Here is a 55,562-nt window from a genome sequence, read left to right as displayed (position 1 = left end):
GCGTTGCAGCTGGCCGCCCAGCCCGAGGAGGAGCGGCAGGCGGGAAACGAGATCCTGCCGGGCGCCGAGCCGAGCCCGAAGCCCATCGTCGAGGCGGCGCAGAAGGTCCTGGAGCAGAGCCACGACCTGCGCGCGGCGGTGCTCTACGGCTACGGCGCGGTGCGGATCCACGGCCTGCCGGGGCTGGCCGAGGCGACGGCGTACATCCGCACCTGCCTGACCGAGTTCTGGGACACCTGCCATCCGCAGCTCGACGCCGACGACGACGACGATCCGACCGAACGCGTGAACGCGGTGCTGGGGCTGGCCGACCCGCAGACCGTGCTGAAGGCCGTGCGCAACGCGCCTCTGACGGAAAGCCGGTCCTTCGGGCGGATGTCGCTGCGCGACATCGCCATCGCCGAGGGCGAGGCCTCGCCGCCCGCGGACATGGAGAACGTGCCGACGGCGCAATCGGTCGGCGCGGCGTTCCAGGACACCGACCCCGAGACGCTGAAGGCGACGCGCGACGCGGCGAGACAGGCGCTGGAGGACGTGCTGGCGATCAACGCGGTGTTCGATGCGAAGACGCCGGGGCAGGGCCCCTCGCTCGACCCGCTGGTGACGCTCCTGAAGCGGGCGACGGCGCGGTTGACGGAGGAGGTCGGCGAGGAGGCGGCGCCCGCGGCGGAGGACGGGGCGGAAGCCGCGCCGGTCGCGGCCGGCCCTGCCGGGGCCGGAGCCGCCGCCGCGCGTCCGAGCGGCGCCATCGCCTCGCGCAAGGATGTCGAGCAGGCCATCGACAGGATCCTGAAGTATTACGAGGAGCAGGAACCCTCGAGCCCTCTGCCGCTGCTGCTGAAGCGCGCGCGGCGACTGGTGGGCGCAGATTTCATGACCATCGTCAACGACTTGGCCCCCCTCGGGGTGGAAAATGTCAATCTGATCGGAGGTATGGAAAACCCGGAGTGACTTCGGGTCAAGGCAAGAGCTACTGATTGCACAACGCGCTTCACTCACGAGACACCGACAGGGAGACAGCAATGTCCAGTTCGCAGAAATTCATCGCCCGTAACCGCGCGCCGAGGGTCCAGATCGAGTACGATGTGGAACTCTACGGGGCCGAGAAGAAGGTCCAGCTGCCGTTCGTCATGGGGGTCATGTCCGACCTCGCCGGCAAGTCCGAAGTCCCGCAGCCCGGCATCGCCGACCGCAAGTTCCTGGAGATCGACGTCGACAACTTCGACAGCCGCATGAAGGCGATGAAGCCGCGCGCCGCGTTCTCGGTTCCGAACGCGCTGACCGGCGAGGGCAACATGTCGGTCGACATCTCCTTCGAGAGCATGGACGACTTCTCGCCCGCCGCCGTGGCCCGCAAGGTCGAGCCGCTGAGGAAGCTGCTGGAGGCCCGCGAGGAGCTCAGCAACCTGATGAGCTACATGGACGGGAAGCCGGGCGCGGAAGAGCTGATCGCCTCGACCATGAACAACCCCGAACTGCTGAAATCCCTGGCCGCCTCTCCGGCGCCCAAGGACGAAGAATAAGAGACCGGGAGGAGGAAGAACATGGCTGAAGAAGCAACCCAGGCCGAAGCCCAAGGCGGCGCAACCGAAACCACCGAGGGCGACTTCGCCTCGCTGCTGCAGAAGGAATTCAAGCCGCGCTCGGACAATGCCAAGACGGCGGTCGAGAACGCGGTGAAGACGCTGGCCGCGCAGGCGCTGGAGCACACCTCGCTGATCTCCGACGACGTGCTGCACTCGATCAGCGCGATGATCGCCGAGATCGACAAGAAGCTGTCGGACCAGGTCAACCTGATCATCCACCACGAGGACTTCCAGCAGCTGGAATCGGCCTGGCGGGGGCTGCATCACCTGGTCAACAACACCGAGACCGACGAGCAGCTGAAGATCCGGGTGATGAACATCTCGAAGAAGGATCTCCACAAGACTCTGAAGAAGTTCAAGGGCGCCGCCTGGGATCAGTCGCCGATCTTCAAGAAGCTCTACGAAGAGGAATTCGGCCAGTTCGGCGGCGAGCCGTTCGGCTGTCTGGTGGGTGACTACCACTTCAACCACTCCGCCCCGGACGTCGAGCTTCTGGGCGAGATGGCGAAGGTGGCGGCGGCGGCCCACGCGCCCTTCATCACCGGCGCGGATCCGTCGCTGCTGAACTTCGAGAGCTGGCAGGAGCTGGCCAATCCGCGCGATCTGGCCAAGATCATGAGCACGCCGGAATATGCCGCCTGGAAGTCGCTGCGCGACAGCGAGGACAGCAAGTACATCGGCCTGGCCATGCCGCGCTTCCTGGGCCGCCAGCCCTATGGCGCAAAGCAGAACCCGGTCGAGGAGTTCGCCTTCGAGGAGGACACGACCGAGGGCGGCGGCGACAAGTTCGCTTGGGTCAACGCGGCCTACGGCATGGCGACCAACATCAACCGGTCGTTCAAGGAATACGGCTGGTGTTCGCGGATCCGCGGCGTTGAATCGGGCGGTACGGTGGCGAACCTGCCGACCCACACCTTCCCGACCGACGACGGCGGCGTGGACATGAAGTGCCCGACCGAGATCGGCATCTCGGACCGGCGCGAGGCGGAACTGGCGAAGCTGGGCTTCATGCCGCTGATACACCGCAAGAACACCGACATGGCGGCGTTCATCGGCGCCCAGTCGCTGCACAAGCCCGCCGAGTACGACGATCCGGATGCCACGGCCAACGCCAACCTCGCGGCGCGGCTGCCCTACCTGTTCTCGACCTGCCGCTTCGCCCACTACCTGAAGTGCATGGTCCGCGACAAGATCGGCTCGTTCAAGTCGCGCGCCGACATGGAGAAGTGGCTGAACAGCTGGATCCTGAACTACGTGGACGGCACGCCCGAAACCTCGTCCGAAGCGACGAAGGCGCGGCGTCCGCTCTCGGCGGCCGAGGTGGTCGTCGAGGAGGTCGAGGGCAACCCCGGCTATTACACCTCGAAATTTTTCCTCCGTCCGCACTACCAGCTCGAGGGGCTGTCGGTCTCTCTGCGCCTGGTCAGCAAGCTGCCGTCGGAAAAGTGAATTCGTCCCCGGGGCGGCGGGTGCCGCTCCGGGATCTTAACCCAGTCGGTCGCATCGGCCGCATTTCAAGGAAGGAGAGTTCGACATGGCTGTCGACATGTTTCTGAAGATCGAAGGCCCCGCCGTCGGTGGCGAGGCCCAGGACAAGGTTCACGGCGGCGAGCTGGATATCCTCGCCTGGTCCTGGGGCATGTCCAACAGCGGCACGACCCACATGGGCGGCGGCTCGGGCGCGGGCAAGGCCAATTTCCAGGACCTCAGCTGCACGACCTATTACGAGAAGTCGACCCACGAGCTGATGAAGTCTTGCACCAAGGGCACCCACCACGAGAAGATCACCCTGACCTGCCGCAAGGCCGGTGACACCCCGCTGGAATACATCACCTACACCCTCTCGGACTGCATCATCACCTCGGTCTCCACGGGCGGTTCGGGCGGCGAGGACCGGCTGACGGTCAACTTCTCGATCAACTTCGGCGCCTTCGACGTGCTCTACAAGGAGCAGGACAAGAAGGGCGCGGAGAAGGGCCAGGTCCAGTTCAAGTACGACATCGCCGGCGCCGAGGCGCTCTGATCGTCGCAAGGCTTCCGGCCGCCGGGCGAGGCCCCGGCGGCCGGGTTTCCCATTCCGAAGTCATTCCGATCCGAGGTATTCACCTTGAGCGCCGAGGCCAACGAACTCCTGAAGGCGGGCGACCTGTCTGGGGCCCTGAAGGCCCTCCAGGACCAGGTGCGCGCGAAACCGGCCGACGCCAGGCTGCGGGTCTTCCTGTTCCAGCTGCTCTGCGTCACGGGCGACTGGAAGCGGGCGATCACCCAGCTGAAGCTCTGTGCCGAGCTCGACGCCAAGGCGCTGCCGATGGCGCAGACCTACCGCGAGGCGATCATCTGCGAGGTCTTCCGCGAGAAGGTCTTCGCGGGCGAGAAGGAACCGCTGGTCTTCGGCGAACCCGCCGAGTGGGTGGCGCTGATGATCGAGGCGCTGAAGGCCTTCGCCGCGGGCGAGGGCGGACGTGCGGCCGATCTGCGGGCGCGTGCCTTCGACCTGGCCCCGGCGGCGGGGGGCGAGATCAACGGCAGCCGTTTCGACTGGATCGCCGACGCCGACATGCGGCTCGGGCCGCTGTTCGAGATCATCGTGAACGGCCGCTACTACTGGATGCCCTTCACCGCGATCGCGAAGCTGACCGTCGAGCCGCCCGAGGACCTGCGCGACTGCGTCTGGAGCGCGGCGCATCTGACCCTGCACAACGGCGGCGACACCGTGGCGCTGATCCCCACCCGCTATGCCGGGACGGCCGAGCGCGGCGATGACGCGCAGAAGCTGTCGCGGCGCACCGACTGGACGGACGCGGGCCACGACACCTTCACCGGGATCGGCCAGCGGCTGCTGGCGACGCCCGCAGGCGACACCGCTCTGATGGACCTGCGCAGCCTCGTCCTGGACGGTCAAGGTGGCTGACCGCACCATCACCGAGCGGCTGCAACCGTCGCTGCTGGACCGGCTGACGGACCACGAGCCCGACAAGGCGACGGAGAGCCGCGACCGCCGTGTGATCGACATCAATCGCCTGCGCGACATCGTGCGCCGCGACCTGTCCTGGCTTCTGAACGCCAACAACCTGGAGACCGAGCTGGATCCGGAGGCCTATCCGCACACCACCGAGTCGGTGCTGAACTACGGAGTGCGCGACGTCTCGGGGCTGCATTCGACCGAGGAGCGGGCGCACCTGATCCGCCGTTCGATGCAGCAGGCGATCCGCCGGTTCGAACCGCGGCTGAACGAGGGCACGCTCGACATCGTCCAGAGGAAGGACGCGGCGAAGAAGGTGGGAATCGTCAGCTTCGACATCGTCGCCGACATGTGGGCCGAGCCGATCCCGCTGGAGCTGTACCTGCGCAGCGAGATCGACGTGACCACGGGCGAGATCCAGCTGGAGGCGGAGGGCTGAGGCCATGGACACCCGTCTCCTGCGCCATTACGAATCCGAGCTGACCTTCCTGCGCGAGATGGGCGCGGAGTTCGCGGCGAGCTATCCGAAGGTGGCGGCGCGGCTCGGCATGGACGGGACCGAGGTGCTGGATCCCTACGTCGAGCGGCTGCTGGAGGGCACGGCCTTCCTGACCGCGCGGGTGCAGCTGGAACTCGAGCTCCAGTACCCGGCCTTCACCTCGCACCTGCTCGACATCGTCTACCCGCAGCTGATGGCGCCGACGCCCTCGATGATGGTGGCGCAGTTGCAGCCGGACCTCGCCAACGCCTCGCTGGCGGCGGGCGCCGTGCTGCCCCGGGGAACTGCCCTGCGCTCGGTGCCCGCGGAGGGGACGCAGACGGCCTGCATGTTCCGCACCGCCCACGAGATCACGCTCTGGCCGGTCGAGATCGTCGAGGCCGAGTACATCGACGGCCGGGGCGAACTGGTGGCGGCGGGCGTGACCTTCGATCACGAGGCGCGGGCGGCGATCCGGCTGCGCCTGCGCCGGCCCGGCGGCGCGCCGCTCGGAGAGCTGCCGATGGACCGGCTGAGCCTGTTCCTCGGCGGGCTCGGTCCCCTTGGCGGCAAGCTGCACGAGCTGTTCTGCGCCGATTGCGACGGGGTCGTGGCACGCTCGACCGACCGGCGGGCGGACTGGGCGGTGCCGCTCTCGGGCGGGGTGGTGCCGAAGGGATATGCGCGCGACGAGGCGCTGCTGCCGACGCCGCGCCGGGCGCTCGACGGCTACCGGCTGCTGCAGGAATACTTCGCGATGCCCGAGCGGTTCCACTTCGCCGACATCCTCGGGCTCGGCCGTGGCCTCGCCCGCTGCGAGAGCGACGAGATGGACCTTTACGTCCTGTTCAGGAACGGCAACCCGGCCGTGGCCAGCGGCGTGTCGCCCGAAGCGTTCCAGCTGAACTGCGTGCCCGCGATCAACCTCTTCGAGAAGCGCTGCGACCGGGTCAGGATCACCACCGCCGACGCCGAGCAGCATGTGATCGTCGACCGCACGGCGCCGCTGAACTTCGAGGTGTTCTCGATCCTCTCGGTCACCGGGATCGGCGCCGCGGGCGAGGAGGACGTGCCGTTCCGCGCCTTCTATTCCGCCGACGCCTTCACGGCCGCCTCGGGCGGGGGCAGCGCCTTCTATGCCCAGTCGCGCAAGATGCGCCAGCGGACCGAGCGCGAGCGGCTGAAGGCGACGCGCACCAACTACCTTGGCTCGGAGATGTACCTGTCGCTCGTCGACATGAAGAACGCGCCTTACCCGCCGGGGCTGGTGCAGCTCGACGTGCGGGCGATGGTGACGAACCGCGACCTGCCGATGCTGCTGCCGACCGGCGGCTCGGACGTCTTCCACCTGCCCGACGGCGGGCCGGTGAAGGCGATCCGCACGCCCGTTCCGCCGACCCGGCCGCGCCCGACCATGGCGCAGGGCGAAACGGCGTGGAAGCTCATCAGCCACCTGTCGCTGAACTACCTCTCGATCGCCGACACCGAGGGCGGCACCGGGGCCGAGGCCCTGCGCGAGCTGATCGGGCTTTACGCGCCCACCGGGGACCGGGCCGTGGCGAAGCTCCTGGAGGGGATCGTGAAGGTCGAAAGCCGGCCGATCGTGCGCCGCATCAGCGACGGTGCGCTGTCGACGGCGGTGCGCGGGCTCCAGATCGTGCTGACCTGCGACGAGGACCAGTTCGAGGGCAGCTCGGCCTATCTCCTGGCCTCGGTGCTGGAGCGGTTCTTCACCAATTACGTCTCGATCAATTCATTCACCGAAACCGTACTGAAATCCCAACAACGCGGAGACGTCGCACGATGGCGGCCGGACCAGGGCCTGGGTCGCATCCTCTGAGCCATCTCGAAGGCCTCAGCCGGGACCCCGGGCGATACCACATCTTCCTCGCTCTGCGCATCCTCGAGGCGCAACATTCCGACGCGCCGCGCCTCGGCGAGTCGCGGCGCCCGCGCGAGGACCGGGTGCGGCTGGGGCAGGAGGCGACGATGGCCTTCGCGCCGACGACGGTGCACCGCTACCGCGGCGCGACGGACGGGCGGCCCGCGACGCTGACCAACCTGTTCTTCGGCTTGTTCGGGCCCCACGGTCCGCTGCCCGCGCACCTGACGGAATACGCGCGGGACCGGCAGCGCAACCACCGCGACCCGACCTTCATCGCCTTCGCCGACATGCTGACGCACCGGCTGCTGAGCCTGCTCTACCGCGCCTGGACCACCGGCCAGCCCGCGCCGGGGCTGGACCGGGGTCCGAACGACACGATGGAGCGCAAGGTCGCCGCGCTCGCGGGGGTCGCGGGGCGGAACATGCGCGACCGGGACGCGGCGCCCGATGTGGCGCGGCGGCACTTCGCGGGGCACCTCGCGCGGCGCGCGAAGAACGCGGCGGGCCTCGGCGCGATGGTCTCGGCCTTCTTCCGGGTGCCGGTGACGATCGAGCAGTTCATCGGCTCCTGGCTGGAGCTCGAACCCGACGACCGCTGGCGGCTCGGCGCGCGGGCGGGGCTGGGGCAGGCGACCAGCATCGGCGACAGGGTCTGGTCGCGCTCGTCCAAGTTCCGCATCCGCATCGGGCCGATGGGGATGGAGGAATACACGGGCCTCCTGCCCGGCGGCGCGGCGCTGCCGCGGCTCCGGGCGCTGGTGCGCTCCTATGTCGGCGACGCGCTCGACTGGGACGTGAACCTGGTGCTCCGGGAGGAGGAGGTTCCGGCGGCGCGGCTCGGGGCGGATACGCGGCTGGGGCAGACCAGCTGGATCGGAACGCGCGGCGGCGGGGATGCGGGCGATCTGTATCTCTCGCCCGCCGCGGCGATGGACATGGCGCGCGGGACGGTTCCGCAAGACGCCGGCAGGGGAGTGATGAGATGACGGAAATCAGCCGGGTTGCCCTTTTCGGCAAGCTCAACAAGGTCGGATACCAGGCCATCGAGGGGGCCACCGTGTTCTGCAAGATGCGGGGCAACCCCTACGTCGAGATCGTGCACTGGCTGGCGCAGATCCTGCAGGGCCAGGACAACGACATCCTGAAGATCATGAAGCACTACGACCTCGACCCCTCGCGCGTGGCCGCCGACATGCAGAAGGCGCTGGATGCGCTGCCGCGGGGCGCGACCTCGATTTCCGACCTGTCGGCGCACCTGATGGACGCGATGGAGCGGGCGTGGGTCTATGGCTCGCTTCTGTACTCGTCGAACCAGGTCAGGACGGGGCACCTGCTGCTGGGGATGCTGAAGACGCCGGGCCTGCGCGGTGGCCTGCTGAACATCTCGGGCGAGTTCGGGAAGGTGAAGGCCGACGACCTGGCGGAGAATTTCCACCACATTACAGACGGTTCGCCCGAGGACCGGTTGAGCCCGCAGGACGGCTCCTCCACCGGCGGCGGGGTCGAGCCGGGCGAGGCGTCGGGGGCGCGGTCGCCGGCGCAGATGGGCAAGGAAGAGGCGCTGAAGCAGTTCTGCACCGACCTGACCCAGCAGGCGCGGGATGGCAAGATCGACCCGATCATGGGACGGGACGAGGAGATCCGGCAGATCGTCGACGTGCTGATGCGGCGGCGGCAGAACAACCCGATCCTGACCGGCGAGGCGGGCGTCGGCAAGACGGCGGTGGTCGAGGGCTTCGCGCTTCGGATCGCGCGGGGCGACGTGCCGCCCGCGCTTCAGGGCGCGCGGCTGCTGGTGCTGGACGTGGGGCTCCTGCAGGCGGGCGCGTCGATGAAGGGCGAGTTCGAGAACCGCCTGCGCTCGGTCATCGACGAGGTTCAGGCCAGCACGACGCCCATCGTGATGTTCATCGACGAGACGCACACGCTGGTCGGCGCCGGGGGTGCGGCGGGCACGGGGGATGCGGCGAACCTGCTGAAGCCCGCGCTGGCGCGCGGCACGCTTCGCACCATCGGCGCGACGACCTTCGCCGAGTACAAGAAGTACATCGAGAAGGACCCGGCGCTGACCCGCCGCTTCCAGGTGATCCAGGTGGACGAGCCGTCGACCGACAAGGCGATCCTGATGATGCGCGGCATCGCGTCGATGCTGGAGAAGCACCACAAGGTGCAGATCCTCGACGAGGGGATCGAGGCGGCGGTGACGCTCTCGGCCCGCTACATCCCCGCGCGGCAGTTGCCGGACAAGTCGGTGTCGGTGCGCGACACCGCCTCGGCCCGGGTGGCGGTGTCGCAGTACGCGACGCCCGCCGAGGTGGACGATGCGCGGAAGCGGATCGACGCGCTGAACACCGAGCTCGAGATCATCGGGCGGGACGAGACCGCCGGCTACGACGCCGCGGACCGCAAGATGGTGATCGAGGAGATGAAGGCCAGCGAACAGGCGCGGCTGGACGAGCTGACGGGGCGGTGGGAGGCCGAGAAGGCCATCGTGGAGAAGATCCTCGACCTGCGCGCCAAGCTGCGCGAGGGCGGCGCTTCGACCGAAACGGCGAGCGACGCGGCGAGCCCGCTGTCCGGTGAAGAGCGGGCGAAGATGCTGGACGAGCTGAAGGCGAAGAATGCCGAGCTGACCGCGTTGCAGGGAGAAAGCCCGCTGATCCTGCCCATCGTCGATGCGCAGGCGGTGGCGAGCGTCATCGGCGACTGGACGGGCATTCCCGTGGGCCGGATGGTCCGCGACGAGATCGAGACGGTGCTGAACCTTGAATCCCACCTTGCCAAGCGGGTGATCGGCCAGGACCACGCGATGAAGATGATAGCCAAGCGCATCCAGACCAGCCGCGCCGGGCTCGACAACCCGAACAAGCCGATCGGGGTGTTCATGCTGGCGGGGACCAGCGGCGTCGGCAAGACCGAGACGGCGCTCGCGCTGGCCGAGGTGCTGTACGGCGGCGAACAGAACGTCATCACGATCAACATGTCCGAGTACCAGGAGGCGCACACCGTGTCGTCGCTGAAGGGCGCGCCTCCGGGCTACGTCGGCTACGGCGAGGGTGGCGTGCTGACCGAGGCGGTGCGGCGCAAGCCCTATTCGGTGGTCCTGCTCGACGAGGTCGAGAAGGCGCACCCCGACGTGCACGAGATCTTCTTCCAGGTCTTCGACAAGGGCGTGATGGAGGACGGCGAGGGGCGGGTGATCGACTTCAAGAACACCCTGATCCTGCTGACCAGCAACGCCGGGTCGGAGCTGATCATGGACATGTGCTCGGACCCCGAGCTTCTGCCCGACCCCGAGGGGCTGGCCAAGGCGCTGCGGGATCCCTTGCTGAAGATCTTCCCGCCCGCCCTGCTGGGCCGGCTGGTGACGATCCCCTACTACCCGCTCAGCCCCGACATGATCGGGCAGATCACGCGGCTGCAGCTTGACCGGATCAAGAAGCGGGTGATGCAGGCGCACAAGGTGCCGTTCAGCTATACCGACGGCGTCGTGGACGAGATCGTGAGCCGCTGCCAGGAGCTGGAGAGCGGCGGACGGATGATCGACGCCATCGTGACCAACACCATGCTGCCCGACATCTCGGCCGAGTTCCTCACCCGGATGATGGAGGGCCGGGCGGTCGAGAAGGTCGAGATCGTTGTCGAGGATCACGCCTTCGCCTATCGTTTCGAATAGATCCCGCGGCGCCCTGGGCCCCGTCGGCATCGACGCCGGGGCCCGGGGCGCACCGCGCAACCAAGGTCAGGACATATCATGCCCGCATTGCCGAACATTCTGGAAAAGCGCGTTCTCCGCATGGAAGGCGATTTCTCCAAGCCGCTCGTCCTGACCGGGGCGCGGGTGGAGGAGGGCATCAATTTCCTGACCGAGACGACGCTGGAATTCGTCAGCACCGACCGCGAGGTGGATCTGAAGGCGCTTCTCGGATCCCAGATCAAGGTGATCGAGGGCAATGCGATCCTGTCGCGCATCTATCCCGGCTTCTGCGTCTCGGCGGAATTCCTGGGCGCGCCCACGGGCGTCGCCCATTACCGCGCCGAGCTGCGGCCTTGGCTCTGGTTCCTGAGCCGCAGGCGCGAGAACCGCATCTTCCAGGAAAAAACCACCATAGAAATCGTCCAGAGCGTGCTGTCGGACTACGGGTTCTGGGGCAACGTGGACAACCGCATCTCCGCCACTCTTCCGGCGCGCGACTACGCGGTGCAGTACCGCGAGACCGATCTGGCCTTCATCATGCGGCTTCTGGAAGAGGAGGGCGTCTATTTCTTCTTCGAGATGAAGGACGGCGTGCAGAAGATGGTGCTGGCCGACGACCCCGGAGCGCATGCCGCGATGCCGCTTATCGATCCCGTCGTGTTCCGCGCGCTCGATCAGTCGGGCCACCGGGCCGGGGCGCACGTGTTCTCGTGGAGCGCGGGGCTGGTCAGCACGACGGGGAAGGTGACGCTCTGGGACTTCGACTTCGAGAAGCCGACGGCGGACGTGAGCGGCGCAAGTGCGATCCCCCTCGGGGACCAGCCGGCCGAGGATCTTGAGGCCTACGGCTATCCCGGCCATTTTCGCGATACCTCCGCCGGCGATGTCCGCGCGCGGGTCCGGATGGAGGCCGAGGCCGTGCGCCACCACGTCGCCCACGGCGCCGCCAACATCCGCTACATGGCGGTCGGCGGCACCTTCGACCTGGCCGACCACAGCCGCGAGACCGAGAACAGCGCCTGGATGATGACGCGGGCCACCCACCTGATGCGCCTGACCGACGCCGACAACCCGCCGAAGGGGGCGGACACGCTGCTCGACGAGGGGCTGAGCGCGGAGCTGTCGGGCGACGATCCCTACCGCGTCCTGTTCGACGTGATCCCGAAGGACCTCCAATACCGCGCGCCGCTGGTCACGCCATGGCCCGAGATCGCGGGCGTGCAGACGGCGATCGTCGTCGGTCCCTCGGGCGAGGAGATCCACACCGACAAGTACGGCCGCGTCAAGGTCCAGTTCCACTGGGACCGGCAGGGCAAGAAGGACGACAAGTCGTCGTGCTTCGTACGGGTGATGACGCCCTGGAGCGGCAAGAACTGGGGGATGATCCACATTCCCCGGATCGGCCAGGAGGTCGTCGTCCAGTTCGAGGAAGGCAACCCCGACCGCCCGCTGGTGATCGGCATGCTCTACAACGCCGACACCATGCCGCCCTACGCCCTGGACGCCAACAAGACCCAGAGCGGGATCAAGACCAACTCCTCGAAGGGCGGTGGCGGCTTCAACGAGCTGATGTTCGAGGACAAGAAGGGCTCGGAGCTGGTCCGCTTCCAGGCGCAGTGCAACTATCGCCAGATCGTCAAGAACAACGCCGAGATCACGGTGGGGCTGGAGACGAAGAAGGACGGCGACATGTCGCTGACCGTCCACAACCACCTGACCGAGGAGCTGAAGGAGGGCGACCACAAGTTCACGGTCACCAAGGGCAAGCAGGACATCGCGATCAAGCAGGACCGCACGAAGACGGTCGAGGGCAATGTCACGAACACGATCACCGGCAACCTGACGGAAGAGGTGAAGCAGGGCGACGTGAAATACACCATCAACATGGGGAACGAGAACCACCAGGTGAAGATGGGCAATGTCGACTACAAGATCGACATGGGCAACGTCACCACCAAGCTGGGCCTCGGGAACTACTCCCTGAAGTGCGACCTCGGCAAGATCACCATGGAGGCGATGCAATCGATCGAACTGAAGGTCGGCGGCAGCTCGATCAAGATCGACCAGATGGGCGTGACCATCAAGGGGGCGATGATGGCCAAGATGGAAGGCGGGATGCAGGCCGAGGTCAAGGGCGGACTGACCGCGAAGCTCGACGGCGGCCTGATGACCGAGGTGAAGGGCGGTCTCATGACCAAGACCGAGGGCGGCGCCATGCTGATGCTGAAGGGCGGCATCACGATGATCAACTAGGAGCGCGCTATGGACGAACGTTTCCAGGATCTGCGGAAGATCCCGAAGGAACCGGCCCGGCGGCTGATGGCGCTGGCCAACCTGAAGTTCGAGACCGAGCTGGAGAGCCCCGCCGCCGCGTCCGTAAGCGAGGTGCTGGAGGAGCTGGACGGCAAGGAGGCCTATGGCGACATGCTGCGGCTTCTGGCGGTGTCGCTGCCGGTGCGCGAGGCGATCTGGTGGGGCTGCCTTGCTGGCGGCGACCTGGCGGCCCGGCGCGGCGTGGCGATGCCGCCCCCGCTCGCCGCGGCGCGGGCCTGGGTGTTCAAGCCGACGCCCGAGAACCGCGAGAAGGCCCGTGCCACGCTGGAGCTGGCCGAGAGCGACGACGACACGACCCTCTGCGCCAACGCGGTGGCGATGTGCGACGGCAAGCTGGGCGCAGGCGGCGAGATGGCGAAATACGATGCCCCCGTCGGCGGCGCCGCGATGGCGGTGCTGGCGGTCAACGCCATGTCGCTCGGCACCGCCGAGCCCGAGAACATGGTCGCGCACCTGAACCGGCTGATCGACCGTGCGCTCGATATCGCGCGGGGCGGCAACGGCCAGTTCGGCACGACCGATGCGGCTGACGGTGCGCGGCCCGGCGCGGGCGACGGGCCGCAGGGGGAGGCGCGGCCATGAAACCCTGTTCGCGCATGGGCGACATGCATGTCTGCCCGATGGTCACGCCCGCGCTGCCGCCGATCCCTCATGTCGGCGGACCCATCGTGCTGGGGCTGCCCACGGTGCTGGTCGGATGCATGCCCGTCGCGCGTGTCACCAGCATGTGCGTCTGCGTCGGGCCGCCCGATGTGGTGGCGCTGGGCTCGTTCACGGTTCTGGCGGGGGGGCTGCCCGTGGCGCGGATGGGTGATATGACGGCCCATGGCGGGGTCATCGTGGTGGGTCTGCCGACGGTCCTTGTGGGCGGATAGAAGTCATGGGTGTGACGCTGCATTTCCAGTCGACCGGAACGGTGCCCGGGCAGGGGGCGCCGGTCCGCATGACCGGACCTTCGCTGACCATCGGGAGGGGGGCGGAGAACGACCTGTGCCTGCCCGATCCGGGAAAGACGATCTCGAAGGTTCACTGCGCGATCGAGGACCGGGGCGGCGACATCCTGATCGTCGACCACTCGACGAACGGCACCTTCCTGAACTATGGCAAGTTCCCCATAGGCCCGGTGCCCGCGCCGCTGAACGACGGCGACATCCTGACGCTCGGCCCCTACGAGCTTCTGGTCGAGATCGTGCGCTCGGGCCGCGCGCCCGCCGCCGACCCGCTGACCGCCGCGCATATCCCGCCTGCCGAGGATGGCCCGGAAAGCGGCAACGACCTCGGCGAGGAGCTGGGGCGGGTGGAGGACCGCGATTTCCTAGACGACCTGCTGGGGGACGCGCCGCTTCGTGGCCACTCGGGCATCCAGCGTCCCGAGCTGGGCGAGGACGGGCTGCTGGCCCCGCTCGGCGAGGACGAGGACGACCTGATGTCGCCGCGCCGCGATGCGGGGCCGAGGGGGGCGAGCGTCGAGGACCACGCGCCTTCCGTCCACGACAGCTTCGCCGCCTCCGACGTCTCGCCGGGCGGCGGGGCGGTGATCCCCGACGACTGGGACGATCTCCTGGCCCCGACCGGCGGCGCGGACGAGGGGAGCGACGACAATCCCTTGGGCGGCGGCGCCCCGGCCTTCATCCCCGAGGATGCGCCCCTGGACGACGCGCCCGACGCGCCGCCCCCGGTGCCCGGCCCGGAAGAGTCCGAGCAGACGCTGCCCCCCGCCGCGCGCCAGCCCGCTTCGCCGCCTCCGCCCCCCCCGGCGCCGGCCGCCGAGAGCCCGGCGCCCCCCTCCGCGCCGGCTTCACCGGCCGACACCGCGGCGGCGCGCGCCTTCCTGGAGGCCGCGGGGGCCGAGGATCTGGCGATACCGGACGCGGACCTGCCCGCCACCATGGCGCGGCTTGGCGGCGTGTTCCGCACGATGGTCACCGGCCTGCGCGAGATCCTGATGACGCGGGCCAGCATCAAGTCCGAGTTCCGCATCCAGCAGACCATGATCCGCTCGGGCGGGAACAATCCCCTGAAGTTCTCGATCAGCCCCGAGATGGCGGTCGAGGCGATGGTCAAGCCCACGTCCAAGGGGTACCTTGAATCCGGGGAGGCGGCGCGCGAGGCGCTGGACGACATCAAGGCCCACGAGGTGGCCATGATGAGCGCCATGGACGCGGCGCTGAAGGGGGTTCTGAAACAGCTGTCGCCCGAGGTGCTGGAGGGCCAGATCGCCGGCGGCGGGGGGCTGTCGAGCCTCCTGAAAGGGAAGAAGGCAAGATATTGGGAAGTCTACGAAACGATGTACGCGCGGATCTCGGACCAGGCCGAGAACGATTTCCACGAGCTGTTCAGCCGCGAGTTCGCCAGGGCCTACCAGGCGCAGATGGAGCGCCTGAAGTGAGCGCGCGGGGGGCCTGCTGATGTCCTGGGACAGCAAGGTTCTGTGGAGCGAGGGCCTGTTCCTCCAGCCCCACCACTTCCAGCAGGCCGATCGGCACACCGAGGCTCTGGTGGGCGGACTGGCGCGGCGCATCTCTCCCTATGCCTGGGGGATCAGCGAGATCGAGATCGACCGCGAGGTGCTGAAGGTCGGGCAGTTCGCGATCAAGTCCTGCTCGGGGCTGACGCAGGACGGCACGGTGTTCCGGGTGCCCGAGGCCGAGGATCATCCGCCCGCGCTGGACGTGCCCGAGGGGATCAAAGACTGCGTGGTGTACCTGTCGGTGCCGCAGCGCCGGCAGGGCGCGCCCGAGGTCGACATGTCGGGCTCCGAGCTCTCGGCGGCGCGCCTCAGGCCCGCCGAGATCGAGGTGACGGACAGCACCATGCGCGGCGGCAAGGCGGCGCTGCTGGGGGTCGGCAAGCTGCGCCTCCAGTTCGCGCTGGAGGTCGACGACATGGCCGACCGGCTGGTCATCCCGATCGCGCGGATCATCGAGGTCCGGGCGGACCAGGAGGTGGTGCTGGACGACAGCTTCATGCCCTCCTGCCTCGACATCCGCGCGGCGCGGCCGCTCTCGGGCTTCGTGTCCGAACTGGAGGGGCTGCTCGCGCACCGGATGACCGCGCTTTCGGGGCGGCTCTCGGCGGGGGCGGGGGCGCGGGGGGCGGCGGAGATCCAGGATTTCCTGCTCCTCATCTCGATCAACCGGGCGCTGCCGGTGCTGCGCCATTACGCCCAGTGCGAGAACATCCACCCGATCCAGCTGTTCCGCGACTGCGTGGCGCTGGCGGGGGAGCTGTCGACGTTCCTCACCCCCGAGAAGCGGCCGACGGTCTATCCGGCCTACCAGCACCACGACCTGGTCAAGACTTTCGTCCCCGTGATCCGCGACCTGCGCCGTTACCTCTCTTCGGTGCTGGAGCGGAACGCGGTGCCGATCGCCATCGAGCCGCGGAAATACGGCATCTCGGTGGGCGTGATCGCCGACCGCAAGCTGATCGGCACGGCCGAGTTCGTGCTGGCGGTCTCGGCCGACATCCCGGCGGACAAGCTGGCGCGCCATTTCGGCGATCAGGCCAAGATCGGGCCGGTGGAGGAGATCCGCCAGCTGGTCAACTCGGCCCTGCCCGGGATCGGGTTGCAGGCGCTGCCGGTGGCGCCGCGGCAGATCCCGTTCCACGCCGGAGTGGTCTATTTCCGGCTGGATCCCGCCAGCAAGTACTGGGGCAAGATGACGACCTCGGGCGGGATCGCGGTGCACGTGTCGGGGGATTACCCCGGGTTGAAGATGGAGCTCTGGGCGATCCGCCAGGGCTGATGCGACGAGAAGGTGAGCGGGGCTGATGGCCGACGAAGATCCCTTTGCCGAACCGGAGGACGGCGACCGCACGGTGATCCGGCCCAATCCGGGTGGCCGGCGCGGGGTGGCGACGCCGCTTCCCGGTGCCGTCGGCGCGCCGCAGGCGCCCGCAGCCGCTGCGCTGGCGTCCGGTCCCGCGGTGGCCCCTGCCGCGGCGGCGCCGCACCTCGGGGATGCCGTGACGGGGGCGATGACGGGCGCGATGACGGGGCTGAACCCGCTGAACGCCGCGGCCTCGACGCTGTTCTCCCTGGTCTCGCGGATCAGGAACCGCGCCCAGCATCCCGACCCCGACGCCCTGCGCCGCTCGGTCGTGGCCGAGGTGCGCGCCTTCGAGTCCCGCGCCATCGCCGCGCAGGTCGATCCGCGCACGGTGAAGGTCGCGCGCTATGCCATCTGCGCGACGCTCGACGACGTGGTGCTGAACACCCCCTGGGGCGGGCAGAGCATCTGGGCGCAGCAGTCCATGGTCGGCACCTTCCACCGCGAGACGGTGGGCGGCGACCGCTTCTTCGACCTGCTGCACCGGCTGGAGCAGGACCCGGCGACGAACCTCCTGCTGCTGGAGTTCCTCTATGTCTGCCTGTCCCTCGGCTTCGAGGGGCGGCTTCGGGTCGAGCAGGGCGGCGCGGACCGGCACATGCAGATCCGCGCCGGCCTGGCGCGGATCATCCGCAACCAGCGGGGCGAGGTCGAGCATGACCTGTCGCCGCACTGGAAGGGGGTCGAGAAGCCGCACAAGCCGCTCTCGGCCTGGAAGCCGGTCTGGATCGCGGTGGCGGTGACGGCGCTGCTGCTCTCGGGCGGCTACATCGGCCTCAGCCAGGCGCTGTCGCGGGACAGCGAGCGGGTGCTGGGCGAGATGGCCGCGATCGACCGCGGCGGTGTCGCGACGCTGGAGCGGCTGTCGCTGCCGGTGCCCCAGCCGGTCGACGACGAGGAAGAGCTGAAGCGCGTTTCGGGCTTCCTGACGCAGGAGATCAAGGACGGCCTCGTGTCGGTGTTCCAGGACGCCAACACGATCACCGTGCGGATGAAGGGCGCTGGCATGTTCCCCTCGGCCTCGGACCAGGTGAAGGACGAGTTCGGCGTCCCGCTCGGCCGTGTCGCGGATGCGCTGAACGACACCACCGGCCCTGTCATCATCGCGGGCCATTCCGACAACGTGCCCCTGCGCTCCTCCCGCTTCGCCAACAACATGGCGCTGTCGCTGGCGCGGGCGGAGTCGGTGAAGAAGATGATCGAGGACAAGGTGAAGGACCCCTCGCGGCTGAAGGCCGAAGGGCGCAGCGACCGCGAGCCGATCGCCGACAACAAGACGAAGGAGGGCCGCGCGCTGAACCGGCGGATCGAGTTCATCCTGGTCAAGACCGGCGTCACGCAGGGCGCCGAGGTGGTGCAGCAATGAGGAAGATCCTGCGCGCGCTGTTCTCGGGGGTCGGGCTGACGATCATCGTCTCGCTGATCCTGTCGCTGTGCCTGTGGTTCTTCGGCGGCTTCCTCGGCTTCGGCGAGGCGCGGCCCTTCGACACGCTGGTCGGCAAGGTGGTGGGCGTCGGCGTGATCTGGATCGTCGCGCTGATCGTGATCCTGGTCCTCCTGCTGCGCCGCCAGAAGAAGGACAGGGAGCTGGCCGAAGACATCGTCGCCAGCGTCGAGCCGCTGTCGGCCGACGACGGTGGCGAGGTGGTGACGGCGGAGCTTGGCGAGATGCGCGAGAAGCTGCGCGCGGCGATGCTGAAGCTGCGGAAGTCGAAGCTGGGGCGGCGGCATCTCTACGAACTGCCCTGGTACATCATCATCGGCCCGCCCGGCGCGGGCAAGACGACGGCCCTCGTCAACTCCGGCCTCCAGTTCCCGCTGGCCGACGAGATGGGCAAGGCGGCCATCGGCGGCGTCGGCGGCACCCGCAACTGCGACTGGTGGTTCACCGACGGCGCGGTGCTGGTGGACACGGCAGGCCGCTATACCACGCAGGAAAGCGACGCGGTGGCGGACAATGCCGCCTGGCTCGGCTTCCTCGGGATCCTGAAGAAGCACCGGAAGCGCCAGCCGATCAACGGCGCCATCGTCGCGATTTCGCTCTCGGACCTGTCGATGCAGGACGAGACGGCGCAGAAGGCCCATGCCTCGGCCATCCGGCGCCGCCTGCACGAGCTGCGGGAAAGACTGGGCGTGCGCTTCCCGGTCTACGTGCTGTTCACCAAGGCCGACCTGCTGGCGGGCTTCTCCGAGTTCTTCGACAACCTCGGCAAGGAGGATCGCGGCCAGGTCTGGGGCTTCACCCTGCCGCTGCTGCCCCTGCGCGGCGAGGCCTCGCCCTTGGCGCAGTTCGATCAGGAATACGGCGCGCTGGTCGACCGGCTGAACATGCAGTCGGTCGAGCGGATGCAGGCCGAGACCGATCCGCAGCGCCGCTCGCTCATCGCGGGCTTTCCGGGGCAGGTGGCCTCGGTCCGCTCGGTCGCGCGGGAGTTCCTGGGCGAGCTGTTCCAGGACAACCGGTACGAGCACCGCCACGTGCTCCGCGGGGTCTATTTCACCTCCGGCACGCAGGAAGGGACGCCGATCGACCGGCTGATGATGGGCATGGCGCGCACCTTCGGCATCGGGCGGCAGGCCATCGGCAGCGGGCAGGGGGCCGGGCGGTCGTACTTCCTGACGCGGCTGTTCAACGGGGTGATCTTCCGCGAAAGCGGGCTGGTCTCGGCGGACGACAAGGTGGAACGCCGCTATCGCATCACCAAGTGGGGGGCGCTGGCGGCGACGGTGCTGATCGCGGTGGCCACCGGCGCGCTCTGGACCCGCAGCTATCTCGGGAACGAGGCGCTTGCGGCGGACGTCAGCCAGAAGGTCGCCGAGTACCGCGCGCTGGCCGAGCAGATCCCGGGCAGCCCGATCAAGGACACCGACCTGCCGCTGATCGTGCCCGCGCTGAACATCCTGCGCGAGTTACCGGATCAGGCGGATCCCGGCGCGGGCACGACGCTGGGCTGGGGCCTCTACACCGGCGACGTGCTGGGGAACGAGGCGGTGCTTTCGTACCGCGCCGCGCTGAACCAGATGCTGCTGCCGCGCCTGATGCTGCGTCTGGAAGAGCAGATGCAGGCCAACATCAACAACCCCGATCTGCTCTACGAGGCGCTGAAGATCTACCTGATGCTCGGGCTCGTCGGGCCGATGAACGCGGACATCGTCAAGGAATGGGCCGCCCTCGATTGGGAGCTTTCGTTCCCGGGGCCGGGGCGCGATGCGCTGAGGGCGGATCTTGCCGCGCACCTCGACGCGCTGCTGAGCCAGCCGATGGACAGGATCGAGACCAACGGCGACCTGGTCGAGCAGGTGCGCGACATCCTGACCCGCATGCCGCAGGCGCAGCGGGTCTACAACGGGATCATCAACTCGCCCGAGGCGACGGCTCTGCCGCAGTTCCGCCTGACCGACATCGGCGGGCCGACCCTGAGCCGCGCCATGGTGCGCTCGTCCGGCAAGGATCTGAGCGAGGGGATCGAGGGGATCTTCACCTACGACGGCTTCAACCAGGTGTTCCTCGACAAGGCGCTGGGCGTCGCCGCGCAGATCGCGCGGGAAAGCTTCGTGCTGGGGCCGAAGGGGCAGATCGAGAACAACGAGGCGGCGCTGCTGGCCCTCAGCCGCGACGTGCTCGACCTTTACTACACCGACTACACGCTGAAGTACGACCAGCTGCTGGCGGACATCGACATCAAGCCGCTCCGCAACCTCGCCGACGCGGTGGAGGTGCTGAACGTGCTGTCGGGGCCGACCTCGCCCATCGTCAACATCCTGAAGGCGGTGGCGAAGGAGACGGACCTCACGGCCATCCCCGAGGAGGACGATCCGACCGCCGCCGCGGGAGCCGCGGGCGGTGCGGCCGAGGGGCTTGCCAAGATCACCGGGCGCGAGGCCAACCGCAAGCTGTCGCCCTCGGCGCGGATCTTCCTGCAGGCGATGGCCAACGCGCCCTCGGGCAGCGCGGGGGGCGGGCTGCCGCCGCCGCCGGGACAGTTCGTGACCGACCGGTTCGAATGGCTGCACAAGCTGGTCGAACAGAAGGACGGCCAGCCCTCGCAACTGGACGCGCTGATGAACATCCTGCTGGAGGTGTTCAACGAGCTGAATCAGCTGAACATCAGCGGCGGGCTGAACCCCGCCGCGCCGCAGGGCAACAGCGCGGCGCTGGCCCGGTTCCAGCAGGCGGTGGCCGACACGCCCGGCCCGCTGCAACGCTGGGGCAAGCAGATCGCGGCCGGGTCCTCGGGCGTGACGGCGGGCAACACCCGCTCGTCGATCAGCGCGGCCTGGGAGGCGAACGTGCTGCCGCTCTGTTCGCAGGTGACGGCCAACGCCTATCCCTTCAACCGGCGCGCACAGGCGGACGTGTCGATCCAGGACTTCACTCGGCTCTTCGCGCCGCAGGGGCTGATCGACAACTTCTTCAACGACAACCTGGCCAAGTTCGTCGACACCCGCACCCGGCCCTGGACGCTGAAGCCGCTGAATGACACCGATCTCGGGATCTCGCCGCAGTCGATCCTGCAGATGCAGAACGCCGCCGACATCCGCGACGCCTTCTTCGCCGGGCAGGGCACGCCGCAGGTGCGGTTCCAGATCACGCCCGAGGCGCTGGATCCGCAGGCGCAGGTGATCGTGCTGGAAATCGACGGCCAGCAGATCGGCTTCCAGCAGGGCAGCGTGCAGCCGCGTCCGGCGGCGATCACCTGGCCGGGGCCCGTGGGCTCGGCCCGGGTGAACTTCGTGCCGCCCGCGGCGACGGCGGAAAGCACGCTCAGCTTCGACGGGCCCTGGGCCTGGTTCCGGCTGCTCGACGCGGCCGAGATCCGCAACACCTCGGCCTCTGACCGCAAGAAGATCTTCTTCCGGGTCGGCGGACGGCTCGCGATCTTCCTGATGCAGTCGGCATCCGTGCTGAACCCGTTCTCGCTCTCGGCCCTGTCCGACTTCAGCTGCCCGGCGACCTTCTGACGATGGCGGGGTTCGGCGCCTTCGGAAAGATCCCGGCGACCGGAGACTTCATCCGTTACGGGCTGGCCCAGCCGTTCCTTCTGGCCTGGGACCGCTGGCTGCAGGAGGCGATGTCGCAGGCGCGCGGCCAGCTGGGCGGCGGCTGGCAGGACTGCTATTTCGCCGCGCCGATCTGGCGCTTCACGCTGTCGTCGGGACAGGCGGGGCAGACCGGGATGATCGGCGTGATGATGCCCTCGCTCGACCGGGTGGGGCGGCAGTTCCCGCTGACGCTCGCCGCGCCGCTCCTGTCGCCGCAGCCGGTGGCGCAGCTGCATTTCGAGGCCCGCCACACCTTCGAGCAGCTCGAGGCGATCGCGCTGGCGGTGCTGGACGACATGCCGCTCGAGCGTCTGCGCCAGCAGCTGGCCAGCCTGCGCCCGGTCGAGCCCTGCACCCGCATCCGCATCCGCAGCGTCGCGGCGGCGCGCAGCCTCGTCGCGCGGATGGACAGCGGCGACGACCCGGTGGGGCTGTGCGGCGCGCGGACGCTGACCGCAAGCTTCCGCGCGCCGGGAGTCTGGAGCGCGCACCTGGCGCAGGACACGCGGCTTCTGGTCTGCGAGGGCCTGCCGCGGGGCGAGGAAATCACGGGGCTGTTCAACAGCGACGCCCCCATCTGGCAGGCGGGAGCGGTGGCATGACCCAGATCCGGCACACGGCGCGCACCCATGTCGGGCGGGTGCGCAAGATCAACGAGGACGCGGTGCTGTCGCTGCCCGACCAGAACATCTTCCTGGTCGCCGACGGCATGGGCGGCCACGAGGCCGGCGACTTCGCCAGCCAGACCGTCGTCGAGCAGGTGGCGGCGATGGCGCCCGACCTGGCCCCGGCCGAGCGGATGCAGGCGCTGCGGGCGGCGCTGGAGGCGGCCCACACGGCGATCCTGGCCGAGGCGGCGCGCCGCGGCGGGGCGACGGTGGGGGCGGCCGTCGTGTCGCTGATCCTGTCCGAGCGGCACTTCGCCGCCTTCTGGGCCGGTGACAGCCGCCTCTATCGCTTCCGCGACGGCGGGATCGAGCTTCTGACCACGGATCACTCGGTGGTGGCCGAGTTCGTGAAGAACGGCCGCATGTCCTGGGACGAGGCCGAGCAGCACCCGCAGTCGAACGCCATCACCCGCGCCATCGGCGTCGGCGATGTGCCGGGGCTGGAGAAGATCCACGGCGAGGTGCGGACGGGGGACCGGTTCCTGCTGTGTTCGGACGGGCTGAACAAGTACGCGGGGTTCGAGACCCTGCGCCGGGCCGTGGTCGGCACGCCGATCGAGACGGTGGGCGACAAGCTTCTGAAGATCGCGCTCGACGGCGGCGGACAGGACAACATCTCGCTCGTCGTCGTCGACGTCGTCTAGGGGCGCGGCGGCGCCGTCGCGGGCAAGGCGCCGCACCGTGACGGCCCGGCGCCCCGCGTGCGGGTCAGCGGCGCGGGATGTGGTGTGTCAGATCGCCGAAAGGTCGCCCGCGGACTGGCGCCCGTCCCGCCCCTCGATCAGTTCGTAGCGGACCTTCTGGTTGTCGGCGAGGCCGGTCATCCCGGCCCGTTCGACCGCCGAGATGTGCACGAAGATGTCCTTGCCGCCGCTGTCCGGCGCGATGAAGCCGTAGCCCTTGGTCGTGTTGAACCACTTGACGGTTCCGGTAGGCATGTCTCTCTCTCCTCAGTCGTGACCCGCCCGCGGAAGCGTGGCGGGGTGAGCAGCCGGGGTCTTCAGGATCGTGTGGCTGCCCCTGAGGGCGCTTTGGTCGGCGAAGGTCGGTTGTCACGCCCGAAATCTTTGAAAGCATGGGCGCAAAAGGCAAGTGAAACTCTCATGACACCACCGCAGCGTGATAACGCGGGCGTGAGATGTCGACAAAACAGGCAGATGCGGCGGGTCCGGATGGCCCGCCGCATCCGCCGCAGCGTCAGCGCATGTCCGGCGGGCAGGCTTCCGCGGCCAGCTCGGCCACCACCTCGTCGAGCGACAGCAAGCGGCTCTGCTTCTCGCCGAGGCGGCGCAGCGACACGGTGCGCTCCTCCACCTCGCGCGCGCCGATGGCGAGGATCGCGGGAACCTTGCCCAGCGAGTGTTCGCGGACCTTGTAGTTGATCTTCTCGTTCCGCGTGTCGGCCTCGGCCCGCACACCCTTCGCGTTCAGGGCCGCGACGACCTCGGCCACGTAGTCGTTCGCGTCCGAGACGATGGAGGCGACGACGACCTGCCGGGGGGCCAGCCAGAAGGGCAGACGGCCCGCGCTGTCCTCGATCAGGATGCCGATGAACCGCTCGAACGAGCCGAGGCAGGCGCGGTGCAGCATGAACGGGCGGTGCCGGTCGCCGTCGGCGCCGACGTATTCGGCGTCCAGCCGCTCGGGCAGGTTCGGGTCCACCTGGAAGGTGCCGCACTGCCAGACCCGGCCGATCGCGTCGGTCAGGTAGAAGTCCAGCTTGGGGCCATAGAAGGCGCCGTCGCCCGCTTCCAGCGTATAGGTGCGGCCCGTCTTGCGGATCGCCTGTTCCAGCGCGTTCTCGACGTAGTCCCAGGATTCCTCGGTGCCGACGCGCTTTTCCGGGCGGGTGGCGAACTTGATCTCGAAGGTCGGAAAGCCGAGCTCGGCATAGACGTTGGCGAGGTACTCGATGAACCGCGCGCATTCCGATTCGATCTGCTCCTCGGTGCAGAAGATATGCGCGTCGTCCTGCGTGAAGCCGCGCACGCGCATGATCCCGTGCAGCGCGCCCGAGGGTTCGTAGCGCGCGCAGGAGCCGAACTCGGCCAGCCGCAGCGGCAGGTCGCGGTAGGACTTCAGGCCCTGCTTGTAGACCTGGACGTGGCAGGGGCAGTTCATCGGCTTCAGCGCATTGATGCGGGTCTGCGCCTTGTCGCGCACGGCGGCATCGTCGTTCTCGCCGTCGCGGCTTTCGTCGACCTCGACGATGAACATGTGGTGCTGGTACTTCTCCCAGTGGCCCGAGGCCTCCCACAGCTTGCGGTCCACGACCTGCGGCGTGTTGATCTCGCGGTAGCCGCCGGCGCGCTGCTTCCTGCGCATGTAGTCCTGGAGCGTCGTGTAGATGGTCCAGCCGTTCGGGTGCCAGAAGACCTGGCCCGGCGCTTCCTCCTGCATGTGGAACAGGTCCATCTCGCGGCCGAGCTTGCGGTGGTCGCGCGCCGCGGCCTCCTCCAGCATCGTCAGGTGGGCCTTCAGGTCGTTGCGGTTCCGGAAGGCGACGCCGTAGATGCGTTGCAGCATGGGGCGCGAGCTGTCGCCCAGCCAGTAGGCGCCGGCCACGTTCATCAGCTTGAAGGCGTCGGCGGGCACCTGCCCGGTGTGCTGGAGGTGCGGGCCGCGGCAGAGGTCCTGCCAGGGGCCGTGCCAGTACATGCGCAGCGGTTCGTCGCCGGGAATGCGGTCGATCAGCTCCACCTTGAAGGGCTCGCCGCGCTCCTCGTAGTAGGCGACGGCGCGGTCGCGCTCCCAGATCTCGGTCTTCACGGGGTCGCGGGCGTTGATGATGTCGCGCATCTTCGCCTCGATCCGGCCCAGGTCCTCGGGCGTGAAGGGTTCGGCGCGGTCGAAGTCGTAGAACCAGCCGTGATCGCGCACCGGGCCGATGGTGACCTTCACCTCGGGCCAGATCTCCTGCACGGCGCGCGCCATGATGTGGGCAAGGTCGTGGCGGATCAGCTCCAGCGCCGGGGCGTCGTCGGCCATGGTGTTGATCGCGATGGCGGCGTCCTGCTCGATCGGCCAGGCGAGATCCCAGTGCCTGCCGTCGACCTGGGCCGAGATGGCCTTCTTCGCCAGCGACGACGAGATGGAGGCCGCGACCTCGGCAGGGGTCACGCCCGCGTCGAAGGAGCGGGAGTTGCCGTCGGGAAATGTGAGGGAGATCTGTGCCATGGTCGGCCGCCTCGTCGGTTTGGCGCCTACCAAGCGCCCGGTTGCGGGAAAGTGCCGATGGGGTAGGCGTGTGCGGGCGGGGTGTCAAGCGCCCGCCCGCGGGCCTTCGGGTCTGTGTGTGCGCCGCGTCCCGCCGTCGTCACGCGGCCAGCAGCACCTGCAGGGCGAGGATCAGGATGCAGAGCCAGCCGAGGGTGAAGATGATCGGGCGGATCGGGAAGACGGCGAGGCCCGAAATCATTCCCGCGGCGTGGATCACGCGGATCCAGAAGAAGGCGGTGCAGGTCCAGACGGTGACGGCGTTCGACACGCCCGCGGCGTGGGCGATCAGAACCACCACGGCGAAGGGCATCATCTGTTCCAGAAGGTTCAGATGGGCGCGCCAGGCGCGGTGAACCCAGGCGGCGTGAACGGCGGGGTCCGCGGGGCGCGTGAAGTCGGTGGTGTCCACGGGCGAGGTGTTGACGCCGACGATGTAGGGGATCCAGAGCGAGGCGCCGAGGAGCGCGGTGGCGAGGAGCCAGGCGAGTTCGGCGGTCATGCCCCGGCCTCCGCGGATGCGGGCATCGCCATCCTGAGCGCGCTGCCGGTTTCGAGCCATGTCTTGAGGCTCGCCGCCCAGCGGGACCAGCCGTCGGCAACGCCTTCGGTCGGGACCACGGGGAAGGTCAGGTCGTAGTGTTCCACCGTCAGCGCGCAGTAGGGGCCTTCGGGGCGGATCAGGAACACGGTGCGCGAGGGGGCGCCGCCGCCCTCCCACTGCGGCTCGAAGGTCGCCTCGATCCGGGTCTTCGGGGTGTCGGCGATCTTCCTCATCCGGAACAGCGGCGCGCCGCCCTCGAGGTAGAGTGCATAGGTGTCGCCCTCCAGTTCGGCGCGGCGCGCCATGAAATGCCAGGCGCCCATCCGATCGGGATCGGTCAGGGCGTCCCAGAGGGCGTCCTGGGTGCAGCGGATGAAGGTCTGCATGACGAAGCCGGGTTTCGCACTCATGCCTGCGCCTCCATGGCGAAGCGGTGAGCCGCGCCGGTTTCGAGGAAGGTCTTCAGGCCGGCCAGCAGGCGCGTCCAGCCGTCGGCGATGCCGCCCTGCGCGGGGGTCAGGCCATAGTGCTCGACGGTCAGCTTCATGCCGCTTTTCGTCGGCTCGACCAGGTACACGAAGCGCGAGGGGGTCTCGTCGCCGCCCCAGCGGGGGTGGAATTCGGCCTCGATGAGGGACTTCGGATCGATGCGGAGGGTCCGCATGACCAGCATCGGCGCGCCGTTCGGCAGGAGGTAGTTCACGTCCTGACCTTCCGCGAAGTCGCCTTGCACGGTTTCGCAGACGAAATGGTACTTCGAGATCAGATCGCCCTTCGTCAGCGCATCCCAGAGCGCGTCGTGGGTGCAGTCGATGTAGGTGGACATGACGTAGGAGGGTTTTTCGGCGTCGAGGGGCATTGGCAGATTTCCTTCGAGTTGAGCCTTGAGGGTGAGAACGGCACGCGCCGCGGGCTTGGCGAGCAGGGGTTCGATCCAGCGGTCGATGACCTCCTGCAGGGGCAGGGCATTGAGGTAGTGGTACTTGAACCGGCCCTTCTTCGTCGTCGTGATCAGGCCGGCGTCTTCCAGCAGGTTCAGGTGTTTCATCACCCCGAAGCGGGACATTTCCAGCCGCGCCTCGAGGTCGGTCAGGGTCTGGCCGTCCCGTTCGCGCAGGGCATCGAGAAGCGCGCGGCGGGTCGGGTCGTTCAGGGCCTTGAAGATCGCGTCCATGGCTGCTTATAGGTGATTAATAAGTAACGTGTCAATATGGTAACGTATTGGCCCGTCCCGGGGGTGGCCCTATGTCGTGCCCGGTGATCGGAGAAGGGAGCGTGACGGCATGAGCAACACCCTGGAAGACAAGGCTTTCGACGCCCTGACGGGGCAGGAGGCCGAGGATCGCTCGGTCGGGTCGGAGGAGCCGGGCAACTTCCTGCGCCATGCCGCGTCGCTGTCGATGACCAAGGTGGCGGACGGGCTGATCGACCCGAAGCTGGTGCTGTCCTGGCTCCTCAACATGCTCGGCGCGTCCTCGGTCTTTGTCGGGCTGCTGGTGCCGATTCGCGAGGCGGGGGCGCTGCTGCCGCAGCTGTTCACCTCGGCCCGGATTGCGCGGATGCGGCAGCGGAAATGGGCCTGGTCGGCGGGATCGCTGGGGCAGGGGCTGGCCGCCGCGGGGATCGTCCTGGCCGCGCTGGTGCTGGAAGGCGCGGCGGCGGGGGCGGTGATCTGTGCGCTGCTCGCGGTGCTGGCGGTGGCGCGGTCGGTCTGCTCGGTCTCCTACAAGGACGTGCTGGGGCGCACGGTGGGCAAGTCGCGGCGCGGCACGGCGACTGGGTTCGCGAGTTCCGCGGCCGCGGTCGGGGTGATCGTCTTCGCGCTGCTGCTCATGTTCTTCGGCGACAACCGCATGACGCTGGTCATCGGCGCGCTGTCCCTCGCGGCGGCCTTCTGGGTCGCCGCGGCGGTGCTGTTTTCGACCCTCAAGGAGAAGTCCGAGCGGGGGGATGCGGAGGCGCGGTCGATCGCGGCGCAGATGACGCTTCTGAAGGAGGATCCGCAGCTGGTGCGCTTCATCGTCGTGCGCGGCCTGCTGGTCTCGACCGCGCTGGCGCCGCCCTACCTGATCCTGCTCGGGGCCGAGGGGTTCGACCGGCTGGGGGCGCTGGTGCTGGCCTCGGCGCTGGCCTCGCTCGTCAGTTCCTATGTCTGGGGGCGGCTCTCGGACCGCTCGTCGCGGCGGGTTCTGCAGCTCTCGGGCGTCGTGGGGGCGGTTGCGCTGCTGGCGGCTCTGGGCGTGTCGGCCCTGGGACTCGCGGCCTGGGGGTTGCCGGTGGTTCTGTTCGTGCTGATGATCGCCTATCACGGGGTCCGGCAGGGGCGGTCGACCTACCTTGTGGACATGGCGCCCGAGGATGACCGGGCGGCCTATACCGCCGTCGCCAACACGGTGATCGGCGTGCTGCTGCTGGCCTCGGGGCTGTTCGGGGCGCTCGCCTCGATGGCGGGCGCCTGGGTGACGGTGCTGCTGTTCGCGGTCATGGCGCTCGGGGCCGCGGTGGTGGCGCAGGGACTGGACGAGGTGGAGGACGGATGACGGACTACCTGGAGACGGCGGCGGGGCGGCGGATCGCCTACAACCGGACCGAAGGCGCGGGGCCGGGGGTGGTGTTCCTCGGCGGCTTCATGTCGGACATGGGCGGCACCAAGGCGGTGCATCTTCAGGCCTGGGCAGAGGCGGCGGGCCGGGCGTTCCTGCGCTTCGACTACTCGGGCCACGGCGAGTCTTCGGGCGCCTTTGCCGACGGGTGCATCGGCGACTGGGCCGAGGATGCGGCCGAGGCGGTCTCGCGGCTGACGGAAGGTCCGCAGGTTCTGGTCGGCTCGTCCATGGGCGGCTGGATCGCGCTCCTGCTGGCGCGGCGGATGCCCGAGCGCCTGAAGGGCTTCGTGGGCATTGCCGCGGCGCCGGATTTCACCGAGGACAGCATGTGGGAGGGCTTCTCGGAGGCGCAGAAGGCGGCGCTGGAGCGGGACGGGCGGATCGAGGAGCCGTCGGAGTATGGCGCGCCCTACGTGATCACGAAGCGGCTGATCGAGGACGGGCGGGCGAACCTGGTCCTTCGCGCGCCCCTCGCGCTGAACGCGCCGGTGCGGCTGTTGCAGGGGACGGCGGATACCGACGTTCCGGTGTCGATGGCGCTGCGCCTGATGGAGCATGTCGAAAGCCCGGACCTGCGGCTTTGCCTCGTGAAGGGGGCGGACCACCGGTTCTCGACTCCCGAATGCCTCGCGATGATCGAGGCTGCGGTCGGCGAGGTCTCGCGCTAGGCGTCGCGTCGGCGGGAACCGGCCGGGGGCGCGGGATCGTGCGGGCGGGCGCCTTGCGGGCACCCGGGCCGGTTCATAGGGTGCGGCCGCAGTCTGCCAGAACCCCGGGAGCGACCCTCGATGACGTCCACCGCCGACCCGAAGCCCGGTGCGGCACCGCGCGACGGCGTGACCGAACCGCTTGTCCTGCTGCCCGGCTTCATGACCGACGCCCGCCTCTGGGGTGCGCAGGTCGAGGTGCTGGGCCGCGACATGCCGCTGATGCTGGCCCACTGGGGGCCTGCGAACGCGGTGGACGCCATGGCCGAGGCGGTGCTGGCGCAGGCGCCGCCGCGCTTCGCGCTGGCGGGACATGCGCTCGGCGGGATGGTCGCGATCGAGATCGTCCGCCGCGCGCCCGAGCGGGTGACGCGGCTGGCGCTGATCTCGACCAACTGCCTGTCCGAGACGCCGCCCGCCGCCGCCGAGCGCGACCTGCGCATCGCCAGAGCCAAGGCCGGGAAGCTGGCCGAGGCGATGGCGGCGGAGGTGCCGGAGGGGTGCATCGGCCTCAGCGAGTACCGCGGCGAGATCCACGGCTTCGCCATGCGGATGGCGTTGGAGCTGGGCGCGGAGACCTACCTGAGGCAGGCCAACGCGCTGCAGCGCCGGCCCGACCAGCAGCGCACGCTCCGGCAGGTGAAGGTGCCGGTGCTGGTGTGCTGCGGCGGCGACGACACGCTGCACATGCCGCGGCGGCACGAGTTCATGGCGGGACTCGTTCCGAAATCCGAGCTGAAGGTGCTGGAGGGCGTCGGCCACCTGCCGACCATCGAGGCGCCGGACCGGATGAACGAGGTGCTGCGCGCCTGGATGGCCCGGGTCCCGGCGCCGCAACTGCTGCGGCAGGCGGGCGGCGCGTAGGCCGGGTCTGATCCGGAGGAGGCGCCTTGCGGCGCCACGCGATGTCCCCACGGCCGCCCGTGGCCGGGCGTCCGCGGGTCCGTGGGCGCAGGCTCAGACGGCGGTCTGGGCGTCCTTCTTCGCGGGTTTCGCGTCTTCGGCGGGGGTCTTGGCGGCCGCCTTCGGGGCGGGCGCGGGCGCCTGCGCGTTGGTGTCGATGAAGTTCAGCACCAGGGGGCGGATGTTGTTGCGCCAGGACCGCCCGGCGAAGATGCCGTAATGCCCCGCGCCGGGCTCGAGGTGGCTCGCCTTCTTCGCATCGGGCAGGCCGGTCAGCAGGTCCAGCGCGGCGAGGCACTGGCCGGGGGCCGAGATGTCGTCCTTCTCGCCCTCGACGATCTTGACGGCGACGTCGGTGATCTTGCCGATGTCCACCTTGCGGCCCGCCACGGTGAAGTCGTTCTGCGCGATCTCGCGGTTCTTGAACACCCGCTCGACCGTGGAAAGGTAGAACTCGGCCGTCATGTCCATGACAGCGAGGTATTCGTCGTAGAACTTGTTGTGCTTGTCCTGGTCCCCCGCGGTGCCCTGGGCGACCTTCAGGATCTGTTCCGAGAAGGCGCGGGCGTGGGTTTCGAGGTTCATCGACACGAAGGAGGTGAGCTGGAGCAGGCCGGGATAGACCAGCCGCCCGGCGCCCGCGTGGTTGAAGCCCACGCGCTGCACGACGAGGTGTTCGAGCTGGCCCATGGTGACGCGGCGGCCGAAGTCGGTCACGTCGGTGTCGGCCGCGTCGGGGTCGATGGGCCCGCCGATCAGGGTCAGGGTGCGCGGCTGCGCCTTCGGATCCTCCTCGGCCAGCAGCGCGGTCGCGGCCAGCGCCAGCGGCGCGGGCTGGCACACGGCGATCACGTGGCTGTCCGGGCCCATGTGGCGCATGAAGTCGGCGAGGTAGAGGGTGTAATCCTCGATGTCGAACTTGCCGGTCGACACGGGGATGTCGCGGGCGTTGTGCCAGTCGGTGATCCAGACGTCGGCGTCGGGCAGCAGGCTGACCACGGTCGAGCGCAGGAGCGTGGCATAGTGGCCGGACATGGGGGCCACCAGCAGGATGCGCCGCGCTTTCGGGGCACGACCGTGGACATCGAAGCGGATCAGGTTGCCGAAGGGTCTTTCGACCTCGGTCTTCACCTCGACCACGTGGTCGCGCCCGTCTTCGCCCAGCACGGTGGAGATGCCCCAGTCGGGCTTGGCCACCATGCGCTTGAACGAGCGTTCCGCCACCTGGCCCCAGGCCGCCATCAGGCCGAACATCGGGTGTGGCACGAGGCCGGTCGCGGGGGCCGTCCCGATCGCGGACGCGGTCGCACCAAGCCACTGGTTGGTGTTGCGCATCGTTTCCATGATGTCGTAGGTGGCCATAAATCGCATGGGAATCTCCAGTGCCGCGCGAGGCGGCCGCGTAATCATCGCTTTGCCCCTCGGCCCTGTCACGCTTATGATCGGGGAAAGGTGAGGATGCTGCTTTGCGGCAAACTAGGGCGGAAAGATTAATATGACAACCAATGAATCCGGCAAGGACACGGGCACGGCCGCGGCTTCGGACGCGCTGACCCAGAACCTGGCGAAGGTAGAGGCGTTGTCGGCGCGGCTGGTCGCGGCGCTTGCGGCCAAGCGGCAGGTGCCGCCCAGCCTGCAGGGTCCCGGCAGCGACCTGTTCCAGAAGGCGGCCGCCGCCTATGTCGCGGAAATGATGGCCAATCCGTCCAAGATCCTCGAACACCAGGTCAGCTACTGGTCGAAGTCGATGAAGCATTTCGTCGAGGCGCAGCATACCCTTGCCCAAGGAAAGCTGGCGCCGCCCTCGGACACGGGGCCCAAGGACAAGCGGTTCTCGAATCCGGTCTGGGACAGCCATCCCTATTTCAACTACATCAAGCAGCAATACCTGTTCTCCTCCGAGGCGGTGAGCAACGCGCTGAGCTCTCTGGAGGGGCTCGACGCGAAGGATCGCAAGCGGGTGCAGTATTTCAGCCAGCAGATCGTGGACATGTTCAGCCCCACGAACTTCCTCGGCACCAACCCCGAGGCGCTGGCCAAGGCGGTCGAGACCGAGGGCCAGTCGCTGGTGGACGGGCTGGAGAACCTCGTGCGCGACATCGAGGCGAGCGACGGCGAGCTGCTGGTGAGCCTCGCGGACAAGAACGCCTTCAAGGTGGGGCAGAACATCGGCACCGCCGAGGGCTCGGTCGTCCATCGCAACCGCATGTTCGAGCTGATCCAGTACGCGCCGACAACCGAGAAGGTCAGGAAGACGCCGCTGCTGATCTTCCCGCCCTGGATCAACAAGTTCTACATCCTCGACCTCAAGCCGCAGAACAGCCTGATCCGCTGGATCGTCGACCAGGGCTACACGCTGTTCGTCGTCTCCTGGGTCAACCCCGACGCCTCCTATGCCGAGACGGGCATGGATGACTATGTCGAGGAGGGGTATCTGGAAGCGATGGCGCAGGTGAAGGAGATCTGCGGCGTCGACCAGATCAACGTCGTCGGCTACTGCATCGCGGGCACGACGCTGGCGCTGACCCTCGCGCTGCTGGAGCAGCGGGGCGATGCCTCGGTCAAGTCGGCGACCTTCTTCACCACGCTCACCGATTTCGCGGACCAGGGCGAGGTGGGCGTGTTCCTGAACGACGATTTCGTCGACGGGCTGGAGCGGGAGGTGGCCGCGAAGGGGGTGCTCGAGTCATTCTACATGGCGCGGACCTTCTCCTATCTGCGCTCGAACGACCTGATATACCAGCCCGCGATCCGCAGCTACATGATGGGAGAGAGCCCGCCGGCCTTCGACCTGCTCTACTGGAACGGCGACGGCACGAACCTGCCCGCGAAGATGGCGATGCAGTACCTGCGCGGGCTCTGCCAGCAGAACCGCTTCGCGACCGACGGGTTCGAGATCCTGGGCCATACCGTGAAGATCGACGAGGTGAAGGTGCCGCTCTGCGCCATCGCCTGCGAGACCGACCACATCGCCGCCTGGAAGTCGAGCTACGAGGGGATCCGCGAGATGGGGAGCCGGTCGAAGACCTTCATCCTGTCCGAATCCGGGCACATCGCGGGGATCGTGAACCCGCCGAGCAAGAAGAAGTACGGCCACTACATGAACACCGACTGGCCCGAGGCGCCCGCGGACTGGTACGACAGCGCGTCGTTCCACGAGGGGTCCTGGTGGCCGCACTGGGAGGAGTGGCTGAGGAAGAAGTCGGGCACCCAGGTCGCGGCGCGGGTGCCCGGGGCGGGGGGGCGCGAGATTCTCGCCGCGGCGCCGGGCACTTACGTCAAGTCGGGCGAAACCCCGTGAAAACCTGCCCCAAGTTTTTTGCTGCAGTGCAGAAAAACACTTGAAATGCTGCGCCGCAGCATGCATATTCCTGTCAGAGATTGAAACACCGGGGCAGGGCGCCCCGGGAGACTGACCAGGAGAGATGACATGGCGACCAAGGCACAAGACTACACCAAGACGATGCAGGACATGATGTCGGCGTTCCCGATGGACATGTCGGCCTTCCAGGACGGCTTCAAGTCCTACGCCGCCTTCGGCGAGAAGATGAGCAAGGTGGCCCTGGAAGCCGCCGAGAAGTCGACCGAGATCTCGACCGCCTGGACCAAGGGCACCATCGCCAAGATGGGCGACGTCACCAGGATGAAGGCCGAGCCGGCCGAGTACCAGAAGTCGTTCTCGGACTTCGCGTCGGCCCAGGCCGAGATGACCTCGGAATCCATGGCCGCCTTCGCAGAAATCGCGAAGAAGGTGCAGATGGACACCGTCGAGATCATGCTGGCCGCCGGCAAGGATGCCTCGGCCGAGATGACCGCCGCCGCGAAGAAGGCGACCGACGACATGACCGCCGCCGCCAAGAAGGCGACCGCGACCGCGAAGTAATCCGCTTCGGACACCGATCGCGGGCCTTCTCCTCCCTGCCGGCGGTCGACTGGGCGCGCAGTCTTGCGCGCCCTTTCTTTTTGCGCTGCACTGCCATAGGCTGACGCTGCAGTGCCAAAACGGGAGGCTTCCTTGGCCGACTCCACCTCGCCGCTTCTGATAAAGCGCTACGCCAGCCGCAGGCTCTACAACACCGAGACGAGCGACTACGTCACGCTCGAGGATATTGCGCGCTTCATCAGGTCGGGCCGGGAGGTGCAGATCGTCGACCTGAAGTCCGGCGACGACCTGACCCGGCAGTACCTGCTTCAGATCATTGCCGAACACGAGAGCAAGGGCGAGAACGTGCTGCCCCTGGCCGTGCTGACCGACCTCGTGCGCAGCTATACCACCCAGGCGCAGTCGGTGGTGCCGCAGTTCCTCGCGATGAGCTTCGACATGCTCAGGGACGGGCAGTCGAAGGTGATGGAGAACGTGATGAGCCCGATGGCCGGCATGCCCGGCTACGAGGCGATGCGGGCGCAGCAACGGGCCTTCATGAAGGCGATGACGGGGGGGATGATGGGATCCTCCGGTCCCGGCCGCGACGAGGACGAGGACGGCCCGACGAGCAGCGAGGAGCTGAAGGAGATCCGCGCCCAGCTGGCCGAGATGCAGAGCAAGCTGAGCAAGCTCGGCAAGTGACACCCGTCGCGCGGGCGAACCCCGTGCGCGGGGCCTTTGCCATGGCGCGCGCGCAGGTCGCGGTGCCGGAGTTCGGGGAACTCCGGGTCGCGCCCCGCGGACCCCGTCTGCCGGCCTTCGGGCGCCGCGGCACCGGGCAGCGTCCCGCGCGGGACATCTCGGCGCCCTGCGCCTTCGGACCGTGGTGATCGCGGGGCGGCAGGCGGGACAAGCGGTGCGCAGGACTGGTCGGGCGTGGCGGCGGTGGAGAGGGCAGGACGCCTCCGGCGGGAGTATTTGGGCAAAGAAGAAGCCCATGGGTCGGTCCTGCTGCGCAGGCATGGGGCCATGGACGGGGCACGCGCGGCAAGGGCGGCGCGATGGCGGCTCTGACGAGCCGTCGAGGCGATCGAGACCGTCGAGCGGTTGAGGCTTTGCGGTCGCGGTATCGGAGATCCCTCGTACGAGGCGGGGAGACAAAGGGCCCCGCGCGCGGGGCCCTTTCCATGATTCCCTGACAGGACGTCAGGCGGCGAGATCGAAGCGGTCTAGCGTCATGACCTTGTTCCAGGCGGCGACGAAGTCCTGAACCATCCGTTCGTGGCCGTCGCCGCTGGCATAGACCTCGGCGATCTGGCGCAGCTGGGCGTTCGAGCCGAAGATGAGGTCGCAGCGGGAGGCGCGGTACACCGTCTCTCCGGCCTCGTCGCCGTTCAGGCGGCGGCGCAGCTCGAACTGCATCCCGTCGCTGCCGACCGGCATCCAGATGTAGTCCATGCTGGTGAGGTTGACGAAGAAGTCGTTCGACAGCACGCCCACGCGGTCGGTGAAGACACCGGTGTCGCTCTCGTCCCAGTTGGTGCCGAGGACGCGCAGGCCGCCGGTCAGCACGGTCCACTCCGGCGCGCTGAGGGTCAGCAGCCCCGCCCTGTCGAGGAAGATCTGCTCGGGCGCGACGTTGTAGCCGATGCTGGTGTCGTGGTAGTTGCGGAAGCCGTCGGAGACGGGCTGCAGCCAGTTGAACTGCTCGACATCCGTCAGTTCCTGCGTCGTGTCCATCCGGCCCGGGGCGAAGGGCACCTTCACCTCGACTCCCGCGGCGCGGGCGGCCTTCTCGACCGCCGCGTTCCCGCCGAGCACGATCAGGTCGGCCAGCGAGACCTTCTTGCCGCCTGCCTGGGCCGCGTTGAAGCTGTCCTTCAGTCCGGTCAGTGCCGAGACGACCTTCGCCACACGGGCGGGGTTGTTGACCTCCCAGTCCTTCTGCGGCGCGAGCGCGATGCGCGCGCCGTTCGCGCCGCCGCGCTTGTCGCTGTCGCGGTGGGTGGAGGCTGCGGCCCATGCGATCGAGACCAACTCGGGAACTGTGAGGCCCAGCTCGAGGATATGCGCCTTCAGCTTCGCGATGTCCTCCTCGTCGATCACCGGATGGTCGAGCGGCGGGATCGGATCCTGCCAGTCGAGATCCTCTTCCGCCACCTCGGGCCCGAGATAGCGGACCTTCGGGCCCATGTCGCGGTGGGTCAGCTTGTACCAGGCGCGGGAGAAGGCGTCGGTGAAGGCGTCGAAGTCGTTCAGGAACCTCTGGCAGATCTCGTTGTAGACCGGGTCCATCTTCAGGGCGATGTCCGAGGTCATCATCATCAGCTCGTTCATCTGGCCCTCGACATGGGCATCCGGCGTCTTCGGCGCGTCGGGGCTTTTCGGCTTCCACTGGACGGCGCCCGCGGGGGACTGCGTCTTTTCCCAGTCGAACCGGAAGAGGTTGGTCAGGTAGTCGTTGTCCCAGCGGGTCGGGTGCGGGGTCCACGAGCCTTCGATGCCGTTCGTCATGGTGTATTGCCCGAAGCCGGTGCCGTTCGGGTTCTGCCAGCCAAGACCCATGGCCTGGATCGGGGCGCCGTCGGGGGCGGGGCCGATCTCGTCGGGGCTGGTCATGCCGTGGGACTTGCCGAAGGCGTGGCCGCCGGCGATCAGGGCCACCGTCTCCTCGTCGTTCATCGCCATGCGCGCGAAGGTCTCGCGGATGTCGCGGGCGGAATCGAGCGGGTTGCCGTTGCCGTTCGGACCTTCGGGATCGACGTAGATCAGCGCCTGGTGGGAGGCGGCGAGGGGATTTTCGAGGTCATAGTGCTCGGACTCGACATCGCCTTCCCAGCGGAGGGTGCGCGTCACCATCTGGGTCGGGTGACCTTCCTGGCCGTTCTGGCTCGAGTCGCCGGGGCGCTTGCCGTTCCAGCCCTCGGGGCCCCAGTAGGTCGCCCGGTCGGCTTCCCATGCGTCGCGGCGGCCGCCGCCGTAGCCGAAGGTCTTCAGCCCCATCATCTCGAGTGCGACGTTGCCCGCAAGGATCATCAGGTCGGCCCAGGAGATCGCTGCGCCGTACTTCTGCTTGATCGGCCAGAGCAGGCGGCGGGACTTGTCGGTGTTGCCGTTGTCCCACCACGAGTTGATCGGGGCGAAGCGCTGCATCGCGCGGGAGGCGCCGCCGCGGCCGTCGGCGATGCGGTAGGTGCCGGCCGAGTGCCACGCCATGCGCACCATCTGCGGCCCGTAATGGCCGTAGTCGCAGGGCCACCAGTCGACCGAGGTGGTCATGAAGGCGCGCAGGTCGGCCTTGACCGCCTCGAGGTCCAGCGCCTCGAAGGCCTTGCGGTAGTCGTGATCGGAAAGCGGGTTCGCGGCGGGCGGATCCTGGTGCAGGAGTTCGACCTTCAGGCGGTTCGGCCACCAGTGGTCGATGGTCGGCTCCGATCCGATGGCGCCGCCGATGCGGGTGCCGCGGAACGGGCACTCGCCCTGGTTGTTCGTCATATCCTTCATGGCCGAGCTCCTTGTTCAGACGACACCGAAAGGAGCCGGAAGAAGAAGAAGTTCCCCCGCCGGGTTGCGGCCGGATGCCGCGTCCCGGCGAGGGTCGGATCATGCGACCTCGGCGAAGACCTTCTTCAGCGAGGTTTCCAGCCGCTCGAACAGCTCGTCCATCTGCGCGGGCGTCATCACGAAGGTCGGGCACAGGACGATCGCTTGACCGAGGGGGCGGCAGATCAGGCCGTTGTCGGTGCAGGTGTTGGCGATGCGCTCGGAGACCGAGAGGGAGCCGTCGAAGGGTGTCTTCGTCGCCTTGTCCTTCACCGCCTCGAGCGCGCCCATCAGCCCCTTGCCCCGCGCCTCGCCGATGTTGTCCATCTGCGCGAGGTGGCGCAGACCGGCCTCGAACTGCGGGATCAGGGCGCGGGCCTGCTCCATCAGGCCGTTCTCGATCAGGTCGATCGCCTTCAGCGCGATGGCGCAGCCGACGGGGTGGCCCGAGGCGGTGAAGCCGTGGGGGAACTCCTCGATCTCGTCGGCGGCGGCCTGGAGACGGTCCGACAGCTCGGGGCCGAGGATGATCGCGCCCATCGGGAAATAACCCGCGGTCAGCGCCTTGGACGAGATGATGGCGTCTGGCATGAAATCGTAGGTGACGCAGCCCCACATCTGGCCGGTGCGTCCGAAGCCGCAGATCACCTCGTCGGCGATCAGCGGGATGCCGTGCTTCTTCAGGATCGGCTGGATCGCCTGGAAATAGCCCTTAGACGGCGGGATGACCCCGCCGGCACCCATCACCGGCTCGGCGAAGAAGCCTGCGATGGTGTCGGCGCCCTCGCGCTCGATCGTGTCCTCCAGCTCCTTCGCCATGCGGGCGGTGAATTGCTCCTCGGTCTCGCCCTCCTGGCCCTCGCGCCAGTAATGGGGGCAGGTCAGGTGGATGAAGCCGGGCAGGGGCAGGCCGAACACCTCGTTGTAGGGCTTGCCGGTCATCGAGGACGAAACCGCCGTGACGCCGTGATAGGCGTTCTTGCGGGTCAGGATCTTGCGCCGCTCGGGCTTGCCCTCGGCGCGGCCGAGGAACCAGAGCATCTTCACCATGGTGTCGTTCGCCTCGGAGCCGGAGTTGGTGTAGAACACCTTGCCGCGTTCGAAGGGCGAGACCTCGACCAGCTTTTCCGACAGCATAACCGTCTGGTCGGACATGCGGCCGAAGAAGGCGTGGTAGCCCGGGAAGCGGTCGTACTGCGCCTTGGCGGCGGTGGCCATCTCCGGGTGGTCGAAGCCCGCGACCATGTTCCAGAGCCCCGCGTTGCCGTCGAGATAGCGGCGGCCGTGCACGTCGATGACATAGGGACCGTCGCCGTGGGTCAGCACCACCATGCCGCGTCTTTCGACCGAGGGCAGGTCGGTGAAGCCGTAGAAGGAATGGGCTGCGGCGCGGGCTTCCCAGCTGTTGGGGGCCCAGGTCTTGGCGTCGTCGTGCATGGCGTGTCTCCGGATGAAGCTGCCGCAAGGCTAGTCGCCCGGGGCGGAAGGTTCAATCGGCCTTCTCTTGCGCGCCGGCGGGCTGGCGCGGAAGGTCGTCGCGGAGGTCGAGCCACGGCAGCCTCTCGTCCCAATGCGCGTGGTCCTGCGGCGCGAAGTCCGCCGGATCGAAGAGGCTCGCGGCATAGAAGTGCGTCTCGCCGGGGTACTCGCGGGACTCGTAGGACATCGGGCTGCCGCAGGTGGCGCAGAAGCGCCGGGTGACGCCTTCGGAGCTGCTGAAGGCCGCGGGCCTGTCGCCGAGCCAGCGGAAGGCGGCGTTCCGGACCCCGAAGAAGGTGGTCACGGGCGAGGATGTGGCGCGGCGGCAGCTTTCGCAGTGGCAGTGGCTGCGCCACAGCACTCCGTTCGGGTCGAAGACGTATCGGACGGCGCCGCAGAGGCAGCGCCCGTGTGTCGAGGTCATCCTGCGGCTCCCGGTTCCGCGGCGATCATGGCAAGGGGCGGCGCGGCCCGCAAGCGCTCAGGTCCCGAAGGCGCGGGCGGTGCCGGTGGCGCTCTCCATGGCGGCGAGCAGCGTGTCGGCGATGCGGTCGATCTCGGCCTCGGTCAGGCGCACGGGAAGGCGCACGTCGCAGGCCCGCATCAGCATCGCGCGGGTCTTCGGCAGGTCGGGCTGCGGCCCGAGGAAGCCCCAGTTCCAGAAGGCCCGGGCGTTGTCGGGCGAGGTGCCGAAGACCTGCACCGCGACGCCCATCTCCTTCGCCGCGGCGGTGAAGGCGGACTGTTCGTCGGCGGAGAGGCCCGCGAGGTTGAACTGGATCGAGTCCGGCGCCCGCTCCTCTCCCGGCAGGGGGGCGGGGACGTCGAAGGCGGGGTGCGCGTTCAGCCGCGCGGCGAGGCGGTCGTGGTTGCGGCGGCCTGCCCTGATGCGGGCGGGAAGTTCGGGCAACTGCGGGCGGATCACGGCGGCGGCGAGGTTCGACAGCCGCGTGTTGTAGAGCGGCAGGCGGTTCTGCCAGCGCGCGAAGGCGGCGTCGAGCGCGGCATCGGTCCCTGAATTGGAGCCGTGCTTCTTCCAGTTGTGCTCGTAGGCGCCGGACATGATGACGGCGCGGGCGATCAGTTCGGGATCGTCGGTGACGAGGATCCCGCCCTCGCCCGCGTTCACCATCTTGTAGGACTGGAACGAGAAGCAGCCGACGCGGCCGATCGTGCCGATCTTCCGCCCCTTCCAGAGCGTGCCGAGGGAGTGGGCGGCATCCTCGATCACCGGCAGGCCGCGGGCCTCGGCCAGCGCCATGATCGCGTCCATGTCCGAGGTGTGGCCGCGCATGTGGCTGATGAGCACCGCATCCGCGCCCTCGATCTTCGCCGCGAAGTCGGCAAGGTCGATGCGGTAATCGTCGCCGCAGTCGACCAGCACCGGCGTGCAGCCCGCGTGCAGGACCGAGGAGGGGACGGCGGCGAAGGTGAATGCGGGGATCAGCACCTTCGCGCCCGGCTTCAGGTCCAGCGCGCGCATCGACAGGAACAGAGCGGCCGAGCAGGAGGCGACGGCGAGCGCATGGCGGCTGCCCATCATCCCGGCGAACTCCTGCTCCAGCAGCGTGACCGGGGCGTTCGCCGCGGCGGTGTAGCGGAACAGGTCGCCCGAGGTCAGCAGCGCCTCGACCGCGGCGCGCGCGGCGTCGGGCAGCGGATCCGCGTCGTGGGGCGAGAGGGGGGACGGGCCGGAGGCGGTATCGCGCATCGCTTTGTCCTCATGTTTCAAAAACGTGAAACTCGGTTTCGGAAAATCTTTATCTCAATGCGCGTCCCGTGGCGAGAGAAGATGTCGCCGCAGCACGTTTCGAGCGAAGCGATTGCGCCCGGCAGGGACGCGCCTTAGGTTGCGGCAGGTTCCACACGATCGGTGATCCATGCACATTGGCATCCTGCAGACCGGGCATATTCCGGACTCCCTCGAAGCGGTTTCGGGGGACTATCCCGAGATGTTCCGCCGCCTTCTCGGCGGACACGGGCTGAGCTTCTCCACCTATGCCGTCGTCGACGGCACTTTCCCCGAAGGCATCGACGCCGCCGACGGCTGGCTCATCACCGGCAGCAGGCACGGCGCCTACGAGGATCACGACTGGATCCCGCCGCTGGAAGAGTTCATCCGCGCCGTGCACGCTGCGGGAAAGCCCATGGTCGGCATCTGCTTCGGCCACCAGATCATCGCCCAGGCCCTTGGCGGCAAGGTGGTGAAATACCCCGAGGGCTGGTCGGTCGGGCGCACGGCCTACCGGATCGACGGGCAGACCTACCACATGAACGCCTGGCACCAGGACCAGGTGGTGGAGCTGCCCGAAGGCGCGCGGGTGGTCGGCGCGTCGGATTTCTGCGCGAACGCCGCGCTCGCCTACGGCGACACGATCTTCACCGTCCAGCCGCATCCGGAGTTCGAGCCCTCCTTCGTGAAGGGCCTGATCGAGACGCGGGGCAAGGGGGTTGTGCCCGATCCGCTGCTCGCGGAGGCGTCGGAAGGGCTGGCGCAGCCGCTCGACAACGCGGCCATGGGCGACCGGCTGGCGCGGTTCCTGATCGAGGCGGCCCATGTCAAGGTCTGACCCCGAGTGGATGAGCCAGATCCCGAAGGCCGCGCAGGCCTTCCTCGACGGCCGCAGGCTGGACGAGGTCGAGTGCATCATTCCCGACACGTCGGGCATCGCGCGGGGCAAGGCCATGCCGGCGACGAAGTTCGCCAAGCAGTCGCAGTTCTTCCTGCCGAACTCGATCTTCTTCCAGACCATCACCGGCAGCTGGGCCGAGGCGGCGGGCGCCGAGGGCTTCACCGAGCCCGACATGATCCTGAAGCCCGACTATTCCACCGCCACCGCCGCCCCCTGGACGGCGGACTGGACGTTGCAGGTGATCCACGACGCGCTGACCCAGGCGGGCGAGCCGGTGCCGATGGCGCCGAGGAACGTTCTGAAGCGGGTGATGGACGCCTACCGCGCGAAGGGCTGGAAGCCGGTGATCGCGCCCGAGATGGAATTCTACCTCGTCGCCCGCAACATCGACCCCGCGAAGGTGATCGAACCGATGATGGGCCGCTCGGGCCGCCCCGCGGCGGCGCGGCAGGCCTATTCCATGTCGGCGGTCGATGAATACGGGCCCGTCATCGACGACATCTACGATTTCGCCGAGGCGCAGGGGTTCGAGATCGACGGCATCACCCAGGAAGGCGGGGCGGGCCAGCTCGAGATCAACCTGCGCCACGGCCACCCGGTGAAGCTGGCCGACGAGATCTTCTATTTCAAGCGGCTGATCCGCGAGGCCGCGCTGCGCCACAACTGCTTCGCCACCTTCATGGCCAAGCCCATCGAGGGCGAGCCGGGGAGCGCGATGCACATCCACCACTCGGTCGAGAGCCTGGAGACCGGCGAGAACCTGTTCTCCGACGCCGTGGGCGGCGAGACCGAGCTGTTCCACCATTTCGTCGGCGGGATGCAGAAGCACCTGCCGAGCGTGATCGCGCTGCTGGCGCCCTACGTCAACAGCTACCGCCGCTACGTGAAGGACCACGCGGCGCCGATCAACCTCGAATGGGGGCGCGACAACCGCACCACCGGGCTGCGGGTGCCGATCTCGGGGCCCGAGGCGCGGCGGGTCGAGAACCGGCTGGCGGGGATGGACTGCAACCCCTACCTCGCCATCGCGGCCTCGCTCGCCTGCGGCTATCTCGGGATGGTCAACAGGGTCGAGCCGACGCCGGAGTTCAGCGGCGACGCCTACGATGCCGAAGAGAACATTCCCCGCGGCCTGTTCGACGCCATCGACCTGTTCGACGACGCGATCGAGATGCACGACCTTCTGGGGCGGGAGTTCGCCCGCGTCTATTCCATCGTGAAGCGTACGGAATACGACGAGTTCCTCCAGGTGATCTCGCCCTGGGAGCGGGAACACCTGCTGATCAGCGTGTGAGGTCCGGCGCCCCTTGTGGGGCGCCGGTCTCGGCTCACGAGGCGGCGGCCTGCATCGCCTTCGCGTCGTACTCGGCGGCGAAGTCCTTCGATGGCCGCGCCTCGCACCGCTCGATCCAGGCCTTCACGGCGGCGTTGTCGGGCGTCGCGCTCGGCATCCAGGTGAAGGGCGAGGACAGCAGCAGGTCGGCGGCGGAATAGTTCTCGCCAAGAAGGTAGGGCTGCTTCTCGAGCGTCGCGGCGAGCGTCCGCGCCATTTCCTCCGGACCGCGGAAGGTGGCGCGCAGGGCAGGGTGGTCGGCCCCCGCGAAGCCCAGCACCATCACCGGTTCGACCACGTTGCCGTAATAGGCGAGCCAGGACAGGTAGGCGCCGCGTTCCGGGTCGCCCGACATGGGGCCGAGACCCGCTTCGGGAAACAGCTCGGTCAGGTAGAGGATGATCGCGTTGCTCTCACGCACCAGGGCACCGTCATGGACCAGCAGCGGCACCTTGCCCTCGGGATGGGGGTTCGCGGCGTCCTCGCCGCCCGAGCCGTCGCCGCGCCGGATGCCCACGGTCTTCACCTCGACCCTGTCGAGCGCGCCGAGTTCGTGAAGCAGCCGGACGATGCGGGTCGAGCGGGTCTGCGGGGAATGGTAGAGGGTCAGCATGGCATGGCCTTTCCGGGTTGCGATGCCCCCGGAATACGCCCACCCTCCTGACAATTCCCGGCAGGAGCGCCATGGCCCGGTCCGATCGCCTTCTCCTTCTCCTGCAAGCCCTGCGCAGCCTGCCCGGGCCGGTTACGGCGGCACGGCTGGCGGCCGAGACGGAGGTCTCGGAACGCACGCTCTACCGCGATATCGAGGCGCTGCGCCGGGCGGGGGCGGGGATCGAGGGGGCGGCGGGATACGGCTATACCCTGACCGAGGATCCCGGCTTGCCGCCCCAGAGCTTCTCGCGGATCGAGATCGAGGCGCTGGTGATGGGCCTTGGCGAAGTCACCTACCGCGGCGATCCCGAGCTTGTGGCCGCGGCCGAGGCGGCGCTGTCGAAGATCGTCGCCTCGCTGACCGAGCGGCAGCAGAGGCAGGCGGCCCACGCGGTGGTCCGGGTGCATCGCTACGGGCGGCCGCCGGTCGCGACGGTGGATCTGAGCCTCCTGCGCCGCGCCTGCTGGGAGGAAGAGGCGCTGGACATCGGGTACCGCGATGCGGAAGGGACCGAGACCCGGCGGCGGATCTGGCCGCTGGCGATCACCTACCTCGAAGACACGACGGTGCTGCTGGCCTGGTGCTGCCTGCGCGAAGGCTTCCGCAAGTTCCGGATCGAGCGGATCTGCGGCGCGGCGCTGGCGGGCGCTTCGTTCCGCCCGCGCCGGGTGGGGCTGTTGCGGGAGTATGTGGCGCTGATGCGGGCCGGGAAGGGGTAGGGTGGATGCCGCCGCCTCGGCAGGGTGCGGTCGCCTCGGCACGCCTCGCCGGGCTCTGATCGGTTCCGGATTTTCATGCCCATTCCGCCGGGAAGCCTTGGCAGGCACGGCGAACCGTCGCATATCCCGCCCATGGACCTTCTCACAGCGAACGACCGCCCCGGCGCCTATCCCGCAAGCTGGTACGCCGGGAGCGTCGAGCCCCTCGCGCCCTTCCCGCCGCTTCAGGGCGAGGCGGGGGCCGATGTCTGCGTTGTCGGCGGCGGCTATACGGGCCTGTCGGCGGCGCTGCACCTGGCGGAGGCCGGGTTCTCGGTGGTGCTGCTGGAGGCGCAGCGGGTCGGCTTCGGCGCGTCGGGGCGCAACGGCGGCCAGGTCGGCAGCGGCCAGCGGCAGGACCAGGACTGGCTGGAGAAGCGGGTGCCGGGGCAGGCGCGGCTGCTGTGGGAGATCGCGGAGGAGGCGAAGGCGCTGGTGCGCGACCTTGCGCGGCGCCACGCCGGGGGCGCCGCCTGGCGGGACGGGATCGCGGAGGTGCAGCGCTCGGCCTCGGAGGTCGACGCGCACCGCCGCCATGCGGAGCGGCTGGCGCGGGATTACGGCTATGACCGGATCGAGGCGCTGGACCGGGCGGGCGTGGCGGCACTCACGGGATCGAAGGCCTATGCCGGAGGTGTGCTGGACCGCGGCGCGGGGCACATCCACCCGCTCGCCTTCGCGCTCGGTCTCGCGCGGGCGGCGGTGGCGGCGGGGGTGCGGATCCATGAGGGCGCGCGGGTGAACCATGTCGCGCGGGGGATCGTGAAGACCGACGCCGGAGAGGTCAGGGCCGATCACGTCGTGCTGGCCTGCAACGGCTATCTCGGCACGATTGAACAGGACGTCGCCGCGCGGGTCATGCCGATCAACAACTATATCGTGGCGACCGAGCCGCTCGGCGACCGCTTCCCCGAGATCCTGCCCGGGCGCCCCGCCGTCGCCGACGACCGCTTCGTGGTGAACTACTGGCGGCTGACCGAGGGCCGCCGCCTGCTGTTCGGCGGCGGCGAGAGCTATGGCTACCGCTTCCCGCGGGACATCGGGTCGGTCGTGGTGCCGCCGATGCTGTCGGTCTATCCTCAGCTGAAGGGCGTCGGGATCACCCATGCCTGGGGCGGGACGCTGGCGATCACCATGAACCGGATGCCGCATTTCGCCCGCCGCGACGGGATCTACACCGCCTCGGGCTATTCCGGGCACGGCGTGGCGCTGGCCACCATGGCCGGAAGGATGATCGCCCGCGCGGTGGCGGGCGATGCGGGGCAGTTCGATGCCATGGCGGCGGTGAAGGCGGCGCGGTTCCCCGGTGGCCCCGCGCTGCGCGCGCCGCTCCTTGTCGCCGCGATGAGCTGGTACGCGCTGCGGGACCGGCTGGGGCTCTGACCCTCAGACCGTGTCGAGGTAGAGTTCGACCTTCTCGGTCTCGGTCAGCTCGGCGAGATAGAACAGCTCCTGCCGCTTCGTCATCACGAAGTTCGAGATCATCTCGGGCGGCAGGATGCGGGCGACGAGGGGATCCTTCTCGAAGGCGTCGATGGCGGTCTCCCAGGTGGTCGGCATCTGCGGCAGGTCCAGCGCATAGGCGTTGCCGGTGATCGGCGGCGGCGGCAGCTGCCTGTCCTCCAGCCCGTTCAGCGCGGCACCGAGGATGCAGGCGATCATCAGGTAGGGGTTCACGTCGCCGCCCGCCACGCGATGCTCGATCCGCCGCGCCTTGTGGTTGCCGCCGGGCACGCGGATCGCCGCCGTGCGGTTCTCGTAGCCCCAGGCGATCGCGGTGGGCGCATGGGCGCCGGGCACGAACCGGTCGTAGCTGTTGCCGTGGGGCGCGAAGAGCAGGGTCGAGCCCGGCATCGCCGCGATGCAGCCCGCGATGGCATGCTGCAGCGCCTCGGTGCCTTCGGGGCCGCCGTTGTCGAAGATGTTCTCGCCCCGCGCGTTGACGATCGAGAAGTGGACATGCATCCCGTTGCCCGCATGCTCCTCGTAAGGTTTCGCCATGAATGACGCCGCGAAGCCGTGCTTCCGGGCCATGCCGCGCACCAGCAGCTTGAACAGGAAGGCATCGTCGGCGGCCTTCAGCGGGTCGGCGACATGGGTCAGGTTCACCTCGAACTGGCCGCGGCCCGCCTCGGAGATGATCGTCTCGGCCGGGATGTCCATCGCCTCGCAGGCGCGGTAGAGATCGGTGAAGAAGTTGTCCCAGGCGTCGAGGGCGCGCAGGCTCAGGATCTCGGCCCCCGTGCGCCGCTTGCCCGAGCGGGGGGAGAGCGGCACGCGCAGGTCCTTGCCGGAATCGTCGATCAGGTAGAACTCCAGCTCGGTCGCGACCACGGGGGTCAGCCCCATCTCCTTGAAGCGGCGCTGGACGGAGGCGAGGGCGTGGCGGGGATCGCCCTCGAACGGGCGGCCGTCCTCGTAGAACATCCAGAGCGGCAGCAGCGCCGTGGGGGCGTCGAGCCAGGGCATCGGCAGCAGCCCGCGCTCGGTCGGGAACAGCACACCGTCGGGGTCGCCCGCCTGGTGGACCAGCGGGCTGTCGTCGATGTCCTCGCCCCAGATGTCGAGGAACATGACCGACAGCGGAAAGCGGGTGCCGTCCTCCATCACCTTGCCCGCGAGGTGCGCCGGCATGCGCTTGCCGCGCGCCTGGCCGTTCAGGTCGGCCGCGGCGACGCGGATCGTGCGGATTTCGGGATGGTCTTCGAGGTTCATCGGATCACCTGGGGTCGGATGCGGAGCTTGCCCCGCCGGTCCGAAGGCAGATGCCGGTTCAGGCGCCGGTTCACAAGGCCGAACACCGTGATGACGCAGAGCGTCAGCAGGATGAAATAGCCCGCGAGGATCGGGTAGGGGATGAAGGGGTTGAAGGTCTTGTCGGCGAAGTAGCTGGCGTAATAGAGCGCGTCGCCCCGCTGCTGCCAGGCCGGAAAGCCCGAGAAATAGACGAGCGTGGTGGCGTGGAAGAGGAAGATCGCCTCGTTCGTGTAGGCGGGCCAAGCCAGGCGCAGCATGGTCGGCCAGGTGATCTTGCGGAACCGGTTCCAGCCGGTGAAGCCGTAGGCGTCCGCCGCCTCGAGGTCGCCCTTCGGGATCGAGCGCAGCGCGCCGTAGAAGATTTCGCCCGTGTAGGCGGCGGTGTTCAGGAACAGCACGATCAGCGCCCCCGCCCAGGCCTTGGTCAGCCAGCTGGTGCCGAGCGTGATCTGGGTGAAGCCGAGGTTCAGGTCGTAGCCGAGCTTCGGCAGCAGCACGAAGGACTCGTAGGCCAGGAAGAACTGGATGAAGAGCGGCGAGCCCCGGAAGACGAAGACGAACCACTCGGCGGGTTTCCGGAGCCATGCCGAGGGGCTGGCCTTGGCAAGGCCGACGGCGGTGGCGAGGAAGAAGCCGAAGGCGAGGGCCAGGATGCCGAAGTAAAGGTTCCAGATCAGCCCCGAGCCGATCAGCGTAAACTGCTCGCAGAGCGTGAAGTCGGTCCGGGGCAGCAGCCGCTCGCCATAGCCGAGGGAGCGGAAGGCGTAGGCATGGATGGTGTCGAGGCAGCTCATGGCCGGGCGCCTCCGTCCGTGGGGGACTGCCCGGCTTTGCCGCCGGGCGTGACATCGCGGCGGAACGATGTCGCGGAAAGTGAGGTCGCCAGGTGCGGGATGTTGACGGGTCTCATGCCGCCGCCGCCTTCCGCTGCGCCTCGCCCGCCGCCGTGGCCTGCCCGTGGGACAGGCGGGCGGAGAGCCGGGCCAGCACGATTTCCGAGATCCGCGTGAGGCCGAGGTAGAAGACCAGCAGCGCGAGGAAGTAGTAGAGGCGCCAGTCGCCGTGGGGGTATTCGTAGATCTGCGTCTTGGCGCCGCCCAGTTCGCGCGCCCAGTAGACGATGTCCTCGACCCCGAGCAGGAACAGCAGCGGCGTCGCCTTGATCAGGATCATCCAGAGGTTCGACAGCCCCGGCAGCGCATAGACCCACATCTGCGGCACGAGGATGCGCCAGAAGCTCTGGCGGTTCGTCATGCCGTAGGCCTCGGCCGTTTCCAGCTGGGCGCGGGGCACGGCGCGCATCGCGCCGTAAAGCACGTTGGCCGCGAAGGCGCCGAAGACGATGGCGAAGGTGAAGACGGCCAGCGCGAACCCGTAGACCTCGTGCACCCACTGGGGCGCCGAGGAGAGCGGCATCTTCGCCGCGGCGCAGACGACGAAGTCGTTGCCCTGGCGCACCGGCTGGTCCCAGCCCGGGCACTTGTAGAGCAGGCGCAGGTACTCGATCCCCTGGTCGAGGGCGATGACGAAGAACAGGAAGAAGGCGATGTCGGGCACGCCGCGCACGATCGCGGTGTAGCCCTTGCCGAACCACCGCAGCGGCAGGAAGTGCGAGCGCGCGGCCATGGCCCCGAGGAAGCCGAAGGCCAGCGCCACCGGCGCGGTGACGGCAAGCAGCAGCAGCACCGTGCCGAAGGAGCCGTAGAAGGCCATGTGCTTGCCCGTCAGCAGGTAGCAGGCCAGCCAGTGGAGACCTTCCAGCGTCTTCGGATCGGTGCAGGAAAGGATGGCGCGTCGTCCTTCGGGCAGCTCCGGCGGCGGGCGCCGGGGATTCGGGTATCTTTACAAGGAAGAAGCAGGGGCGGCGGTCCTCCGCCCCCGCAGGTTCGCGATCAGTATACGGTGGCGTTCTCGCCGAACCACTTCTTGATCATCTCGTTCAGCTTGCCCTCTTCCTTCAGCTTGCCGATGGCGGCGTCGAACTTGTCCCGGAGCTCGGTGTCGCTCTGGCGCAGGCCCATGCCGACCCCGCCGCCAAGCGGCACGTCCTCGCCCACGAAGACGAGCTGGCCGCCCGACTGCTCGACGATCGGCACGAGGTAGTCCTTGTCGGCGAAGACTGCGTCGGCCTCGCCGTTCTTCACCGCGGCCACGGTTTCGTCCGGGGTCGCGAACTCCAGCAGCGTCGCGCCGCTGTCGGCGACGTGGCCGGCCTGGATGGTCGAGGTCTGGGCGGCGATGACGCCGCTGGTCACGTCGACGCCGTCCGACAGCGCGACATACGCCGAGGCGGCGGGCGGGATGTAGTTCTGGGTGAAGGCGATGACCTCGGAGCGCTCGGGCGTGATGCTCATGCCGGCCATGATCGTGTCGTAGTTGGACGAGACGAGGTTCGGGATGATCGAATCCCAGTCGTTCGTCACCCATTCGCAGGTCACGCCGACCATCTCGCACAGCATGTCGCCAAGCTCGCGCTCGTAGCCGTCCACCTCGCCCTTGTCGTTGATGAAGTTGTACGGAGGATAGGCGCCCTCGGTGCCCATGCGCACGGTCTGCTGGGCGGAGGCGCCCATCGTCATGGCCGCGCTGAGGCCGAGGGCCGCGGCGGTGAGGATCAGTCTGTTCATCTTGGTCTCCCTTTGGGTGGTTTATTGGCGGCGGCGTCAGGCGCCGGTCGCGTTGAGGAACTGCTGCAGCCGCTGGGTCTTCGGCGCGCCGAACAGGTCGGCGGGCGCGCCCTGTTCCTCGATCCGGCCCTGGTGCAGGAACACGACATGGTCCGAGCAGTCGCGGGCCATGTTCATGTCGTGGGTGACGAGCAGCATCGTGCGCCCCTCGTCGGCGAGCGCCTTGATGACGCGCACCACCTCCTGTTCGAGCTCGGGGTCGAGGGCGGAGGTGGGTTCGTCGAAGAGCAGCGCCCTCGGCTCCATGCAGAGCGCCCGGGCGATGGCGGCGCGCTGCTGCTGGCCGCCCGAAAGCTGCGCCGGGTAGGCGTCGCACTTGTCGCCGATGCCGACCTTGTCGAGATAGCCGCGCGCCTTCTCCTCGACCTCCTTCGGGTCGCGCTTCAGCACCGTCACCGGCGCCTCCATCACGTTCTGCAGGATCGTCATGTGGGCCCAGAGGTTGAACTGCTGGAACACCATCGACAGGTTGGTGCGGATGCGCGTGACCTGCCTGCGGTCCGCCGGATGCCGGTTCGCCCCGGTGCCCTTCCAGCGGATCGGCTCGGCCTCGAACAGGATCTCGCCCTGCTGGCTGTCCTCCAGCAGGTTGGCGCAGCGCAGCAGCGTGGACTTCCCCGACCCCGAGGAGCCGATGAGAGACACGACATGGCCCTTGGGCGCGGTCAGGTCGATGCCCTTCAGCACCTCGAGCGGTCCATAGCTCTTGTGCAGGTCGCGGATCTCGATGACGGGCGGGGCGGTGTCAGGCACGCGGTGATCTGTTTTGCTGCATTTGCCCGCATTTAGGGCGGAGAACCCCGGGCATTGCAATTCCTATTCGTCAAATGACGTGGGGAAATGCCTGCGAAACCGCCTTTCGCCGCGCGCCTGCCCGCCTTCAGGGCGGTGTGGGGACGGCCATGTAGGCGGCCTTCGGCACCCGCACCACGCCCCCGATCCCGAGCCTGTCGGCATGGGCCGCGGCGAGGCCGTCGAAGGCGCGCTCCAGCACCTCGGCCAGAAGGTCGGCATCGGCGCCACGGGCGGCGATGTAGGGCGGGGCGGGGGTGGTGTCGGTGCGCCCGATGACCTCGAGCCGCTGCACCATGTCGCCGTCGAAGGCGGTCAGCGCGCGCCATGTGTGGGCGTCGATGGCGGCGATGTCGGCGCGCCCCTCGGCCACCGCGCGGGCCGACTGCGCATGGGCCCCGGTCTCGACCCCCTGCGTGAAGCGGAAGCCCTGACGTGCGGCGACGGTCTGCGGCGCGGCCCAGCCGGAATGGGAGTGGCCCTGGTTGAAGGCGAAGCGGCGCGCGGCATAGTCGGCGAGATCGCCGGAGTCGCCGCGGCGGATCACGAACACGCTGTAGTAGTGCCCGGGCGCGGCATCGGGCAGGCGCAGGTCGGGCGCGCCGACCAGGGTGACGCGATCGTGAAGACGGCTGCGGAAGGGCAGGCCGCAGGTCTGGCCCAGCACCAGGCCCGGATCCTCCCACACCGCCCAGAGGTCGTCCGAGCGGGTCAGCCCGTCCGGCGCCTGCCCGCCCCGCGCACGCAGCCCCTCGCGGATCCCGGCCCAGAGCGCGTCGTGGGCCGCTGCCGTCTCGGGGCGGTCGTACATGGGCAGGCTGGCGATCACCGACGCGCTTCCACCCGCTGCCGCGCCAGGTTGCTGTCGCGGTCGTTGAGACCCAGCATCGGTGCGACAAGGCGCATCAGCGCATCCTCCTCGGCGTCGCGGCTGCCGTCGGCCAGCACGATTTCCCAAAGCGATTCAATGATTTCCGTGCGATGATCCAGCGGCACCGCCTCCTTGATCGCGCGGGTGAAGCGCACCGTGTCCGGCGCCTCGGCCTCCAGCCCCTCGGCGTCGCGGCGCAGGGCCGCGGCCTCGAACGGCGAAAGCGCGTAGCGGCGCGAGAGCACGCGGTCGATGCGGTCGACCTCCGCGGCGGAATAGTCGCCGTCGGTCCTGGCGATCCTCACCAGCAGCGCGGCAAGGGCGAGGCGGGCGTCGGCATCGGGCAGGGGATCGGGGCGCGGGGCCGTCAGGCGGCTGAGGAAATCTGCGAACATGCCCTGCGATATAAGCCGGGGGAGGGCAGCGGGAAAGGGGCGGCGGAGTCATGCGAAAATGTCACGACCGGGAGGATTGCCGCCTTGCCCCTGTAGTGTGCCGCCAAATACTCTATGTTGTGCGTCAAGTTCTCCTCTGCCACAGGGAATCATGCTGCCATGATCCGAGCCACCCGCACCCTTGCGATCCTTGCCGCCACCGTCGCCTGCCCCGCTCTGGCGCTGGCCGGGGGGCCGACCGCCACCGCGGGCGCCGTCCCGGCGACGCAGTACGCGCCCCCGGCCTCCAGCCCCGACCTGATCTTCTCGGTCCGCGGCGGCGTGGCGGTGAACCCGGAATACTTCGGCTCCGACGACTACGCGGTCGGGCCCGACTTCTCGCTCGGCTTCGGTTTCCTGCGGCTGCCCGGCGGGCGCACCTTCGGCTCGCCCGATCCGTTCTACGAACCCTCCGGCTTCGGCCTGCGCGGCGCCTTCGGCTACGTGGGCGAGCGGAACGCGGCGGACTATCCCGAGCTGACCGGCCTGAACACCGTCGATGCCAGCGTCGAGCTGGGTCTCGGGATCGGCTACCAGTCGCGTTACTTCGACGCCTACGCCGATGCCCGCTACGGCGTGATCGGCCACCACGCCTGGGTCGGCGAGCTGGGCGCGGACGTGAAGGCGCATCCGACCGACAAGCTGACGCTCTCGATCGGGCCGCGCCTGACGCTGGGCTCGAACAAGTACGCCTCGACCTACTTCGGCGTCTCGCCGGCCGAATCGGCGGCCAGCGGCGGCGCGCTCGCGGCCTATGACGCGAGCGGCGGCGTGGTCAGCGCCGGCGTCGAACTCGGCGCCAAGTACCGCATCAACGAGAACTGGGGCGTCGAGGGCGCCGTGACCTACGATCGTTTCACCGGCGACGCCGCCGACAGCCCGATCGTGCAGCAGGGCACGAAGGACCAGTACGGCGTGCGCATCGGCCTGACCCGGCGGATCACGCTGGACTTCTGAGCCGGGCTGCCGGCCTTACCGGAGTTTTTCGAAGAGACCGTCCAGCAGGGCGGTCTCTTTTTCGATTCCGAAGGGCGGGTTGACCAGCACCACGCCGCTGCCGGTCATGCCGTGGCCCGGGCGCATCGGCGCGAAGCCCACCTCGTGGACCAGCGTCCCGGGCAGGGCGCGGCGCAGGGCCGAGAGCATGGGGCGGTGGCGTCCGTCTGCCAGGATCGGATACCAGAGCATCAGGATCCCCACGTTCCACTTCGCGTGCAACTGCGGCAGGAGGCGGGCGAGGGACATGTAGTCGTCCTTCACCTCGAAGCTCGGGTCGATCAGCAGCATCCCCCGCCGCGGCATCGGCGGCAGGCGGGACACCGCGAAGGCCAGCCCGTCCTCCCTCACGACGTGGGCACCCGTGCCCGCCATGACGTCGGAGAGCGCCCGGTGCTCGGCGGGGTGCAGCTCGGCAAGGTGGATCGTGTCGGTGGGGCGCAGCAGGTGGGCGGCGATCAGCGGCGAGCCGGGATAGGCGGTGGCGCCGTGGCGGGCGCGCAGGGCGGCGAGGCAGGCGCGGTAGGGGTGATCGGCGGGCAGCAGCGCCCCGGCCCGGGCGATCCCCGCCGCCGCCTCGCCGGTCTTGATCGCCTCGGGCGCCGCGAGATCGTAGAGCCCGCGGCCCGCGTGGCTTTCGAAGTAGCTCAGCGGCTTGTCCTTCCGCGTCAGGTAGGACAGCACCGCGGCGAGCAGCGCGTGCTTGTGGACATCGGCGAGGTTCCCGGCGTGATAGCCGTGCTGATAGGAGAGCATGGCGCGCTGCTAGCCGGTTTTGCCGGTCTGCGGAAGGGCTTCAGCCCTCGTAGCCCTCGACGATCAGCAGACGGCCTTCCGAGACGGGGTCGCGGATCGCCTTGGCGGCGGCATATTCGGGATCCTCGTAGCAGGCCAGCGCCTCGGCATAGCTCGGGAACTCGATCACGACGGTGCGCGGGAAGACCTCGCCCTCGACGCCCTTCTGCTGCCCGCCGCGCACGACGAAGCGTGCGTTGTAGCGGGCGAAGACCGGGCCGTTGGCCGCCTTGTATCTCTCGTAGGTCTCGGGGTCGTGGACGATGTTGTTGGCGATCCAGTAGCCTTTGGGCATGGCGGTGGTCCTGCGGAGATTTCGGTTGCCGCCGCAGCTTACCGGCGGCGCGGCGGGGGGCAAGGGCGCGCGGGCTTCTGCGGGCGCAGGATGGGTGATATCACCCATCCTGTGGCAAGGGAGGACACCGGATGGAGCTGGGACTGGCGGGGCACCGCGTCATCGTGACCGCGGGGGCGGGGGGCATCGGCCTCGCCATCGCCGAGGCCTTCGCGGAGGAGGGCGCGCGGGTGGTCGTCTGCGACGTCGACGCCGGTGCGCTGGCCGCGCTGCCCGGAGGGATCGAGGGGCTGGCCTGCGACGTCGCCGACCGCGCGGCGGTGGGCACATTCATGGAACAGGCGCTCGACCGGCTCGGGGGGCTCGACACGCTGGTGAACAACGCGGGCATCGCCGGGCCCACCGGCCCGGTCGAGGAGATCCCGCCCGAGGCCTGGGACACCTGCCTGCAGGTCTGCCTCACCGGCCAGTTCAACATGGCGCGCCTTGCCGTTCCGGCGCTGAAGGCCAGCGCCAACGGCTCGCTCGTCAACGTCTCCTCGCTGGCGGGACGGGTCGGCTTCGCGCTGCGCTCTCCCTACGCGGCGGCGAAGTGGGGGGTGATCGGGTTCACCAGGTCGCTCGCGATCGAGCTTGGCGGCGCGGGGGTTCGGGTCAACGCGATCCTGCCCGGCCTCGTCGCGGGGGACCGGCAGCGGCGGGTGCTGGAGGCCAAGGCCCAGGCGCGCGGCCAGAGCTTTGCCGAGACCGAGGCGCAGGCCTTTTCCTATACCTCGATCAAGGACTACGTCACGCCGCGCCAGATCGCCGACCAGATCCTGTTCCTGGCCTCCGAACGGGGACGCACGATCTCGGGGCAGGCGATCTCGGTCTGCGGCGACACGCAGATGCTGGCCTGAGGCGCGCCGGGAACCGTCACACCGCTGTCGTCTTCCCGCGCTAGCGACCGCGGACCATCGCACGGACGAGAGACCACATGATCGACCCCGCCTTCTCCGCCAAGGGCCGCTTCTGGCGCGGCAACCTCCACACCCACTCCGACCGCTCCGACGGCGTGCTGCCGCCCGAAGAGGTCTGCCGCCGTTACCGCGCGGAAGGCTACGACTTCATCGCCCTGACCGACCACTTCATCGGCCTCTACGGCTATCCGGTGACCGACACCCGGCGTTTCCGCACCGAGGGCTTCACCACGCTCCTTGGCGCCGAA

General features: G+C 68.7%; 51 protein-coding genes (2 of these 51 only partly in view). 31 read left to right on the top strand and 20 right to left on the bottom strand.

Annotated elements, in window-relative coordinates; all coding sequences use genetic code 11:
• The 18 genes from tssA to A7B20_RS06125 form a co-directional block, all read left to right on the top strand.
• Positions 1–951: the 3' portion of a type VI secretion system protein TssA gene (tssA, locus tag A7B20_RS06210; RefSeq protein WP_102107693.1), read on the top strand. Its footprint begins 75 nt before the window's first position; the window shows 951 of its 1,026 coding nt (coding positions 76–1,026); the start codon falls outside the window, past its left edge; its stop codon occupies positions 949–951.
• Between the two features lie 71 nt (positions 952–1,022).
• Positions 1,023–1,523: a type VI secretion system contractile sheath small subunit gene (gene tssB / locus A7B20_RS06205; RefSeq protein WP_102107692.1), complete on the top strand. Its 501-nt coding sequence runs from the start codon at positions 1,023–1,025 to the stop codon at positions 1,521–1,523.
• Between the two features lie 21 nt (positions 1,524–1,544).
• Complete coding sequence (gene tssC, locus A7B20_RS06200) at positions 1,545–3,035, top strand: type VI secretion system contractile sheath large subunit (protein WP_102107691.1); 1,491 nt, start codon at positions 1,545–1,547, stop codon at positions 3,033–3,035.
• Between the two features lie 85 nt (positions 3,036–3,120).
• The gene (locus A7B20_RS06195) at positions 3,121–3,609 is read left to right on the top strand and encodes an Hcp family type VI secretion system effector (RefSeq protein WP_102107690.1); all 489 of its coding nucleotides are present in this window, start codon (positions 3,121–3,123) and stop codon (positions 3,607–3,609) included.
• 84 nt (positions 3,610–3,693) lie between these two features.
• A complete protein-coding gene (locus A7B20_RS06190) occupies positions 3,694–4,497 on the top strand; it encodes a type VI secretion system accessory protein TagJ (protein WP_102107689.1) in 804 nt (267 codons plus the stop codon).
• Positions 4,490–4,987, top strand: a complete 498-nt coding sequence (gene tssE, locus A7B20_RS06185) for a type VI secretion system baseplate subunit TssE (protein WP_102107688.1) — start codon at positions 4,490–4,492, stop codon at positions 4,985–4,987. Before A7B20_RS06190 ends, tssE begins: the two co-directional genes overlap by 8 nt.
• A gap of 4 nt (positions 4,988–4,991) precedes the next feature.
• Positions 4,992–6,866: a type VI secretion system baseplate subunit TssF gene (gene tssF, locus A7B20_RS06180; protein ID WP_102107687.1), complete on the top strand. Its 1,875-nt coding sequence runs from the start codon at positions 4,992–4,994 to the stop codon at positions 6,864–6,866.
• The gene (gene tssG, locus A7B20_RS06175) at positions 6,830–7,897 is read left to right on the top strand and encodes a type VI secretion system baseplate subunit TssG (RefSeq protein WP_102107686.1); all 1,068 of its coding nucleotides are present in this window, start codon (positions 6,830–6,832) and stop codon (positions 7,895–7,897) included. Before tssF ends, tssG begins: the two co-directional genes overlap by 37 nt.
• Entirely contained in the window at positions 7,894–10,587 is a 2,694-nt protein-coding gene (gene tssH, locus A7B20_RS06170) for a type VI secretion system ATPase TssH (RefSeq protein WP_102107685.1), read from the top strand. The genes tssG and tssH overlap by 4 nt, the downstream gene beginning before the upstream one ends.
• A gap of 78 nt (positions 10,588–10,665) precedes the next feature.
• Positions 10,666–12,861, top strand: coding sequence for a type VI secretion system Vgr family protein (locus A7B20_RS06165; protein ID WP_102107684.1), 2,196 nt, complete (start codon positions 10,666–10,668; stop codon positions 12,859–12,861).
• A gap of 9 nt (positions 12,862–12,870) precedes the next feature.
• Positions 12,871–13,524, top strand: coding sequence for a DUF6931 family protein (locus tag A7B20_RS06160; protein WP_102107683.1), 654 nt, complete (start codon positions 12,871–12,873; stop codon positions 13,522–13,524).
• The gene (locus A7B20_RS06155; protein WP_102107682.1) at positions 13,521–13,817 is read left to right on the top strand and encodes a PAAR domain-containing protein; all 297 of its coding nucleotides are present in this window, start codon (positions 13,521–13,523) and stop codon (positions 13,815–13,817) included. Before A7B20_RS06160 ends, A7B20_RS06155 begins: the two co-directional genes overlap by 4 nt.
• Before the next feature lie 5 nt (positions 13,818–13,822).
• Positions 13,823–15,331 (top strand): type VI secretion system-associated FHA domain protein TagH, encoded by a 1,509-nt coding sequence (tagH, locus tag A7B20_RS06150; RefSeq protein WP_102107681.1) that lies wholly within the window; start codon positions 13,823–13,825, stop codon positions 15,329–15,331.
• A 19-nt stretch (positions 15,332–15,350) separates the two neighbouring features.
• The gene (tssK, locus tag A7B20_RS06145; protein ID WP_102107680.1) at positions 15,351–16,691 is read left to right on the top strand and encodes a type VI secretion system baseplate subunit TssK; all 1,341 of its coding nucleotides are present in this window, start codon (positions 15,351–15,353) and stop codon (positions 16,689–16,691) included.
• Between the two features lie 25 nt (positions 16,692–16,716).
• Positions 16,717–18,141, top strand: a complete 1,425-nt coding sequence (gene icmH / locus A7B20_RS06140) for a type IVB secretion system protein IcmH/DotU (protein ID WP_102107679.1) — start codon at positions 16,717–16,719, stop codon at positions 18,139–18,141.
• Positions 18,138–21,737: a type VI secretion system membrane subunit TssM gene (gene tssM, locus A7B20_RS06135; RefSeq protein WP_102107678.1), complete on the top strand. Its 3,600-nt coding sequence runs from the start codon at positions 18,138–18,140 to the stop codon at positions 21,735–21,737. Before icmH ends, tssM begins: the two co-directional genes overlap by 4 nt.
• Before the next feature lie 2 nt (positions 21,738–21,739).
• A complete protein-coding gene (gene tagF, locus A7B20_RS06130) occupies positions 21,740–22,420 on the top strand; it encodes a type VI secretion system-associated protein TagF (RefSeq protein ID WP_102107677.1) in 681 nt (226 codons plus the stop codon).
• The gene (locus tag A7B20_RS06125) at positions 22,417–23,130 is read left to right on the top strand and encodes a PP2C family protein-serine/threonine phosphatase (RefSeq protein ID WP_102107676.1); all 714 of its coding nucleotides are present in this window, start codon (positions 22,417–22,419) and stop codon (positions 23,128–23,130) included. Before tagF ends, A7B20_RS06125 begins: the two co-directional genes overlap by 4 nt.
• Positions 23,131–23,217: 87 nt before the next feature.
• Here the strand turns inward: A7B20_RS06125 and A7B20_RS06120 are convergent, their stop codons facing one another.
• The 5 genes from A7B20_RS06120 to A7B20_RS06100 form a co-directional block, all read right to left on the bottom strand.
• Complete coding sequence (locus A7B20_RS06120; protein WP_102107675.1) at positions 23,218–23,424, bottom strand: cold-shock protein; 207 nt, start codon at positions 23,422–23,424, stop codon at positions 23,218–23,220.
• Positions 23,425–23,683: 259 nt separating this feature from the next.
• A complete protein-coding gene (gene thrS, locus A7B20_RS06115) occupies positions 23,684–25,663 on the bottom strand; it encodes a threonine--tRNA ligase (protein WP_102107674.1) in 1,980 nt (659 codons plus the stop codon).
• A 139-nt stretch (positions 25,664–25,802) separates the two neighbouring features.
• Positions 25,803–26,204 (bottom strand): MAPEG family protein, encoded by a 402-nt coding sequence (locus A7B20_RS06110; protein WP_102107673.1) that lies wholly within the window; start codon positions 26,202–26,204, stop codon positions 25,803–25,805.
• The gene (locus A7B20_RS06105) at positions 26,201–26,656 is read right to left on the bottom strand and encodes an SRPBCC domain-containing protein (RefSeq protein WP_102107672.1); all 456 of its coding nucleotides are present in this window, start codon (positions 26,654–26,656) and stop codon (positions 26,201–26,203) included. The genes A7B20_RS06110 and A7B20_RS06105 overlap by 4 nt, the downstream gene beginning before the upstream one ends.
• Positions 26,653–27,420: an ArsR/SmtB family transcription factor gene (locus A7B20_RS06100; protein WP_102107671.1), complete on the bottom strand. Its 768-nt coding sequence runs from the start codon at positions 27,418–27,420 to the stop codon at positions 26,653–26,655. The genes A7B20_RS06105 and A7B20_RS06100 overlap by 4 nt, the downstream gene beginning before the upstream one ends.
• A 109-nt stretch (positions 27,421–27,529) precedes the next feature.
• Here A7B20_RS06100 and A7B20_RS06095 point away from each other — a divergent pair, with 109 nt between their 5' ends.
• From A7B20_RS06095 to A7B20_RS06085, 3 genes are all read left to right on the top strand, one after another.
• Complete coding sequence (locus A7B20_RS06095) at positions 27,530–28,786, top strand: MFS transporter (RefSeq protein WP_102107670.1); 1,257 nt, start codon at positions 27,530–27,532, stop codon at positions 28,784–28,786.
• Positions 28,783–29,520: an alpha/beta hydrolase gene (locus tag A7B20_RS06090; protein ID WP_102107669.1), complete on the top strand. Its 738-nt coding sequence runs from the start codon at positions 28,783–28,785 to the stop codon at positions 29,518–29,520. The genes A7B20_RS06095 and A7B20_RS06090 overlap by 4 nt, the downstream gene beginning before the upstream one ends.
• A 120-nt stretch (positions 29,521–29,640) precedes the next feature.
• Complete coding sequence (locus A7B20_RS06085; protein ID WP_245866613.1) at positions 29,641–30,423, top strand: alpha/beta fold hydrolase; 783 nt, start codon at positions 29,641–29,643, stop codon at positions 30,421–30,423.
• Between the two features lie 93 nt (positions 30,424–30,516).
• On the opposite strand, the gene phaZ is transcribed toward A7B20_RS06085, so the two are convergent.
• Positions 30,517–31,833: a polyhydroxyalkanoate depolymerase gene (phaZ, locus tag A7B20_RS06080; RefSeq protein WP_102107668.1), complete on the bottom strand. Its 1,317-nt coding sequence runs from the start codon at positions 31,831–31,833 to the stop codon at positions 30,517–30,519.
• Positions 31,834–31,957: 124 nt separating this feature from the next.
• Here phaZ and phaC point away from each other — a divergent pair, with 124 nt between their 5' ends.
• From phaC to phaR, 3 genes are all read left to right on the top strand, one after another.
• Positions 31,958–33,763: a class I poly(R)-hydroxyalkanoic acid synthase gene (phaC, locus tag A7B20_RS06075; RefSeq protein ID WP_102107667.1), complete on the top strand. Its 1,806-nt coding sequence runs from the start codon at positions 31,958–31,960 to the stop codon at positions 33,761–33,763.
• Positions 33,764–33,892: 129 nt separating this feature from the next.
• Positions 33,893–34,345, top strand: coding sequence for a Phasin (locus tag A7B20_RS06070; RefSeq protein ID WP_102107666.1), 453 nt, complete (start codon positions 33,893–33,895; stop codon positions 34,343–34,345).
• 132 nt (positions 34,346–34,477) lie between these two features.
• Positions 34,478–35,029 (top strand): polyhydroxyalkanoate synthesis repressor PhaR, encoded by a 552-nt coding sequence (gene phaR / locus A7B20_RS06065; protein WP_102107665.1) that lies wholly within the window; start codon positions 34,478–34,480, stop codon positions 35,027–35,029.
• Positions 35,030–35,533: 504 nt separating this feature from the next.
• On the opposite strand, the gene katG is transcribed toward phaR, so the two are convergent.
• From katG to A7B20_RS06045, 4 genes are all read right to left on the bottom strand, one after another.
• Positions 35,534–37,831, bottom strand: a complete 2,298-nt coding sequence (gene katG, locus A7B20_RS06060) for a catalase/peroxidase HPI (protein ID WP_102107664.1) — start codon at positions 37,829–37,831, stop codon at positions 35,534–35,536.
• Between the two features lie 99 nt (positions 37,832–37,930).
• Entirely contained in the window at positions 37,931–39,307 is a 1,377-nt protein-coding gene (locus A7B20_RS06055) for an aminotransferase (protein ID WP_102107663.1), read from the bottom strand.
• Between the two features lie 52 nt (positions 39,308–39,359).
• Entirely contained in the window at positions 39,360–39,773 is a 414-nt protein-coding gene (locus A7B20_RS06050) for a GFA family protein (RefSeq protein WP_102107662.1), read from the bottom strand.
• Between the two features lie 57 nt (positions 39,774–39,830).
• Positions 39,831–41,060: a DegT/DnrJ/EryC1/StrS family aminotransferase gene (locus tag A7B20_RS06045; RefSeq protein WP_102107661.1), complete on the bottom strand. Its 1,230-nt coding sequence runs from the start codon at positions 41,058–41,060 to the stop codon at positions 39,831–39,833.
• A 169-nt stretch (positions 41,061–41,229) separates the two neighbouring features.
• Between A7B20_RS06045 and A7B20_RS06040 the strand changes: the two genes are divergently transcribed.
• A complete protein-coding gene (locus tag A7B20_RS06040; protein WP_102107660.1) occupies positions 41,230–41,919 on the top strand; it encodes a type 1 glutamine amidotransferase in 690 nt (229 codons plus the stop codon).
• Positions 41,906–43,276, top strand: a complete 1,371-nt coding sequence (locus A7B20_RS06035) for a glutamine synthetase family protein (RefSeq protein WP_102107659.1) — start codon at positions 41,906–41,908, stop codon at positions 43,274–43,276. The genes A7B20_RS06040 and A7B20_RS06035 overlap by 14 nt, the downstream gene beginning before the upstream one ends.
• A 34-nt stretch (positions 43,277–43,310) precedes the next feature.
• On the opposite strand, the gene A7B20_RS06030 is transcribed toward A7B20_RS06035, so the two are convergent.
• Positions 43,311–43,928 carry a glutathione S-transferase family protein gene (locus tag A7B20_RS06030; RefSeq protein WP_102107658.1) on the bottom strand — a complete coding sequence of 206 codons (618 nt, stop codon included), beginning with the start codon at positions 43,926–43,928 and terminating at the stop codon, positions 43,311–43,313.
• 71 nt (positions 43,929–43,999) lie between these two features.
• On the opposite strand from A7B20_RS06030, the gene A7B20_RS06025 reads away from it, so the two are divergent.
• Both A7B20_RS06025 and A7B20_RS06020 read left to right on the top strand, forming a co-directional pair.
• Positions 44,000–44,689 carry a helix-turn-helix transcriptional regulator gene (locus tag A7B20_RS06025; protein ID WP_102107657.1) on the top strand — a complete coding sequence of 230 codons (690 nt, stop codon included), beginning with the start codon at positions 44,000–44,002 and terminating at the stop codon, positions 44,687–44,689.
• A gap of 132 nt (positions 44,690–44,821) precedes the next feature.
• Positions 44,822–46,111, top strand: coding sequence for an NAD(P)/FAD-dependent oxidoreductase (locus A7B20_RS06020; RefSeq protein WP_102107656.1), 1,290 nt, complete (start codon positions 44,822–44,824; stop codon positions 46,109–46,111).
• A 3-nt stretch (positions 46,112–46,114) separates the two neighbouring features.
• Here A7B20_RS06020 and A7B20_RS06015 read toward each other — a convergent pair whose 3' ends face one another.
• The 7 genes from A7B20_RS06015 to A7B20_RS05985 form a co-directional block, all read right to left on the bottom strand.
• On the bottom strand, positions 46,115–47,443 hold the full coding sequence (locus tag A7B20_RS06015) for a glutamine synthetase family protein (RefSeq protein ID WP_102107655.1): 1,329 nt from the start codon (positions 47,441–47,443) through the stop codon (positions 46,115–46,117).
• Entirely contained in the window at positions 47,440–48,279 is an 840-nt protein-coding gene (locus A7B20_RS06010) for an ABC transporter permease (protein ID WP_102107654.1), read from the bottom strand. Before A7B20_RS06010 ends, A7B20_RS06015 begins: the two co-directional genes overlap by 4 nt.
• Before the next feature lie 112 nt (positions 48,280–48,391).
• A complete protein-coding gene (locus A7B20_RS06005; RefSeq protein WP_245866612.1) occupies positions 48,392–49,198 on the bottom strand; it encodes an ABC transporter permease in 807 nt (268 codons plus the stop codon).
• Positions 49,199–49,377: 179 nt separating this feature from the next.
• Complete coding sequence (locus tag A7B20_RS06000; RefSeq protein WP_102107652.1) at positions 49,378–50,112, bottom strand: transporter substrate-binding domain-containing protein; 735 nt, start codon at positions 50,110–50,112, stop codon at positions 49,378–49,380.
• Between the two features lie 36 nt (positions 50,113–50,148).
• The gene (locus A7B20_RS05995; protein ID WP_102107651.1) at positions 50,149–50,925 is read right to left on the bottom strand and encodes an ABC transporter ATP-binding protein; all 777 of its coding nucleotides are present in this window, start codon (positions 50,923–50,925) and stop codon (positions 50,149–50,151) included.
• 127 nt (positions 50,926–51,052) lie between these two features.
• Positions 51,053–51,793, bottom strand: coding sequence for a phosphate/phosphite/phosphonate ABC transporter substrate-binding protein (locus A7B20_RS05990; protein ID WP_102107650.1), 741 nt, complete (start codon positions 51,791–51,793; stop codon positions 51,053–51,055).
• A complete protein-coding gene (locus A7B20_RS05985; RefSeq protein WP_102107649.1) occupies positions 51,790–52,230 on the bottom strand; it encodes a tellurite resistance TerB family protein in 441 nt (146 codons plus the stop codon). The genes A7B20_RS05990 and A7B20_RS05985 overlap by 4 nt, the downstream gene beginning before the upstream one ends.
• Positions 52,231–52,389: 159 nt before the next feature.
• Here A7B20_RS05985 and A7B20_RS05980 point away from each other — a divergent pair, with 159 nt between their 5' ends.
• Positions 52,390–53,226, top strand: a complete 837-nt coding sequence (locus A7B20_RS05980) for a MipA/OmpV family protein (RefSeq protein WP_102107648.1) — start codon at positions 52,390–52,392, stop codon at positions 53,224–53,226.
• Positions 53,227–53,241: 15 nt separating this feature from the next.
• Here A7B20_RS05980 and rlmJ read toward each other — a convergent pair whose 3' ends face one another.
• Together rlmJ and A7B20_RS05970 are read right to left on the bottom strand one after the other, a co-directional pair.
• Positions 53,242–54,021, bottom strand: a complete 780-nt coding sequence (gene rlmJ, locus A7B20_RS05975) for a 23S rRNA (adenine(2030)-N(6))-methyltransferase RlmJ (RefSeq protein WP_102107647.1) — start codon at positions 54,019–54,021, stop codon at positions 53,242–53,244.
• Between the two features lie 40 nt (positions 54,022–54,061).
• A complete protein-coding gene (locus A7B20_RS05970) occupies positions 54,062–54,355 on the bottom strand; it encodes a DUF1330 domain-containing protein (protein WP_102107646.1) in 294 nt (97 codons plus the stop codon).
• 131 nt (positions 54,356–54,486) lie between these two features.
• Between A7B20_RS05970 and A7B20_RS05965 the strand changes: the two genes are divergently transcribed.
• Both A7B20_RS05965 and A7B20_RS05960 read left to right on the top strand, forming a co-directional pair.
• On the top strand, positions 54,487–55,254 hold the full coding sequence (locus A7B20_RS05965) for an SDR family oxidoreductase (RefSeq protein ID WP_102107645.1): 768 nt from the start codon (positions 54,487–54,489) through the stop codon (positions 55,252–55,254).
• Between the two features lie 77 nt (positions 55,255–55,331).
• Positions 55,332–55,562, top strand: the beginning of a protein-coding gene (locus A7B20_RS05960; RefSeq protein WP_102107644.1) for a CehA/McbA family metallohydrolase. It continues 699 nt past the right edge of the window; 231 of the gene's 930 nt are visible here — the first part of the coding sequence; its start codon is at positions 55,332–55,334; its stop codon lies off the right edge, out of view.

The organism is Oceaniglobus roseus (genome assembly GCF_002869745.1).
GTDB lineage: Bacteria > Pseudomonadota > Alphaproteobacteria > Rhodobacterales > Rhodobacteraceae > Oceaniglobus > Oceaniglobus roseus.
The sequence above is the reverse complement of the archived record's forward strand: the minus strand, read 5'-3'. Positions and strand labels throughout refer to the sequence as shown.

What these genes read in the sequence shown, in the direction of transcription:
- tssG (WP_102107686.1), top strand. Translation starts at nt 6,830, where the DNA reads ATGGCGGCCGGACCAGGGCCTGGGTCGCATCCTCTGAGCCATCTCGAA.
- katG (WP_102107664.1), bottom strand. Translation starts at nt 37,831, where the DNA reads ATGAAGGATATGACGAACAACCAGGGCGAGTGCCCGTTCCGCGGCACC.
- A7B20_RS06020 (WP_102107656.1), top strand. Translation starts at nt 44,822, where the DNA reads ATGGACCTTCTCACAGCGAACGACCGCCCCGGCGCCTATCCCGCAAGC.
- A7B20_RS06035 (WP_102107659.1), top strand. Translation starts at nt 41,906, where the DNA reads ATGTCAAGGTCTGACCCCGAGTGGATGAGCCAGATCCCGAAGGCCGCG.
- A7B20_RS06160 (WP_102107683.1), top strand. Translation starts at nt 12,871, where the DNA reads ATGGACGAACGTTTCCAGGATCTGCGGAAGATCCCGAAGGAACCGGCC.
- A7B20_RS06125 (WP_102107676.1), top strand. Translation starts at nt 22,417, where the DNA reads ATGACCCAGATCCGGCACACGGCGCGCACCCATGTCGGGCGGGTGCGC.
- tagF (WP_102107677.1), top strand. Translation starts at nt 21,740, where the DNA reads ATGGCGGGGTTCGGCGCCTTCGGAAAGATCCCGGCGACCGGAGACTTC.
- A7B20_RS06155 (WP_102107682.1), top strand. Translation starts at nt 13,521, where the DNA reads ATGAAACCCTGTTCGCGCATGGGCGACATGCATGTCTGCCCGATGGTC.
- A7B20_RS06100 (WP_102107671.1), bottom strand. Translation starts at nt 27,420, where the DNA reads ATGGACGCGATCTTCAAGGCCCTGAACGACCCGACCCGCCGCGCGCTT.
- A7B20_RS06095 (WP_102107670.1), top strand. Translation starts at nt 27,530, where the DNA reads ATGAGCAACACCCTGGAAGACAAGGCTTTCGACGCCCTGACGGGGCAG.
- A7B20_RS06045 (WP_102107661.1), bottom strand. Translation starts at nt 41,060, where the DNA reads ATGCGCGATACCGCCTCCGGCCCGTCCCCCCTCTCGCCCCACGACGCG.
- tssB (WP_102107692.1), top strand. Translation starts at nt 1,023, where the DNA reads ATGTCCAGTTCGCAGAAATTCATCGCCCGTAACCGCGCGCCGAGGGTC.
- A7B20_RS05985 (WP_102107649.1), bottom strand. Translation starts at nt 52,230, where the DNA reads ATGTTCGCAGATTTCCTCAGCCGCCTGACGGCCCCGCGCCCCGATCCC.
- A7B20_RS06110 (WP_102107673.1), bottom strand. Translation starts at nt 26,204, where the DNA reads ATGACCGCCGAACTCGCCTGGCTCCTCGCCACCGCGCTCCTCGGCGCC.
- A7B20_RS06055 (WP_102107663.1), bottom strand. Translation starts at nt 39,307, where the DNA reads ATGCACGACGACGCCAAGACCTGGGCCCCCAACAGCTGGGAAGCCCGC.
- A7B20_RS05965 (WP_102107645.1), top strand. Translation starts at nt 54,487, where the DNA reads ATGGAGCTGGGACTGGCGGGGCACCGCGTCATCGTGACCGCGGGGGCG.
- A7B20_RS06050 (WP_102107662.1), bottom strand. Translation starts at nt 39,773, where the DNA reads ATGACCTCGACACACGGGCGCTGCCTCTGCGGCGCCGTCCGATACGTC.
- phaZ (WP_102107668.1), bottom strand. Translation starts at nt 31,833, where the DNA reads ATGCGATTTATGGCCACCTACGACATCATGGAAACGATGCGCAACACC.
- A7B20_RS06105 (WP_102107672.1), bottom strand. Translation starts at nt 26,656, where the DNA reads ATGAGTGCGAAACCCGGCTTCGTCATGCAGACCTTCATCCGCTGCACC.
- A7B20_RS06015 (WP_102107655.1), bottom strand. Translation starts at nt 47,443, where the DNA reads ATGAACCTCGAAGACCATCCCGAAATCCGCACGATCCGCGTCGCCGCG.
- A7B20_RS06120 (WP_102107675.1), bottom strand. Translation starts at nt 23,424, where the DNA reads ATGCCTACCGGAACCGTCAAGTGGTTCAACACGACCAAGGGCTACGGC.
- A7B20_RS06085 (WP_245866613.1), top strand. Translation starts at nt 29,641, where the DNA reads ATGACGTCCACCGCCGACCCGAAGCCCGGTGCGGCACCGCGCGACGGC.
- A7B20_RS06195 (WP_102107690.1), top strand. Translation starts at nt 3,121, where the DNA reads ATGGCTGTCGACATGTTTCTGAAGATCGAAGGCCCCGCCGTCGGTGGC.
- icmH (WP_102107679.1), top strand. Translation starts at nt 16,717, where the DNA reads ATGGCCGACGAAGATCCCTTTGCCGAACCGGAGGACGGCGACCGCACG.
- tssK (WP_102107680.1), top strand. Translation starts at nt 15,351, where the DNA reads ATGTCCTGGGACAGCAAGGTTCTGTGGAGCGAGGGCCTGTTCCTCCAG.
- A7B20_RS06165 (WP_102107684.1), top strand. Translation starts at nt 10,666, where the DNA reads ATGCCCGCATTGCCGAACATTCTGGAAAAGCGCGTTCTCCGCATGGAA.
- A7B20_RS06090 (WP_102107669.1), top strand. Translation starts at nt 28,783, where the DNA reads ATGACGGACTACCTGGAGACGGCGGCGGGGCGGCGGATCGCCTACAAC.
- thrS (WP_102107674.1), bottom strand. Translation starts at nt 25,663, where the DNA reads ATGGCACAGATCTCCCTCACATTTCCCGACGGCAACTCCCGCTCCTTC.
- tssH (WP_102107685.1), top strand. Translation starts at nt 7,894, where the DNA reads ATGACGGAAATCAGCCGGGTTGCCCTTTTCGGCAAGCTCAACAAGGTC.
- A7B20_RS06005 (WP_245866612.1), bottom strand. Translation starts at nt 49,198, where the DNA reads ATGGCCTTCTACGGCTCCTTCGGCACGGTGCTGCTGCTGCTTGCCGTC.
- tagH (WP_102107681.1), top strand. Translation starts at nt 13,823, where the DNA reads ATGGGTGTGACGCTGCATTTCCAGTCGACCGGAACGGTGCCCGGGCAG.
- A7B20_RS06070 (WP_102107666.1), top strand. Translation starts at nt 33,893, where the DNA reads ATGGCGACCAAGGCACAAGACTACACCAAGACGATGCAGGACATGATG.
- A7B20_RS06040 (WP_102107660.1), top strand. Translation starts at nt 41,230, where the DNA reads ATGCACATTGGCATCCTGCAGACCGGGCATATTCCGGACTCCCTCGAA.
- A7B20_RS05980 (WP_102107648.1), top strand. Translation starts at nt 52,390, where the DNA reads ATGATCCGAGCCACCCGCACCCTTGCGATCCTTGCCGCCACCGTCGCC.
- tssF (WP_102107687.1), top strand. Translation starts at nt 4,992, where the DNA reads ATGGACACCCGTCTCCTGCGCCATTACGAATCCGAGCTGACCTTCCTG.
- tssM (WP_102107678.1), top strand. Translation starts at nt 18,138, where the DNA reads ATGAGGAAGATCCTGCGCGCGCTGTTCTCGGGGGTCGGGCTGACGATC.
- phaC (WP_102107667.1), top strand. Translation starts at nt 31,958, where the DNA reads ATGACAACCAATGAATCCGGCAAGGACACGGGCACGGCCGCGGCTTCG.
- A7B20_RS06025 (WP_102107657.1), top strand. Translation starts at nt 44,000, where the DNA reads ATGGCCCGGTCCGATCGCCTTCTCCTTCTCCTGCAAGCCCTGCGCAGC.
- A7B20_RS06010 (WP_102107654.1), bottom strand. Translation starts at nt 48,279, where the DNA reads ATGAGCTGCCTCGACACCATCCATGCCTACGCCTTCCGCTCCCTCGGC.
- A7B20_RS05970 (WP_102107646.1), bottom strand. Translation starts at nt 54,355, where the DNA reads ATGCCCAAAGGCTACTGGATCGCCAACAACATCGTCCACGACCCCGAG.
- A7B20_RS06000 (WP_102107652.1), bottom strand. Translation starts at nt 50,112, where the DNA reads ATGAACAGACTGATCCTCACCGCCGCGGCCCTCGGCCTCAGCGCGGCC.
- tssC (WP_102107691.1), top strand. Translation starts at nt 1,545, where the DNA reads ATGGCTGAAGAAGCAACCCAGGCCGAAGCCCAAGGCGGCGCAACCGAA.
- rlmJ (WP_102107647.1), bottom strand. Translation starts at nt 54,021, where the DNA reads ATGCTCTCCTATCAGCACGGCTATCACGCCGGGAACCTCGCCGATGTC.
- A7B20_RS06030 (WP_102107658.1), bottom strand. Translation starts at nt 43,928, where the DNA reads ATGCTGACCCTCTACCATTCCCCGCAGACCCGCTCGACCCGCATCGTC.